A 57671-nucleotide genomic window follows, 5' to 3' on the forward strand; every position below is an offset into this window, starting at 1 on the left:
TTCATAACCAATTGGTGCTTTTGTTTCTCTTACAGTGTAAGTTCCCCATGGAATATTATTTAATGTAGCAACTCCAGCTTTATCTGTTGTAACTACTTGTTTATATCCATTTGGTCCCTCTACTGTAAACTCTGCTCCACTTAGCTTCGCTCCGTCATTTCCTATTTTAGTTATATTTAAGTTTCCTAAAATATTTTTATCTACAATATTTACTAAGCTAGTTTGGTCTTTATTTACTTTTACAGAAGTATCTTTAGAAATTTCATATCCCTTTGGAGCTGAAACTTCAACTATTTTGTAATCTCCAACTTCAATATTATTAAATTCCAAAATACCTTCTTTATCAGTTTCTCCTGTTTTTATAACCTTTCCATCTTTAACTAAATTAAATTTTGCTCCCTGTAATGGCTCTTTTAAATCATTTGTCTTAATAATTTTAATATTTCCTGTTGGGTTATCTTTTGCAGTCAAGTTTATTATAGTGCTATTGGCATTTACACTAAAATCTATTGGTTTTGTATTTAAAGCATATCCATTTGGTGCTTTAATTTCTACTAATTTATAATTTCCATAAGGCAACTCAAATTTTATAGGCTTGTCAGATGTAATTAAAATATTTGTATTTCCTTTTTCAGTTACAATATTACTAACTCTTTCATTGTTGTCTGCGTTAATAACTTCAAACTCTGCTCCACTTAATAAGTGATTTGGATTATCAATCCCAACTTTGCTTAATTGGATTAATGGATTTTTTGTAGTATGGACAGTATTAGTATCTCCTCCATTAACTTGTGCAGTATTAGTTATTGTTTCTCCAGGTTTTACATTTTTCATACTTGCATTAATTGTGATTTCAGCATTATCTCCTGGCTCTATTGTACTTTTATCATTTACTGCATCTAATGTTTTTGTAGCCGAATCATATTTTACTGTAAATTGATTAGTTCCCGTAACTTTTATATCGGTAAGCTTTGGATTAATCTTATCTTGAATATGCATTGTTCCTTTTAAGAAAGTTCCAAATGAATCAAATTTTATGTGATAAATTATGTTTTGATTACCAAAATTACCTATATTTTTTTTATCCACTGTTTTATAAACATTTATTGCTCCTGCACCAGAACCTAAAATAGCTACTGCTTGACCTTGTACATTCCCATAATAATCTGTCATTGTAGCTGTATTATTATATTTACTTTCTGTTGATGTAACAAAAGTATTATAATCAACCATATACATATTTCCAGGATCAAAATAAATCTGTAAATGTTTATAATTCATATTAACTCTTCCTGAGTTTAAATATAAATTAGTTACATCTGTATAATTATTATTAGGTGAAACCTCATATATCTTTAAGCTACTAGTATCTAAAGCCATTCCATTAGGAATTGTATCTTTTAAATTCATAGTACCTAAATTTTTTCTACCTCTATTTACTACAATAGTGTATGGAACAGGTTTATTTCTATCTACTATTATTCCCTCACCTAAATTATTTACTGGAAAATTAGTTCCAAAAACTTTATACATATCTGGATAGCTATCTCCACCGTCTACTGCTACTCCTTCTATATTAGCCTTAACTACTTTATTTCCAATTGTTACAGTAGCTTCATAATTTTGATTATTTTTTATATTACTATTACCGTACATGTATAAAGTAAAATATCCTTGAACACCTTCATTTATGTTAGGCCCAAAAGTTAAAGTTACAGTATCTCCGTTTACAGTACAATTAGAAAAATGCTCAGTTTTATAAATAGGTTTAATATCCCTACATACATCTGGTAATTTAATTATTATCTTATCTCCAGGTTTTATATTGCTCCTGTCTAAAATATTATAATTAACTACTAAACTTGTATAAAATCCATCTCTAATCTTTTCAGTTGTAAAATGTGCTTCAACTGTTACTGTGTTAGAATTAGTTAAAGCTACACTATCAGCAAAACTGATTTGATATCCTTGAGTTAGAGTTAAAAACATAAACATTATTAAAGCTACGCTTAATTTCTTTAGGACGCTTTTAGAATTAGTACAATCCATTTTTTTCCCCCTTATATCTTGAATATTATCTATGTCATTTAGATAAACTATCAAAATATTCTAATCCCGTATCAATGAAGAAATAAATAGACAAACTTAAAGATTAAAATATTGAAAATATTAATAGAATATCTAATTGTTTCCTGTAAATGATAAAACTTATTTAAAAGAATCTATATTTTAATTTTTAGTTGTATTTATAAATGATATTATTTTTAGAATTTTATAAATATAGAAATGTTATAATTTAGACTTTTAAAATAAGCTTATCTTATTTTTTAATTTGGATTGTATTTTAATTTTTTGTTTACATCTTATACTCTGACTGTATATATTGGATTTCCCTGTACCAATATACAAAAAAAATGTGTATTATTTATGAATTATTCTTAAATTTTAAATGGGTTTTTGTTTATAATTTTCATTTTATTGAATTTTATAGCAAATAATGAAAATTAATAAATGAAATGATTTATAAAAAAAGTGGACAATTTATACTTGTCCACTTCACTTATGTAAATTTAAAATTATTGCTATTTTCTATTAATCTATAATAATTCCTTTTAAAATATTGTATTTATTAAAGCTATAAAAAACCTTAAAATTACTCCAAAAACTAAAAAATTTAAATCAAAATAACTTTTAATAAATGCACATATAATTATAGAAATAAAACTAAAAACACACCTTAAAAATTCTTTTTTTTCAAATTTTGAAGTATATCTTTGGATAGGCACAAATACTTCTAACATACTTTTATTTAATGCATAAAATATTATTTCAAAAATTAATGAAAATAAAACTACAATTACTAATATTGATAAAAACTCAATAAATATTTATATCCTCCATAAAACGCTCTTATACCATTATATGGATACTATATCTTGTATTATTTATGTAGTAAATTATTCTCTATCTAATTTCCACCAAAAGCATTCACTATCTTCTTTATAAAATTTCATTCCAATTTATTAAATTACTCTTTATAAAATTCTACTTGTTTTTTATTATCTCCTCTTTTAACTGACGAGGCATTTTTTCTAATGCATACATAAATGTTATTCTACTCATTCTATTAATATTACTCTTAATATAATTAACTACCTCTTCTGGATACGACAAATAAGAATATTTTAAAAGCCATCCCACTCCCTTTTGCACATAAATGTGATTATCCTCTAAAAGCTCATCAGAAATTTCTTTTACATAACTAAAAGGAAAATTAACAACAAAACTTTTAGTTGACTTCATTAAACAAATTGCTGATGCTCTCTTTACATATGGATTATCAGATTTACTCCATTTCCGCACCTCTTCAAAAAGTGTTGGATATCTTTCAATTATAGGATTAAGTACTCTATAACAAAGTTGGTCACATGCTCCAAAATTATTAGTATATTCATATAACCACTTTTCATAAGTCTTAAAGTATTTAGTTAAATAAGCAGTTTTTCTTTTCTTTATCCATATAGTCATCATTTCATATAGTGTCCAATCATGAGATTGAATAAGTTCATCACATAATTCAATAAACTCATCATCACTTTTAGGTAAGTCTTTATATAACTTTGATGCCATTGTATGAACTGCTTTACTTGTCGGGAATGTATTTAACTCCTCATGCATTTGCTTTATTTTAGTTTTCATTTTTCCCTCCTAATTTATAAAAAGTTTTTAGCTCACATAATCTATTATACTCCTTATTAACAATTTGCAAAAAAATTAATATTAATTCTATCTATTTTTCACACTAAAATAAATGTAAATGCCAACTGAAGCAACAATAATAACTATAAAATAATTCGTAATACTTTTTGCTCCAATTAAACTTTGTATAGACATATATGAAATTAAAATCATTAATTCAAGACTTAAAATTTTCATAAATGTTGAAGATATATTATATTGTCTTTCTCTATTTAAATCATTTATTGGAACAATGTAATTATAAGATTTAGGATATTTAGATATAAACATAAATATAACATATATAGCAATCAAAACAAACACTAATATAAGAGAATTGCTTTTAGAACCATACTCATCTACATGTCCTGAAAAACCATAATGAATTGGAATTTCAGAAGGTGCTTTAATCCACAAGACAATAATTGAAATAGTTGCTATTATAACATAAATTAAATTTATTATATTTAACCATTTATTTAGCTTCTTAAAATTTATTTTTTCAATTGATTTTCTCATTTTTCTTCCTCCGTAATTTAATTCACTAATTAACCATCTTTAGTATCATAATTATTTTGTATTAATTATACTCTTTTTTAATTTTTTTATAATAATACATTTTATAAGCAAAATATTAAAAAGGTAGCTAAATACTAACTACCTTTTTAATGTTTAAATAATATATAAAATAAAAAATTTTTTATTATGTATATAAAACAAATTTCTAGTCGATAATCCTTAATAGAAAGAGGCTGTTGATGTACCACCTCAATAATAAGCTCTCAATTTTCAACAGCCTTAATTCTATCTACATATATTTTTAAATCTTTATCTTAATCTTTGTTTTATTTAAATTTATAATTTATTTTTAATCTTCATTTAATCTCATAATTCTCGCTTAATTACATAATCTAATTTATTTAAATTCCTTATCATTAAATAAAAAATACATATACTTAAAAATTATCTTTTAAAATACTATTTTTGTTTCATAATACCAACTAACTTATGTGGCACATATGGCTCTTCTAAATATTCTAATTCCTCTTTTGTAAGCTTTACTCCTATGGCTTTTACAGCCTCTTCAATATGAGAAAACTTTGTTGCCCCAACTATAGGAGCATCTACTTTTGAAAGAAGCCATCCTAAAGCTATTTGAATTCTTGTCATTCCTCTTTTTTTCGCAATTTCAGCAACACGCTCAACAATTATTCTATCTTGATTCGCTGTTAAATCATATTTACTTTTTGCAAATGAATCTTCTTCTAGTCTTTTAGTTTTTTCAGACCAATCTCTAACTAATCTTCCTGAAGCTAAGGAACTATATGGAGTCATTGCAATATTTCCATCTTTGCAGCAAGGTACCATTTCTCTCTCTTCTTCTCTAAACAACATATTATAATGATTTTGAACAGATATAAACTTACTCCATCCATTTTTTTCTGCAATACAATTTGCTTTTTCTAATTGCCATGCAAAACAATTAGAAATTCCTATATAACGTACTTTTCCAGCTTTAACTTGTTCATTTAATGCACACATCAACTCTTCAATTGGAGTAGAATAATCCCACATATGACATATATATAAATCTATATAATTAGTTTCAAGATTAGCTAAACTTTTATTAAGCATAGTATTTATATGATCTCTTATACTAATATTATTTTCAATTTCTTTTTGACTTCTAGGCAAAAATTTTGTAGCAATAATAACATCTTCTCTTTTAGCTAATTTTTTCAAAGCTCTTCCAACATATTGTTCACTTGTTCCATTTTGATAAGCTATTGCAGTATCAAAAAAATTAATTCCATTTTCAAGGGCTTTCTTTATAATCTCCATAGATTGTTCTTCATCTAAAGTCCATGTATGCATTCCATTACTTGAATCTCCAAAGCCCATACATCCTAAACAAATTCTAGACACATTTAAATCTGAATCACCTAACTTTATATATTCCATAATTTCCTCCTAAGATTATATTTATAAAACAAAATTTTCCATTCACTATATTTATTCACCTTAAAACCTAAAAAACCTTTAAAAATAATTATCTGTTTAACTATAAATAAAAAAGACTGCTTGCAACTAATGCAAACAGTCTTTTTATTTTATTTTTTAATATCTTCTATTATTCTTCCATCTTGTATTTTTATAACTCTATCAGCTTTTTCAGCTATTCTATTATCGTGAGTTATTATTACAAAAGTTGTTTTAAACTCTTTATTTATTTCTCTTAAAAGGTTATAAACTTCTTCTGTTGTATTAGAATCTAAGTTACCTGTTGGCTCATCTCCAAGAACTATCTTTGGATTATTTATTAACGCTCTTGCAATAGCACCTCTTTGTTGTTGTCCACCAGAAAGGTCTGTTGCTTTATTATTTTTAACTTTTGAAAGGTTAACTATTTCTAATAATTTTTCAGCTCTTTCTAAAACTTCTTTAGTAACTTTTTTTCCTGATAATCTATAAGGCATTAACACATTTTCAAGCACTGTAAATTCAGGTAATAGGTAGTGAAATTGAAATATAAATCCTATATCTTCATTTCTTACTCTTGCAAGTTCGTTTTTGCTCATTTTATCAGTTCTTTTACCATTTATATAAACTTCTCCTGAAGTTGGAGTATCAAGAGTTCCCATTATATTTAAAAGCGTACTTTTACCACTACCACTTTGCCCTATTATTGAAACAAATTCTCCTTCTTCAACCTTAAGGTTAGCATCAAATAAAACTTGTGTTTTAACCTTCTCACCATAAACTCTATTTATATTTTTTAAATTTAAAACTTCCATTTCTGTCTAACCTCCTTAGTTATTTCTGATAACTTCCATTGGATCAAGTTTTAATGATTTAGATGCTGCAAACACTGCTGCAAGAATTGCTACAACTATTGCAATTACAATACTTATTATTAAGTAAGATACATAAATGTGTCCTGTAACTATTGGTGCACCTGAAGGTGTTTTTATAGCATTTGAGAAAACTTCAAATAATCCTACACCTAAAATTCCTCCTACAATTGAACCTATAACTCCTAAGATTCCACCTTGGTATATGAATATTGATGCAGCTCCACTATTTTTAATTCCCATTGCTTTTAATATACCTATTTGTTTTGATTTTTGCATTACTGAAACTGCAAGAACTCCTGCAATACTCATAGCAACTGAAATTATTATAAATACTTGGATTGTCATACTTGATGAGCTTTGTCCACTTAATGCATTTAAAAGACTTGGATTAGTTTCTTTCCAGTTAGTTACTTGTAAGCTACTATTTAAAGTTCCTTGAATTGATTTTGCTATTGTATCTGCACTGAAAATATCTTTGTTATAAAGCTTCATTTCAATTGAATTTACTTTACCTTGTTCATTAAATAAATCTTGAGCATAATTTAATTTTGTTACTACCCATGAATTATTAAGTTGAGCAACATTAAAGTTAGCTATTCCACTTACTACAACAGTTTTCTTTTGCATATTTGCTTCAGAGAAAGTAATTTTTTGACCAACTTTATAGTCATATTTCTTAGCAATTCCTTCTCCAATTACAACTTGGTCTTTAGCTTCTGGCATAGTACCTTTTACTAAATCTTTTTGAACATCATATATGTTAGCTCCATTTCCAAAATCCATTCCTCTAACTAAAATTGAAGTACTTGCTTCACCTTTAGTTATTAATCCTGGAGTATCTAAAACTCCTGTAATTTCTGAAATTTCTTTATGATTTGCTTTTATGTTATTTATTATAGAATCATAATTTCCAAAAGTTTTGCTACTATTTTCTTTATTATTAATAGTAATCTGTGATGTATTCCCAACAATTTGATTTATTTGGTCATTATTAAGATTTTTTATAAGTAATCCTAAAAATATTTGTACTGTTACCCCAAGTGCTATCCCTAAGGCAATTAAAATAGTTTGCGCTTTGTTAGATTTTAAAAATCTAGAAGCAATTTTTAAATTTATCCCCATTTTTCTTTACTCTCCTTTTGTTTGTTTTCTATGTTTTGAATTATAAAGTATTACCTAAGGTAGCACTCAATACTTTTTTCGAGAATTTATAATTTATTAATAATTATTATTTATAAAAAAGAATTATTTCAAGAAATTTATTTTTTAAAATAACTTATTCTATTTAACTTAATAAATAATCATTAAATAAAAAAATAAAACCTATAAAATATAGGTTTTATTTTTTTAAAACTACTATAAAATTTTTATTGAAAAAAAATATTTATAAATAACTAATATAGAAATAATTAAACTACTCAATAACATATTGAATTTATACTATTTAATAAAATGTTATTATGTTTTTATAAAACTTAACTAATACTAGTCTAATCCATTTACAATCTCTATAGCTTCTTTTCCTGTTAAATGAATTATATCAAATTCTATTACTGTAACATGGTTTATCCCACTATTTATTTCTTCTTGAATACCTTTATCTCCTTGTTCTTTACAATATTTCTTTGCAAGAACTTTTAATATATGTTCCATTTCTTTACTATCTTCTATTATTCTAGCTTTTCCAAATGCAATTACACTTCTAAAATAACTAGTATATCTTTCTGGAACAATCTTATCTTGGTCTATAACTGTAAAAGATACTTTATCATAATTTTTTATTGAATCAACTTTGTGTCCCATTTTTGCACTATGAAAATATATTTTTCCATCATTATATACATAGTTTATTGGAACTCCATAAGGGAATCCTTCATCACCTAAAACTGATAATACTCCACTTGTATTTCTCTTTAAAACTTCTAAGCTTTTTTCTTCACTAAGTAATTGTTTTTTTCTTCTCATTTCTCTAAACATATCAATCTTCTCCTTATAAATAAACTTTAAAATAAAAAGCCAGAGAAATATTTTTTAAAATATCTCCCAGGCTTTTCTCCTTCCGTGTACACATTAATTAAATGTGCCTATTCTCTCGGACCAGTCTAATAAATAACTTATTACGGAACCCTAGAATAGTTTAATTCATTCTATATTATTAATTTATTTTACCATAGCTCTGTGTATCTTAAATTAATATTTTATGGAAAATTTATAAAATTTTATTTTGTAATACATGACATAATTCTAGTTAAAATTTATAAATTCATTATAAAAAAAGCTAGAAGTACATATAAATAATATATAAGCTCTAAGCTATATTTAATTAATATCAAATTTTAAAAACCTTTTTTATTAATATGATTTTTTAATACTTACATATCTATTTCAAATTACATAGGTTTCAAATATTTTATGAGGTGGAATTATGATGAAAAATATATCTAGTTACTTAAATTTTATTATTGCTCTAATCTGGATGGTAATATCATTTATAAATGGTTTAAATCATAATATTCTTATAATGATGATTTGCATTATGTTAGCAGGTACATTTATTTCATTAGGTTACTACTGTGGAAAAAAGAAAAAATTAAAATAAGCTTGCCTTCTAGACAAGCTTTTTTTATTTTATGATTATCTAAATAAATTTATATTATAAACAATTCGCATAATTGGATTAATTATCCACAAAATGCAGTTAATATTGTGCATAAACTTACAAATATTTCTTAGTATTGTGAAATATTATAGTTAAGAATAGGTAATAAAAACATTTAATTAAATGATATCTATACAAAAGTTAAATAGACGATAATTAATATATTGATTTTTTTATTAATATAAAAAGAAATACAATATAGTGATAATTTTATATATTTTATATTAAATGAGAAAAAATGTTAAAAAGATGATATACTGTATTTGATATATTAATAGTAAAAAATTTTGAATACTAACGAAGGAAGTGATTATTATGAAAAAGGTATTAATAACAGGTGGAAATAAAGGAATTGGACTAGAAACTACAAGATTGTTTTTAGAAAACAATTATAAGGTTATAGTGGTAGCTAGAGACTATACAAATTTTGAGTTCAATGATAATGATAATGTTGAAAAAATAAAGTATGACTTATCTAATGTAGAAGGAATAAAAGATTTAGTATATAAAATTGGACATATTGATATTCTAGTTAATAATGCTGGAATTATGAATTCTATTCCATATGATTCTTATCCAAAAGCTGATATGGAAAAATTAATTAATATAAATCTTTATGCTCCAATAGAATTTATAAAGCATACTTCAAAATCAATGATTAATGCTAAAAGTGGAAGAATAGTAAATACTGCTTCAGTTGCTGGTCAAATTGGACATCCTGATATATGGTATGGTGTATCAAAAGCTGGTATAATAAATGCTACAAAAAGTTTTGCTAAATTATTAGGTGAACATGGAATTGTAGTAAATTGTGTAGCTCCTGGACCAGTAGAAACAGACATGCTTAATGTAATACCAGAGCAAAGAAAAAATAGCATAAAAAGCAATGTGTTTACAGATAGATTTGCAAAACCAGAAGAAGTGGCTAAAGCAATTTTTTGGTTAGCTACAGATTGTCCAGAATATATTAATGGAACATGTATTGATATTAATAATGGAGCATTTTTAAGATAAATAACTAAACATTTAAATAAAATTAAATAATAAAAAAATAAAAGTACCTCATTATTCATAAAAGAATATGAGGTATTTTTTATTCTTAATAAAAAATCCGATTCAAAACTAAGTTGAATCGGATTGTATATATTAATTATTATTTTGTTCTCTCTCAAGCTTTTTCCAATTGTAATATCCGTAAAATGAACTTACTAAATATTGTGCCCACATTACTGAACCTGATAAATAAACTATTGAAAAATGTGGTGCCATTATAAGTGTTTTAACAAATAAAACAAAACCAATATTTGAGAATATCCAGAATATCCATTGTTCTACATATCTTTTTGAAGTTAAATAAAAAGCAAATGTTGTTATTATTCCTGATATTGAATCCATTATAAGTGATGGATCTTTTTTGATAGCTACTCCAAATACATAATGAACTCCATATGGTAAGTATTTTATAAATAACATATATAAAAACCAACAAACTATAAGAGCTAATATTATTTTTGGCCATTGTCCTTTTTTGAATCTCTTAACTTGTACTACATCACCTTTAGTTTTTTCAAGACTTCTTTTCCAAGAAACAAGACCTATTATTTGAAGTGGTAATGTTAATATTATAGTTTTTACAGCTTGACCATAAAGGCATCCCATTATAGATATTGCAAGCATTGCTACAGTATTTATTATCCACCAAAAGTAAACAATCAAGTTTCCTCTTACTTGATAAACAGATGTTACAACTCCAGATAATGTTGCAACTAATCCAACTATTCCTCCAATTGTTAATACATCAGATAATTTCCCACCTGATATAAAAGCTGGTACAAAAAATGTAATTATACTAGCTATCATAAAAAATACAAAAAACACCTTTTGAAAAGGCGTATATGATTTAAAAAATTTCATCCTAGTCACTTTTCCTTTGTATTGATTTTTGAAAAAATAAATTCCTAAGATATACTAGAGTTTTTAATATATTTTTTCAATATAAAATTTTAATATAGTTATTTTTTATTTTTATCCCTATTTATTTATCATAATAATAATTTAACATCTATTTTTTAGAGTTTTTTTAAATATTAAATATTATATTCGAATTTTAAGTATAAAAAAAATAGTGAATATACGTTCACTATTTTTATTTTATTAATCATTTCTTCATATTATATATAATACTTTTATGTATGAGTTTATTTTAGCTTAAAACTGTCATAAGTTTTATCTAAAATCTCATTATAATTTTCTTTTTTATCTTCTGTATAGCTATATCTAAATTTTACTATTTTATCATCTTTAACAAAGCCTTTTTCATAATAAGTCATTTCTTTTGCTTTGTCTTTCCAACACATTATATAGTAGTCATTTTCTTTTAATGAAAATATAACTGTATTAGGCGAATAATTTTTAGTAGCTTTTTCATTTTCATAATAAGTCTTTAAGTTAGCTCCATTTTTATTAGCTTCACCCCATGCCTTTAAAGTTAATGGAACACTTTTTCTTTCTTTATCATCAGACTCAACACTATTTTCTTCTCTTTCTTTCTCACCTTGAGTTTTCTTATTTTCTAGCTCAGTCATTATTCCACTTACTTCTATTCCATTATCATCTTCTTTAACAACCTTTGTTAATTGGTTAGGATATTTTATGCTAAATCCATATTTCTTATTTTCATAATCTTTAAAATCATTATATCTTTCTGGTTTCTCTTCTGTTTTAGAAATTGTTTCTGACACACTACTGTTACTATCTTCTTTTCCACATGCTACAAGTCCTGTTGTGCATACTATCCCCACAAGTAATAAACTAATTAATTTTTTTCTCATAACTTCACCCTTTTTATTTATTTAAGAAGACAAATATATCTTCTTACATCATCCATCTTTACTTAATTTTTATAAACCTAATTTACTAATTTTCTTATCCCATAGTCCTATTTATATTGCAGGAATCTTTTCAATTAATAAACTTATTTCCTCGTAAATCTCTTCTAACTCATCTTTAGTTCCTATTATACAATTAGGTAATCTTTTAATATATTCCATATTATGATTTTTAAATTCATTACAAATTGGAATACCACTTCCAAGCACTAATAACATTCCTTCTAATAATATACAACTTGATATATTATCTATTTTTATAAACATTTTTGTATTTGAAAGGATTGATTCACTTTTATCTATTATTAAAATTTCACCTCTTGTTTTTATTTTAATATCATTCTTTAAACAATAATCCATATATTTTTCTCCTTTTCAAATTACTATTTGTATCTAATATCTTATTATTCACAAAATAGTAAATTTGATACCTTTATGGATATGTTTCCTCTTTATTTTAATATTTAACTAAACTTTATACAACATATTTATATCTATTAACTTTTTTTATTTTAAAGTAAAATACATTTAAGGAGTGATTATTATGAAATTAAATAAAATTGCAATAGTTGCATGCTCAAACCCAATTACAGATAGCACAAACTTTGAGGCTTTAAAAGATATTTTAAAAGACATTGGAATAGATTTTATTTCTTCTAAGTTTATTTTAAATAATACTGATATTTTAAATAGAGATAATTCTAAAATGGCTGATGAAATTTTAGAATTCTTTAAAGACTCTTCTATTGATGGAATCTTTGATATATCTGGAGGAGATTTAGCAAACTCTATCCTACCTTATTTAAATTTTGAAGAAATAAAAAAATATCCTAAACCTTTCTTTGGTTATAGTGATTTAACAGTTTTATTAAATGCTTTATATACTAAATCAGATATTACAACTTACAATTATCAATTATTAAATTTAGTAAAAGATAAATCTAAAACTCAAATTAAAAACTTTAAAGCTACATTTAATGAAGAAAACTCTTCTTTATTTGATTTTAAATATGAATTTATAAAGGGAAATAGTTTAGAAGGTATATTAGTAGGTGGAAATATTCGTTGCTTATTAAAGCTTTCTGGAACTCCTTATATGCCAGACTTTAAAAATAAAGTTTTATTTTTAGAAAGTTTTAGTGGAAATCCATATAAAATTTTAACTTTCCTAAATCAATTTAGGGATATGGATATTTTAAAAAATTTAAAAGGTATTTTAATAGGTTCTTTTACCGAAATGGATAATAACAATTATCTTCCTTCAGTAAATCAAATGATTCTTAAAATAACTGAAAATCATAATATTCCAATAGCTGTAACTAAAGAAATAGGTCATCAACCTCTTTCAAAGTGTATAAAAATTGGAAATTATATAAAACTTTAGATTTTTATTTATTAATATTTTATATAATTTAACCTTATTTGTTTTATTTTATTTAACACTTTTTTCTATTTTTTGTAACCTATTTTTTATCACCACAGTTATACTATATATAACAGAAATTTATTTTGAAATTATATTTAAAAATATTAAATTATTTGATTGGAAGGTAAAAACGTATGAAGAAAAAAGTTCTTATTCCAATAATAGTTATTGCTGTGGCTGCAATTGCTGTTTTTGGAACTCGCGCTTATGAAGCACACGCAAAAACTACTCAAGAACACAAAGTAGAAACACAACAAGCTGCCAAAGCTAAAGCTGAAGCACAAAAGCAAGACAAAGCAATGACTGAGTTTATGGAAAACAAAGGTCACTGGGCTAAAGACAAATACTTAGGATATATAAATCCTTATGAAAGCTGGTTTAAACCACAAGAAATTGCTCCAGGTGAAAACTTATTAAAATCAGCTCAAAGCTATGCAGTTCCTGCAAATGAAGTTGCTCAAATGATTGCTGGTGACTACAAAGGAAATCAAAAAGAAGTATTCTTAACATTTGATGACGGACCAAGTACAAATAATACACCAAAGATACTTGATATCTTAAAAAATGAAGGTGTACACGCAACATTCTTTGTAATTGGTGACCACTTAAAGAGCAACCCTAAAATACAACAAATAGTAAGAAGAGAAATAATGGATGGAAACGCTGTTGGAGACCATACATTCACTCACATTTACTCTGAATTATATCCAGATAATAAGATTGATGTTCCTTACTTCATGAACCAAATTCAAGAAACTCAACACTTACTTACTGAAGTATTAGGACCAAACTTCCATACTGGAATAGTTAGATTACCTGGTGGATATATGTCAAGAGCATTCTACCATGATCCAAACTTAATTAAATTTAATGAAGCATTAGATAAAGACAAAGATACTGCATTAGATTGGACAGCTGAAACTGGAGATGCTGGTACTACTAAAGCATTAGATATTAATCAATTAATTCATACAATGGATGGAGATATTCACAATCAATCTAACCCTAACCAAGTTATCTTATTAATGCATGATGCTGGTGCTAAGGTTGATACTGTTAAAGCTCTACCAACAATTATCCAATACTTCAAATCACATGGTTATGCATTTAAAGTAATAGAAAATCCAACTCCAGAATCATTCGTTGGAATACCTGCAAAAACTGATACTTATTCAAACCAAGGTGAATCATTAACAACTAAAACAGTAGTTAAAGATGGTAAAAAAGTAACTGAAAAAGTTTCTGATTATAAAGGTAAGGGATACCAATATAATTAAAAAAATCATCTCATATAAAAATAATATAAAAAGAAAAAAGCAAGCCTTTTAAGGTTTGCTTTTTTTCATATACAAAAATATTCAAATAATAATTTTAATATAAATATATAATAAATAAGTTTGCTTTTTTCATATACAAAACTCTTCTCACTTAACTAGATAAAATTTTTAATTCTAGTTTTTTATAATATAAATTTATTTAATGAAAAAATAAGCTTATATTTTTAAATTCTACTTAGTTATAGCCTAATTATTTTACTATCTTATAATAAATTTTAGATGTTAAATTATAAACTATAGAATATACTATTAAAAATATTACAACTGTTCCTATTGTCATTAAAATAAAAACACTATCTTGTCTTAGGTTTAAAGTATATAATATTTTTTTAATCATAGGATATGCAAAGAATAAATGAATACTAGCAAGTACAACTGGTGATAAAAATACTATTGAAACTTGTTTCTTTATAATTTTTCTAATTTCCTCATCTTCCATTCCTACTTTTTTCATTATATTAAATCTTTCTTTATCTTCATATCCCTCACTTAATTGCTTATAATAAATAATTAAAATTGTAGCAAAAAGGAATACTGACCCTAAAAGTAATCCTATAAATAAAAAGCTTCCATATAAACTATCAAAATCTTTTTTAGCCATTATAACATTATCTACTAATACATTTATTTTATCTTTTTTTAACTGACTTTTTATAAAGTTACTTTCACTTAATATATTGTCTTTATTAGCAACATCAAAGTTATAGATATAACTAAATTTATCACTTAAATCATTATCATTTACTATTAATATATAAGTTGGGACTATATCTATTTCTAAATCCCTATCATAAAACTTTCCTGCATTTTCTAGAGGTTTTACATCATATTTTTCTCCGTTAATTTCTATATATTTATAAGGAAATTTTTCTCCATCACTAAAAATTAAAGCTTCGTTTTTATTTAATGTTATATTCTTATTTTCAAATTTATTATAGTCACTTAAAGGAATTTTTACTATAATTGAACCATTATCAATTGATAGATTACTGGTTTCTTTATTTTGGTTATTAAATCTATTTCCTTCTCGTATATACATATTATTTTGATATTTATAATTGAATATAGAGCTCTTATCTACATCAGCTTTATCTATGATTTCATCTATTTTTTTAACTGTTTCTAAATTAGTTTCTCTTGCATATACCTCTATATCACTACTATATCTTTTATTAAAATAACTCTCACTTCCTACATAAAGAGAAAGTGTAGATGATAAAATTATTATTACAGCTGTACTTAAAATACATATATTGGCAAGTCCAACAGCATTTTTCTTCATTCTATAAATCATAGTTGATATTGAAATAAAATTATTTGTTTTATAATATATTTTTTTATTTCTTTTAAGCATTTTTAATATAAATATACTTCCCCAAAGAAATAAATTATAAGTTCCTATCATTACTAAAATAACTGCTATAAAAAACATGTTTATAGCATACACAGGATTATCTACATTAAATGCTAAGAAGTATCCTCCAACTAAGCATATTACTCCTAAAAAAAGAGAGAGCTTTTTAATCTTAGGTTCTTTTTCCCCAACATTTTTACTTTGTAATAAAGAAATTGTTTTTGCTCTTATTATTTCAAAGCTATCCCATAAAAATAAAATTATATTTAAAACTAAAAATAAACTTACTGTATAAAATATTGCTTTACCTGATATATCAAACCCTAGTTTTACTCCTTCTCCTATAAGTTTTAAAAATACTAAATAAAGAATTTTATCCATTGCAATCCCTAGTATTAATCCACCAATTATAGTAATAAAACTAGTTATAACTCTTTCTAAAAATATAATTTTTATTATATGCTTTTTATCTAAGCCTAAAACATTGTATAACCCAAGCTCTGTTTTTCTTTTCTTCATGATGAAACTATTAATATAAAATAAAAATATTACTGAAAAAATTGCTGTAACTAAATTTCCAAAAGCTAACATGTTTTTTATATTTACACTTCCAACTAAACTATCTATGCCACTATTATTTCTAACAGATTGCATAATATAAGCCACTAAAACAATAAAACTTGTAATAATTAAATATGGACTATATACTCTACTGTTCTTCTTTATATTATTTTTTGCAAGGTTAAAATAAAACATTTTATTCACCACCTCTATGAAGAACTGTCAAAGTATCTAAAATCTTTTCATACATTTCATCATCTCTCATATTTCCTTTATATATTTGATGAAATACTTCTCCATCTTTTATAAACAAAACTCTCTTTGCTGTACTTGCAGCTCTTGCACTATGAGTAACCATTAATATAGTTTGTCCTGAATTATTTATATCAGAAAATATATTAAGTAATTGCTCTGATGATTTAGAATCTAATGCTCCTGTTGGCTCATCTGCTAATATAAGCTTTGGTCTTGTTATTAAAGCTCTACATACAGCAGTTCTCTGTTTTTGTCCCCCTGAAATTTCATAAGGATATTTTTCTAATAAATTTTCTATATTTAACCTTTTAGCTAAAGGCTTTATTCTTTTTTCCATTTCTTTATAATCAATTTTACTTAAAACTAATGGAAGAAAAATATTATCTTTTACTGAAAAAGTATCTAAAAGATTAAAATCTTGAAATACAAATCCTAAATTATTACGTCTAAACTCTGAAAGCTTACTTTCTTTAACCTTTAATATATTCTCTTCATTTAAATATATTTCTCCACTCGTTTGCTTATCTAATGTTGCCAAAATATTTAAAAGAGTTGTTTTACCAGACCCAGATTCCCCCATTATAGCAACATATTCTCCCTCTTCTACTGAAAATGTTATATTATTTAAAGCTTTAACTTTGTTCCCTCCAAACCTTGAAGAATATATTTTTTTCAAATTATTTACCCTTAATAAACTCATAATCTCCTCCTTAATCTTCTTTATGAGTTAATTATAAAAAATCTATAATCCTTAAACCATAACTCTAGCTTACATACTATCTTTTAACCTTACACTTTTGTAATATATCTTAAAATTTCAAATTTTACCCTATAAACTTTTATAATCTTCTCTTTTGCCTTTACATTTTATAATATATTTTAATAGTTCAATTCTTTTGATAAATCTGATTCATCAGCAAAAACTTTCGATTTTATAACATATCTTAATAGTCCAACATAATATCCATATTTAATTTTATTTTTACCGTAGTTCCTACATTTTCTTTAGATTCAACTTCTAATTTATATCCTAACTTTTCAAATATATTTTTAGATAAATATAAACCTATTCCAGTAGACTTCTTGTCCATTCTGCCATTGTAACCTGTAAAGCCTTTTTGGAATATTCTCGGTAAATCCTCTTCCTTTATCCCTATACCAGTATCTCTAATGTATATAGTATTATCCTTAACATAAATACTTATCTTCCCCTTCTTTGTGTATTTAATGCTATTAGATAGTATTTGTTCTATTCCAAAAGAAAGCCATTTTTCATCAGTTATTATCTTTAAATCACATTCTTTATATTCTAAAATTAATTTTTTTCTTATAAATAATTTAGAATATTTTTTAATTGAATTTTTAAGTATTTTATCTAAACTTTCTTCCTTAATTATTAAATCTGATTCTCCATCCACAAATCTCAAATATCCTAAAACCATTCCAACATATTCTTCAACCCTAAATATTTCTTCTAATAAATCCCCTTTCTCTTCTGAATTAGAATTTTGAAGTATGAGATTTATCCCTGCTATTGGATTTTTAATTTGATGTACCCAAAGAGTGTAATAATCTATCATTTCACTTTTATTTAAATCTAATTTCGTCTTTAATTTTGTATTTTCTCTATATAACTTTTCAATTATGGCTAAGTAATCTCTATCAATTAAAGTTTGTTTTGCTTCTATATTTTTTAATTCAAGATTTTCTTCTATAAATTTTAATTCATTATGTTTATTTTTATATCTTTTAAAATCAATATAAGAAATTATAACTAAAAATAATATTACTAATCCAATAGCATATAATATAGGTTCTAAATTAATATCATATAAAAATAAAACAATTGAAAATATAACTGTTACAATTAAGATAATAATTCCTTCTAAGAATTTATCTTGTATATAATTTTTAATCATTTATTCCACCATATATCCCATACCCTTTTTTGTTTTTATTAAATTATTTATCTCTAAACCTTGTAGCTTTTTTCTAAGCCTAGCTATATTTACAGTTAATGTATTATCATCAATAAAACTATCACTATCCCACAATTTAATCATAATATCTTCTCTTGAAATTACCTTTCCTGCATTTTCAAATAATATCTGTATAATCTTAAATTCATTTTTAGTTAGCTCTAATTTATTTTCTTTATATGTAATACTACACTCTTCAATATTTAAAATTACATTTTTATTTTCTAAAATATTAGTATTTCCTCTAAATTCATAGCTTCTTCTAATAAGTGCTTGAATTTTAGCTACTAAAACATTTATATCAAAAGGCTTTACTATAAAGTCATCTCCCTCCATGTTCATAGCCATTATTATATTCATGCTATCATTCATAGAAGAAATAAATATTATTGGCACTTTAGATATTTTTCTTATTTCTCTGCACCAATGATATCCATTAAAAAAAGGTAATCCTATGTCTAATAAAACTATATCTGCCTTAAATTCTATAAATTCATTTAAAACATTTTTAAAATCTTCAGTAATTTTAGATTCATATCCCCAATTATCTAAGGCTTTTTTTATCTCTCTACTAATTATCAAATCATCATCAACTATCAAAATTTTGTACATTTAACCACCCCTTAAATATTATAACATCTAAAAAGTAAAATTTTGTATATAATATTTTTATAAAATAAAAAGAGTGTACCAAAACTTCGGTACACTCTCTTTCTTCTTATTCTTCATTTATTATTTCAATAACATTTAATTTAGCTGCCTTTATAGCTGGAATTATTCCTGCAATTGTTGATACAACCACAGTTACAATAAAGCCAAGCCATAAGTTTGCCCAAGTAAGAATTATATGAAAATCCTTTCCTGAACTGCTTAGATATATATTAACAAGCCATATTCCTATAACTGCTAATATACAACCTACTATTCCTCCAAGTATTCCTATAAATATTGCTTGTGCTAAGAATATTGTTACTATATTTCCTTTTTTAGCTCCAATACTTCTCATAATTCCAATCCATTTTTTCTTTTCTTGAATTGTCATAGTCATAGTGTTTATAAGTCCAACACTTGCAACTATTATTACAATTATTGCACCAATATCTAAAACTCCACCTACAAAGCTAGTAAATATACTTGCAAGCCCTACAACTTCACCTAAGTTAAAAGTTGTATATCCTAAATTGTTATTTATATCCTTCATAATAGGATTTATATATTTTTTAGCAGTTGTATTTAAAGTTACCATAGAATAGTTTGGAGTAACATCTTTAACATTTTTTCCTGAATAATAAGCTTGCATTTCATTTGTCATACTTTCAAGTCCCATTATACTTCCAGGATAATAAGAATTTTTATTTTCATATACACCTTCAATAGTTTTTTCTATTTTCTTTGAAGGCATAGTAATTTCATCTATACTTGGCATTGAAAGTATTAAAGTTATTTTCTTTCCTATTACAGAATTAAAATCTTTTACTCCCATTTGCTCTAAATATTCTTTTTTAACTAAAACATCATTTTGATTTCCTGTTAAATCTTTTCCTGCTATTACTTTTACTTGGTCTGTGTATTTATAATTTGAATCATATCCTAAAACTACAACAGATTCACCATTTTTATTAACACCATTTATTTTTACTTCTGATGCACGACTAGCCTCATAAGCAACTACATTTTTAACCCCTTCTATTTTGCTTAAACTCTTTAAAGTGTCATTTGTTATCTTTTTCTCATTACTTTTTTCTTTTGGGTTAAGCTGAACATTTTGAGTATAAGGTAATAGTTGCATTCCATTATTTGATTGCTCTTGGAATTGAAGTGCAAAGTTATTATTTTTATCATATTTTTGTGGTAAAACCATAACTTGGCTCATATCTCCAAAGCTTTCTATAAAACTAGTTGCTGTTTTATTTATAGTATCTCCCATTCCTTGCATTGCTACAAGTAACATACATCCAACTGCTATGGCTATTCCTGTAAGAATACTTCTTGTCTTTCTTTTTCTAACATCTTGAATTCCTATATTTATTCCATCTACTTTTTTCATAATTAACCCCTCCTATTCCCTTAATGCTTCTATTGGGTCTAATTTAGAAGCTTTACTAGAAGGATAAATTCCTGCAATTACAGATACAATTACAGAGAATAATATAGTTGCTAATACAATCCACCAAGGAGCAAATTTCATTAATTGTACTGAAGTACCATTTTTAATAAGCCCATCTATAATAGCTCCACTTATTATTCTAAATAAAATACAGCTTATTATAGCTCCAAGAACTCCACCAACAAATCCTATAACACCTGATTGTACTATAAATATCATTCTTATTTCAGAACTACTTGCACCAACTGCTTTCATTATTCCAATACTTTTCTTTCTTTCATGAACAGCCATTATCATAGTATTAACTATACCAATACCAGCAACAATAATTACTATTACACCTAATATTGAAAGAACAAAAGTTATGTTATTAAAACTATTATTTATTTCTGCTGTTTTATCACTAGTTGATTGAGCAAAATATCCAATATTTTTAATATTATCTACTATACTATTTAAATCATTTATATTTTTTCCTTCAATAGTTACACCATTATAACCATAATCTTTAAAGAATTTATTAGTATATTGCATAAATCCAGCTATCTTTTCTACATCTTCTGTATTCATAACTAGCTTATTACCATCTGGCATATACTTACTCATAACTCCAACTACTTTTAACTTAACTTTTAAAGGTTTTACAATAGTTCCATTAATATTATTTATATTTATTGTTATATCTTTTCCAACTATGTCATTAGGATTATTTATTCCTAAATCCTCTAAAAGACTTTGACCTACTAAAACTTCATTGTTTTCTCCCTTTTTAAGAGTTTTTCCTGCAATTATAGGTTTAAAGTTTATATCTTTTGAAGTTGATTCTGCATTTTGAACATCACTATTAAAATATATATCATAATTTAAGTTATATCCCTTAATACCAAATGTCCCATAATAAGTTTTTCCATCTCTTATAATTTCAGCAACCTGAGCTCCTATATAAGCTTTAACTCCTTCAACTCCATTTATTTTTGACATTTTTTCAACTGCTTCATTATCAATTCTTTTAAAATTCTTTTTCATCCAATCTGGCATATCTTGAATTGCTTGTTTAGGGTCTTTTGGCATTTCTGCATTAGCCTTAACAGCATTTATTGTTATTGTTTTAGTGTTACTTCCACTATTAACTGTACTAACTAAAAATTGATTTAAAAGAAGTCCTAATGAAACCATTAATATGATTAATATAGCACCTAAAGTTATTCCAAATGAAGTTAATATAGTTCTCTTTTTTCTTCTATTTAGGTCTTTAAATGCCATAGATATATTATCACTAAGCTTCATTAGCTAATCCCTCATTTCTTTCATCACTAATAAGATTTCCATCTTTTATTTTAATAACTCTCTTAGCCTTTTCTGCTTCTTCCATATTGTGAGTTACCATGATTATTGTATAGCCTTTATCATTTAGCTTGTAAAATAATTCCATAATATTATTTCCTGTTTTAGAATCTAAATTTCCTGTAGGTTCATCAGCAAATATTATTTTAGGATTATTAACTAAAGCCCTTGCTATTGAAACTCTTTGTCTTTGTCCTCCTGACATTTCACTTGGTCTATGATTAGCTAAATGTCCAAGTTCTACTTGCTCTAATGCTTTTAAAGCTTTTTCTCTTCTTTCCTTTTTACCCATTCCAGCAAAAATTAAAGGCATCATTACATTTTCTAAAGCTGTTTGAGTATTTTCTAAGTTAAATGCTTGGAATACAAATCCAATATGAGAATTTCTAAACTTAGACATTTCCTTATCTTTATATTTTGAAATATCTTTTCCATCAAAAAGAACTTCTCCACCAGTTGGAGTATCTAATCCACCAACAATATGCATTAATGTAGTTTTTCCAGAACCTGAAGGTCCAACAATTGCTAAAAACTCTCCATCTTCAATTTTTAAAGATACATTATCTAAAGCTATTACTGTTTCTTTTCCCATTTTATATTTTCTAGTAATATTTTTAATTTCTATCATTTTTCTATCCTCCTTTATTTATTTAATTATATTATAAAAACAAATTTATTTTTTCTTCTTTTAAATTATTTTTTACATTATTTATAACTTTTCTTATATAAAACTAATTTATTTTTATATTAAGATGTTTTAATTTTATGAATATACACATAATTATTAGTTTATCCTGTTTTCACCTTTTTATCCTAGTTATTATCTTTTTTTTAATATTATTTTAAAAGAGGTTAAAATCTTAGTTTCTGTGTTATCATAAACCTGTACTTTAAATAATTATAGGAAGTGAAAGAAATGAAAAAAATCTTTAAGCTTTTTCTTACATTCTTTAAAGTAGCTATGATTACTCACGGTGGTGGTTATGCCATGATAGGAGTTATACAAGACGAAATTGTTAATAAACAAAAACTTTTAGATGATGATGAATATATGGAGCTTATAGGGCTTTGTCAAACCTTCCCAGGTCCACTAGCAATGAGTTCCTCATTGTTTGTTGGATACAGATTAGGTGGAGTTATTGGTGCTTTTGCATGTCTTTTAGGAGCACTTTTACCACCATTTATTATGATTTTTATCCTTGCAAATTTCTTTATGAATTTCGAACACAATATCTATGTTAGATACATTCTTGATGGAATTGATGCCGTAGTTCCAATGATTGTTCTTATGGCAGTATTTAATTTTAGCAAGAAGTTACCTAAAACTCTTCATAATGGAATAGTTGCTCTTATTGCACTTATTGCTCTTGAAGTGTTTCATGTAAACCCAGCATTCATAGTAATTGTATCTGCATTATACGGAATTATAGTTTTTGGAATATTTAAAAGAGAGGTGCCTAAAAAATGATATTTTTAAGATTATATTTTGGATTTCTTAAGATAGGTGCTCTTGCATTTGGAGGCGGCTATGCAATGCTTCCATATATAAAAAAAGTAGTAGTAACTAATAACCACTGGGTTACTAGCTCACAATTTACGTCATATATAGGTCTTGTACAAATTTCCCCTGGAGCAGTTTCTTGTAACCTTACTGCCTTTATTGGTTTTAAGCTTGCGGGAATCTTAGGAGGAATCGTAGCAATAGCAGGTTTAGCTACAGCTCCAATAATCTTAGTTACAATAGCTTATTTTGCTTTTTCAAAAGTAAAAAATTCTAAGCTTTGGAACGCAGCTCTTGTTGGAATGAAGCCAGCATTAATAGCATTAATAATAAGTGCTTTTATTAATCTTAGTATATCTGCTTATAAAGATTGGAAAGAAATAGTCATTACAATAGTTGCCGGAATAATGTTATTCTCTAAAAAGATTAATCTTATCTTTATAATAATTATTTGTTCTATTTTAGGGCTTCTATTGAATTTAGGAATACTATGGAAATAAGATTTAAAGGTGAAAAATTATAACTTAAGTTATAATTTTCATCTTTCAAAAAAAAATTTCTTTTAACATAAAAAAAAGCCTAGATAAAAACGTTTTTATCTAGACTTTTCATATTTATTAACCTTTATTTTTATTAAATTTTTAATTTATATTCTAGCAACGCCAGTTTTTCTAGCTGCTTCTGCTACTGCATCTGCTACTTTAATTGCAATAGTTTTATCTAATGATGATGGAATAATATTTTCATCATTTAAATCTTTCTCATCAATTGAATTTGCTATTGCCATAGCTGCTGCTATTTTCATTTCTTCATTTATTTCTGAAGCTCTTACAGATAAAGCTCCCTTAAATAATCCTGGAAATACTGAAACATTATTTACTTGGTTTGGTAAATCTGATCTACCTGTTCCTATAACTCTTGCTCCGCCTTTTTTAGCTTCATCTGGCATTATTTCTGGAACTGGATTTGCCATTGCAAAAAGAATGCTATCTTTATTCATTTTTTCAACCATTTCTGTTGTTACAATTCCTGGAGCTGAAACTCCTATAAATATATCAGCACCTTTTAATGCATCTTTTAAAGTTCCTGTAATTTTTTTAGGATTAGCTATTCTAGCTAAATCTCTCTTAGCATAATCTATTTCTTCCATATCTTCAGTTATGATTCCAACTTTATCACATGGAACTAAGTTTTTAACTCCAGCTGACATTAATAGTTTAGCTATAGCTGTTCCTGCTGCTCCAACACCATTTACAACTACTTTAACATCTTCAATATTTTTATTTACTAATTTAAGAGCATTTAAAACTCCAGCTAAAACTACTATTGCAGTACCATGTTGGTCATCATGGAATACTGGAATATCTAATTCTTTTTTAAGTCTTTCTTCAATTTCAAAGCATCTTGGAGCTGAAATATCTTCTAAGTTTATTCCTCCAAAACCTGGTGCTATAAGTTTAACTGTATTTACTATAGTATCTACATCGTTTGAATCAATACATATTGGGAATGCATCAACTCCACCAAATTCTTTAAATAATATAGCCTTTCCTTCCATAACAGGAAGTCCTGCCTCTGGTCCTATATTTCCAAGACCTAATACAGCTGAACCATCAGTTACAACTGCAACCATATTTCCCTTTGAAGTATATTTATAAACATTTTCTTTATTTTCTTTTATCATTTTACAAGGCTCTGCAACTCCTGGTGAGTAAGCAATACTTAAATCATCTCTTGATTCAACTTTAACCTTTGAAATTACCTCAATTTTTCCTTTTTTGTTTTCATGCATTTTTAAGCTTTCTTCAAAAAAATTCATAACTATTCCCCCTACCTACTTTTTTCTGTATATTAATTCAAAGCATACACATTCAAACATTGCTTGCTTCAATGTATATGCTTTGAATATTTATTTAAAAAAAGTCTTTCCTTTACATGAGAATATTATACTTTTTCTCTAATAAAATTTGAAATATAGTTTTTTTATTTACTTATAAGTTTTACTTATGAGCTATAATGAATATTTTTAAACTAATTTTATAAAAATCCTAAAAATAATTTAATATAAAAACTTGAATTATTATTCATAATAATATCTAAATATTAATATTTGTTAAGAAGTTTTAGCTATGTATAATCCTAACATAAAAAAATATATAGAAATTGTTATATAAAAACAAATTATAGCTATAAATGTTGAAAATAAAATTTTTGATATTTGTTTTTTAAAAAAAATACTACTCAAATCATAAGTTGTAATCAACGAAAATAAAAATATATAAATAAGTGATGCAAAAATAAAAAATACAAGTTGCTCCTCTTTATTAAAAATTGCTATTATTCCATGCAATAAAAATAATCCAACTAGAGTAAACTGAATATAACTCAATTTAATATTTTTAAACAAATTCTCTTCCCCTTTCTCTCCTCTTTTTACTTTTGTATAATAATTATATATTGAATACAATATTTTGAAAATAAATAATTTTATTGAAATATATTCTATTGATTTATATTAGTAATATTTTTTATTTATTTTTCTTATCATTAATAAGAAGTAGTCTAATTATAGACAGCTTTAAATATTAATTTAAAGTTTATCTTTTAATAAAGCTTGTTATATCTATATTTATCGGGAATGGAGGGGTGAAAATGTCTTGTGAAAAACACGAAGGTAATATTGTAAAATCAACTGTTAAGAAAGGAATTTCTTTTGGTTCTTGTTTAGCAATAGTTATTTCTTATACTGCATGGGAGTCTATTCCATGGGCTATTTTACATGGATTAATGAGCTGGGTTTATGTGCTTTATTATTGGGTTAAATTTTAATATTATAAGAATTAAAAAATATAATAATAAAAAAGTGAACAAATTAACTTGTTCACTTTTTCTTATATAAATATTTAAATCAAAGTCTAAAATAAAAATAATTTATTATTAATAAATATTAATGCTAAATCATTTTAATATCTTTTAATAAATTAATTTAGTACAACAAAAAAATCTTATCTCATTAGATAAGATTTTTATTAATTATTTTTATCACTATATTAGATAAATCTTCACCTTTTGCTGAAAATCATTTTAATATATATTAGTTATTTTTCCATAATATAATTAATTAAATTTATTCCCATTCTTTCAACTTCTTGTTCTTTTATTACTTTATATCCTCGTTTCTCAAAAAAAGGTTTTGCAGTAATAGATGAATAAGTTGTAATATTCTTTACATTAAAAGCTTTTTCAAGTTTATCACAAAGAGCAGTAGCAATTCCTACTCCTTGATAATTTTTATGGACATAAAGCCTATCTAAATAACCAGTGCTATCAATATCCCCAAAACCAACAATAATATCATCTTTAATTGCAACTAAAGTATAATGCTCTAAAAATGATTTATTCCACTTTTCAATATCTACATTTCCTGAAGCCCAAGCATCTAATTGATTTTTTGTATAATCTTTTTTATTAATAAAATGTACTGTATCATAAAATAATTTTGCTAATTGAACACAATCACTTTCTATGTATCCCCTTATATACATTTATAAAACTCTCTCCAATTCTTCATTTTTATCTATTATAATCTTAATTATGTCTTTTTCAATTTTAGTTGAATAGTGCCCTTTTTTAGTAGCAATTGATATATAAAAATCTATTTTATTTTCTAACTCAATTGTAGATATATCCTGCATTTTCTCTACAGCCATCTTAATCATTATTCCCACTCCTAAATTAGCAGCTATTAATGATTTTGCTGTTTGAATTTCATGTGCATAATACACCTTTTGAGGTTCAATCTTATCTCTTTTTAATAATCTCTTTAAAACACTGTTATGTAAATATCCATCTTCCAAAACTATAAATTGCTCATATTTAAGTTTTGAAAAGTTTAATACCTCATTATCAATTAAATGATTATCTTTTCCTACGCATATAACAAAATTATCTTTTTTTAATAAATGACTTTTTATAGCTTCATCATTTATAGGTTCTAGTGAACCCATTAAAGCAATATCAATTTGTCCCGTTAAAAGGAGTTCTTTCATTTTTAGTGAGCCAGCTTGTACAAACTCAATATTTTCAATAAAACCATTTTGTATTAATTCACTAATAAATTTAGGAAAAAAATATGCACCTATAATAGGAGGTATTCCAAGCTTTATTTTTTTACTATCTAGCTTTTTAATTTCTAGTTTTACTTCATTTATTTCATGTAATATATTTTCAGCTCTTTTTCTTAATATATGTCCGCTTTCTGTTATTTGTATTTCTTTATTTGAATGACTTCTAATTACTAATTTTGAACCCAATTCTTTTTCTAATCTATTTATAGCTAATGTAACTGAAGGCTGAGATATAAATAATTTCTCTGCTGCCTTAGTAAAGCTTCTTGTTTCACACAAACAATCAAAATATTCTAAATCTCTTATATTCAATATATCCCCTCCTTTTTATTATCATGATATTAAATTCTTCTCTTTCATCAATACACTTATAGCATAATAAATCCCACAAATTTCATATCCTTTATCTTTTAAATCTATAAGTCTTTTATCTAAATCTCTATACTCCTTTATACATTTCATAATAGGTCTATTAGTCTTATCTTCTTGTATATTAGATATGGTTGCAAAAGCTACATCTTCCCTTTTATTAAAAACAACTCTAAAAGCTTTTATTTTATTTTCAATTTCCATTAATTTATCTAATGGAAGTGTAAAACTAAGACTCTTTGTAAAAAGTCTCCACATTGTATCTAAATTTAGTTCACTTTCCCTTATCAAAATTTCTCCTGCTGGAATTTTGATAGCCATTTTTTTATTTCTAAAAACATGAACTGATTCAATTGTAAGCCTTATTATTCTATCCTTCATTTGTATCACCTTATATTTAATTGATATAAAAATTATAATACTTAATGTATTTTTTAGTAAACCTCTATAAGCATTATTTCTTTTGTATTAAATGCTTATTAATTCTATTTTTATTTAAAAAAAATTTTTTACTTAATCAATTTTTCAAGGTTTTATCTGTTTATCTACTAAAATCCATAATTTTCTACGTATATTCACAGCCAGTTAAACAAATTATGTTATTATATAGAAAAATTTTATTAGGAGGGATTCTTATGAAAGATAATAAAAATACGGAAAATTTTTCTTCCGAAGAATTAAATGAGAAAGTTGAAGTTTCTCATTTTGAAGATTCAAATGAATCTTCAGATGAAGACAGAGAAGAAACTACTCAAATATTCTCTTCTGAAAAAAATGTAATAACTGAAAAAGACCTATTCACATTTATAGGTCCTAAAAACTTAGATTACTATGCTAAAGTTTTTAGAAAGCATTCCACTACTGAGAATTTTGCTTCTTGGAACTGGGCATCATTCCTATTCACTCCATTCTGGACACTTTACAGAAAATTATATGTATGGTTTGTTGTATATATAATTGTAATGGGAATTGTTGAATCTATAACTTTTATGTCTCCTATCCTTGGATGTATATTAATGATCGTTCTACATGCTTTATATGGAGTATTCGGTAATTGCATGTATTTATACAATTGCAGAGGTAATATAAATAAAGTTAATTCATCTTTAAGTGACTATTCAGATAAAAAATCAGTATTGGCTGCTAATGGTGGAACTTCTGTTGTAGCACCTTTTGTTTACTTCTTAATATCATTACTATTCTCATTTGTAATAGTAGGTATTATAGGTGCAATAGCTTCAGCAGGAATTAATGCTTTATTATCACCATTTATGAATTCTGGAATGCCATTTCCATTTTAAATAACAAAGGAATGTCTTTATTAAGGCATTCCTTTTCTATATATTCTTTTTCACGTTTTTAAATCTATCTTTATTTATAAATAATAAAATACCTTATTTTGTTGATTATTATTCTTTTAAGTTATTATACTATCCTAACTTTATTTTTAATATAATTTCAAACATCTTAATTTTATGATTCCTATTAATTTTAAATATAAAAAAAGCACTTAATAAAAATCAAGTGCTTTGGCAGGGGCAGTAGGACTCGAACCCACAACCAATGGTTTTGGAGACCACTACTCTACCAATTGAGCCATACCCCTTCGGAACATGTACTATTATATTATAAATATCTAAACTCGTCAACATCTTTTTTTATTTATACAAGCTCAATATGCTATTTATATTGTTTTTTAATAACTCCATATAGCTTATACTTTCATTATAGCTTTGAAGAGAAATTGTTCTTAACCCCTCTGCATCTTCTTTGCTTCCAAAATTTTTTATTACTACTACATTGTTTCTATCTAAATTATTCTCTTTTATATATTTATCAAATGAAACATTTTTTTCTACAACAGTATATTGAATTCCTAAATCTGATAATAGATATTCAAAATCCTTGTTTCTAGTCAAGAAAGTTATCTTTTTATTTGACTTTTGAACTACTTTTGAAAAGTTGTTAGTTAATTTATTTATTTGACCTACCATCTTATTATAATTCTTTTCATAGAATTCTCTATTTGCTGGGTCTTTTTCTTGTAAAGCTGATTTTGCATTATACAGCATTATTTCAAATTCATTTGGCCCAGTCCAATAGTAAGGATTTATTACTTTTTGTCCTTGTTCAGTAAAGTATCTTGACCTTATTCCTCTTGATAAATCAACTACACCAACATTTAATTTATTTAAATCACCTAAAAAGTCATTTACCCAAGGCTCATATCCATTTCCTGTATAAAAGAAAAGATTCATATTAGAAACATTGTTAACTGCGTCTTGAGTTGGCTTATAATCTTTATTTTCTTTTTCATTGCTAAACATATATTCAATATTATGCCTTCCATCTGTTAAAGAATTTAGCATATAATATTCTGACTTTGTTGAAGCCATTATATTTAAGTATACACCTCTATTAGTTTTATTGACATCACCTGTCTCTGCTAAAAGTGGTTTAGAAAAACCTCCTAGCCCTATAAAAAAAGCTCCTGTCACTATAATCATAATAAAAGTTAACTTTTTCACATCTTCACCCCCACGGAGTTATTAAATTATCTATTTTAAACCGATCTTGTTTTAAATTTTGTAAAATTTTAGTCTATTGTTATTTTACACTCTCTAAAACTTTTTTTCAATATAAAGAATTTTCTAAGTCAGTATAGCTTTTCTTTTTTTTATTTTTTGGATAGAATAAAAGGTAAAGACTAAATAATTAGAAAGGAGACAACATATGATTTTTGAAGTAAACTCTATTGAGGAAACTAAAGCTATTGGTTACAATCTTGGAAAAGCTTTAAATTCTGGAGATATTATTTGTCTAACTGGTGACTTAGGAACTGGTAAAACACATATTACTAAAGGTATAGCTGAAGGATTAGAAATAAATGAACCTATTACAAGCCCTACCTTTACTATTGTTAATGAATACCACAGTGGAAGATTAACTCTTTTTCACTTTGATGTATATAGAGTAAATGACCCTGATGAAATTTATGCAATTGGATTTGATGATTACATTTTTTCAGATGGAGTATCAATAATTGAATGGGCTAATTATATAGAAGAAATTCTTCCAAAGGATTATATACATATTTTCATAGAAAAAGATCTTTCTAAAGGTGAAAACTACCGTAAGATTACTATTAATACTTATGGAGAAAAATATGATTATGTAAAAAATATAAATTTAGCTTAATTAATGAAGGAGATTTTTAAATGTTAGTTTTAAGTGTAGATTCATCATCAAAATGTGCTACTTGTGCTATTGTAAATGATGAAGGTGTAGTATCTGAATATACTTTAAATAATAAGCGTGAACATTCTGTTCTTATAATGCCAATGATAGAACAATTATTAAAGGATTCAAACTTAATTATTGATGATATTGATGGTTTTGTTGTTTCTAAAGGACCAGGTTCTTTTACTGGACTTAGAATTGGAATGGCAACTATAAAAGGACTTAGCTTTGGTTTAAACAAACCTTATGTAAGTGTTTCTACTCTTGATGGATTAGCTTTATCTCTTTCTTCTTTTAATGGAATTATATGTCCTATAATGGATGCTTTAAGAGACACAGTTTACACTAGTTTCTATAAATTTAAAGATGGAAAGCTAGAAAGACTTATGGATTATACATCTTTATCTCTTGAAGAACTTAAAGATTCCTTAAATGAAAAAGGAGAAAATGTTATTTTTACAGGAGATGGAGTTTTTAAGCATAAAGAATTTTTACTTGAAAACATAAATAATTGCTCCTTTGCATCTAACCATGTAAATGTAGTAAAAGCTTCTTCTATAGGAGAAATAGGCCTTGAACTTTTAAAAGAAGGTGTTAAAGATGATGATAACTCTTCACCTCTTTATATAAAACAACCACAAGCAGTTCGTGAATTAAATCAAAGGCTACAAATGAAAAGTGAAGCACAATAGTATCTTTATGGAAGAAAAGCACATTGATGAAGTCCAATATATCAGTGAGGTTAGCATAAAAGATTATTGGAGTGTTGATGAGCTTAGAAAAGAATTAGATAATAAAGTAGCAAAATACTTTATTCAAGAAATAGATGGTAAAGTAGTTGGATTTGCAGGAGTTTGGGTAGTTTATGATGAATGTCAAATAACTAATATTGCTGTACATCCTGACTATAGACGCAGAGGAATTGCAACTAAACTTTTAGAAGATATGATTGAACACCTTAAAACATTAGATTGTTCAATTATTACACTAGAAGTTAGAAAATCAAATACTAAAGCATATGACCTTTACTCTTCTATTGGTTTTACTGATGAAGGAGTAAGAAAGAGATTTTACAAAGATGGCGAAGATGCAATTATAATGTGGTATCGCTATGAAGATTTTGAATAAATTTATAAAGCTCCTATTAGAATAACAGTTTACTCTAATAGGAGCCTTTAATTTTTATCTTATAAAAATTTTTATATAAATTTTCTAACCTTTATTTTTGTTTATAATATTTAATTTAAATTATCTATAATTTTCTTTTCATCTATATTCATAATAAATCTATATTAAAAATATATATTTATATTAAATATAATTTTTTAATCAATATAAAACTTTTAATTTCTATTGTACACTAAATTGATTTTCTTAATAGTTTAAAATGATTTTTAAATCTAAATGCTAATATACCTAAAACTACATAGATAATTGTTGGAATTATTGCTGTTCCCATATTATAGAATAAAGAAATACCAAAAATAATACTATAGGCTGATAAACCTATTCCCCAATATAAATCTCTTTTATTATTTACAATTAATCCTTGTATAATAAATATAAGTGGGAAAAATAAATAAATTCCTACAAGAATATTTTTACTGTATTCATTTTGTATATCTATAAGGATAAATAATAATATTATGATTCCTGGCAAAGCCCTTTTTAAATAATTCTTAACACCATATTTTTCTAAATAATTCATAATTCTCCCCTTTATTTTTTCTCTTAATTTTATTTTACCATATTTTGTATTAGACATACACTTAAATCCTATTCTATTTCATAAAACAACCTTAAAATTACCTATTATATAATTTTTAAATTTTATAATATTTCTTAATTCTCTATTATAAACAAAAAGATGACTTCTAATAAATATTAGAAATCATCTTTAAATAATTATTTTTGTTTTAACCTTATTTTATTAAATTGTACTAATTAGTAACTTCTTTTAAATTTTCTTTTTTTGTAAGACCTGACTCAACCTTAAACAATGAATGAGATAGCTTTTTATATAATACATAAGTTATTGCGCTAATTATTAATCCCTTAATTAAGTTAAAAGGTATTAATCCCCAAACTATATATTCTGTAAGCTTAGCTCCTACCATCTTCATACCGTATAAAGGTAATAAAATATATACATTAGCTAATATACCAACTATTATCATTAAAATTATTCCAATTGACATACCTAAAACAGCAGTTTTTTTTGATTTGCTTTTAAAATAAATAAAACTAGCTGGTAAAATTAATGATAATCCAACTAAAAAGTCTGCAAGTTCTCCAACTCCTCCTGATTGGCTACCTGTTAAGAAACTTAAAAGACATTTAAGAAATTCAAGTAAAATTCCTGTTACTGGGCCAAAAACAAAAGCTCCTATTAATATTGGAACATCACTTAAATCAACTTTAAGCCAAGGTGCTATTGGAATTATTGGTATTTGGATAAAGCCTAAAAGAAAGGCCATAGCCACTAAAATTGAGATTTTTACCATTTTACCGGTATTTCTTTTTTTGTTTGTGTGTGTCATTTTCATACCCCCAAAATTAATCTTCTTTTGGGTAAGGTCTTAGATTTTTTCATATAAAAAAGCCCTGACATATATTTATATCAGGGCATAAAATTCTATACAAAAAAAAGAATCTAAATCTTACCTTCTTTCATCCAGACTGTACTGTCGGCCTCGGAATTTCACCGAATCATGCTAAAACTTAGCTCGTGGGCTATAACCACCGGTGGGGAATTACACCCCGCCCCGAAGATATTATTATTTAATTTACTCTTTAATTATAATAAATTAATTATTCTAGTGTCAATATTATAATTAAAATTATATAGGATATCTTTTCAACACATTATATATAAAAAAATAAAAGCATCTATTTAAATAGATGCTCCTTAATAAATAAATCTATATAATTAACTAAAAAATTTATGCTTTTCCATTACTTCCACATAAAAGAATTTTATGCTTAACTATTTCTTTCATTGCTTCTTTACCAGGTGTCATATATTTTCTTGGATCATTTGCATTTGGATTATCATTGAAATATCTTTTTACTGCATCTGAAAAAGGTATTTTTAAATCAGTTGCTATATTAACTTTACAAATTCCAAGCTCAATTGCTTTTTTAACTAATTCATCTGGTACATCTGATGCTCCATGCAAAACAAGAGGAACATCAACTTTAGCTCTTATTTCTTTTAATCTATCAAAATCAAGTTTTGCTTTACCTTTATATAATCCATGAGCTGTTCCAATTGCTACTGCTAATGAATCTATTCCTGTCTTTTCAACAAAATCTCTTGCTTGGTCAGGGTTTGTATACATTGCATCTTTTTCATCTACAACTAAATCATCTTCTTGTCCACCAAGTCTTCCCAGCTCTGCTTCAACTGTTGCATCAAATTTATGAGCATATTCAACTACTTCACTTACAATTCTAATATTATCTTCATAAGCTTCATGAGAAGCATCAATCATAGTTGAATTAAATCCTTCTCTTACATATCCTTTTATTTTTTCAACATCTTCAAAATGGTCTAAGTGAATTGCTATTGGAATATCATATTTTTCTGAAGCAACTTTTGCCATTGAAACTAAATAATCTCCTCCTGCATATTCAGTAGTTGATGGTGTTCCTGCTAATATAACAGGTGATTTTAATTCATTAGCTGTTTCTACTACTACTTGTAGAGTTTCTAAGTTGTGTATATTAAATGCAGGTACTGCATATCCTTCCTTTTGAGCTTTTTTTAACATTTCTCTTGTTGATAAAATTTTTTTCATAATTTTTTCTCCTACCCTTTTAACTTATATTCCATCTTCACAATCTTCTATTTCTTTTTTAACCTTCATTTCAAATTCTTGAATTGAAGTAATTCCAGATTCTTTAGCAAAAGCTACAACCTCTTCTAAATTCTTTCCATCTCTTAATAAAGCTGTTTCTATTATCATTCCTAAGTTTGTCCCAGATAAAACTTTTATATTTTTATCTGAACTAACTCCTATAGTTGCTGAAACTTTAAATGGAGAACCACCTGCTAAATCTGCAAGAACAAGTATTTCCTCTGTATCTAATTCTTCTATTCCTTTTTTAATTTTTTCTTCTAAAGTTTCAACAGTATCATTTTCTGTAAAATCTATTCCTATTAATTTTTCAGGAGTACCTGCAATTAACTTTGCTGCACTTAAAACTCCTGTTGCAAAATTTCCATGTCCAGTTACTATAATTCCTACCATATTAACCTCTCCTATTTATTATATTCATGTATTATTACACCTTTAACAACCCTATTAACAGTTCCATCTGGTCTAGGATTATCAGGTGATATACCTAAATGAAGTGAACTAAATAATCCAAATATTTGTCCATATAGCATATAGTTAAATACAGTGTATACTTCATCTATATCAGCTCCACCTATTTCTAAATATTTGTCACTTATTTGCTCAATTTCTTTATTTTCTTTATAACTTATAACAGCTAATTTATGTCCCCCTTCATCTCCATGAATTTCTCTTATTAAATCCATATCATAAAGATTTGTATAATCATTAATTGAATTCATAAATATTACTAAAGTGTTGTCATCAATAATTGATTTTGGACCATGTCTAAACCCTAATACAGATTCAGTTACTGTAACAACTTTTCCACTAGTTAACTCTAAATTCTTTAAAGCCATTTCTTTACAAAGTCCTTTTAAATAACCAGAACCTAAATAAACAACTCTATTACAACCAAGTTCAACTAACTCCTTAACTTCATTCCATTTATTATCTAATATATCTTGTCCTTGATTAGCTATAACTTCCACAATTTCTTTATTATCCTCAATATTTTCAATATCAAATGTTAATATTGTTGAAAGAAGCATACAACTAAAGGAACTTGTCATTGCAAAACTTTTATCATTAGACTCTTTTGGCATTAATAAACATAAACTATTTGAATCTTCACCAGCTTTTTTTGCTAATTCACCATTTTCATTACATGTAATTACCAGTTGGGCTATATTTTTAACATTATCTTTAAAAAGATTGTATGCACCTACACTTTCTGGACTATTTCCTGATCTAGCATAAGAAACTAAAATTGTTTTTGTATCTTCTTCTATAAATTCTGCTGGATTTGAAACTAAATCAGTGGTTGGTATAGCTTCTACTCTAACTTTTAGTTTTTTTGCTAAATATAAATAAATTGTTTGACCTACATAATCTGACGTTCCTGCACCAGTTAAAATAACTCTAGTTTCTTTATCTAAATTTTCACTTAAAAATTCTTTTATTTTTTCTTTATTTGTTTTAACTATTTCATAAGTTTCTATCCAAAGTTTAGGTTGTTGGTTTATTTCTTTACTTGTAAACTCAGCTCCTAAATTTATTAGTTCATCTTTTTTAATTCCAAAAATCATTTAAATTATCCCCTCTCATTATTTTGTAGCCTTACTACATATTTAAATTTATCTCCACGAGCAACCCCAACTGTATACTCTATTAATCTATTACCATCATAAGCAAATCTTTCTATATTCAAGCTTGGACTTCCTTGAGGTATTTTTAAATATAAGCTTTCTATCTTTTCTGTTAAAACAGGTTCAAAATATTCCTCAGCAAACTTAACTACAACACTATATTTCTTTTTTAAAACTTCATACATTGGCATTTCTTTTAGAAGTTTTTTAGTTAAATTTTCAAACATTTCAAATGGAAGATATGTTATTTCATGAATCATAGGAACATCATCAGCTTTTCTTAATCTTGTTATTTTATAAAAAAGATTATCTTCATTACAATTAAATTTTTCTTTTAAAATCTTTGTAGCCTCAATTATTTCAAAGCCTAATATTTCTGATTTAGGTGTTTTTCCCAGCTTTCTCATTTCATTTGTAAAAGAATAAAAACTATCTAAATGCTGCTTTACTCTTTTAGATGAAATAAATGTTCCTTTACCTTTTACTTTATATATATAGCCTCTTTTCTCTAATTCCCCCATTGCTTGTCTAACAGTTGTACGACTAACCTCATATAAATCACATAATTCTCTTTCAGATTCTAATCTATCATCTTCAGATAAGTTTTTTTCTATTTTCTCAATTAAAATATCTACAAGCTGTAGATATTTTGCTTTTTCTGCATCTTTATCTACTTGCTCCACTTGTTATTACCACCTCACTTAAAGATAATTGCTAGAACTTATAACTTTAGCTAGTAAGTCCTAGCAATATCTATATTTTTATAATATTTTAACTAATAAAAAGGGTTCGCTACTTAATTTATATTCAATATATTTTTAATAACTACTAGCAAAATCTTATAATATTCCAGCTAATCTTCCTAATACTCCAATAACTATAGTTAAGAATATTAATTTAACTGGTGAATATCCTTTTTTAAGAAGACTGTATATTAAGAATGTATATCCTAATGGTAATAAATTAGGCATTACAGCATCTAATATACTTTCTTGAATTTTTAAAGTTGCTTGTCCTATAGTTGGTTCAGCAGTTATTTTTAAGCTAACCATTGAAGCTATAAGTCCACCAACAACAGTTAATCCAACTATTGAAGCAGCATGTGATATTTTCTTAGTTTGCTCTTTAAGATTAGCAATTGCTTTAACACCAGTGTTATAACCATAATTCATTAAGAAAAATCTTAAGAAGAAATGTAAAGCATTAAATAATACTAAGAAAACTATTGGTCCTGCTATATTTCCTTGACCTGCAAGTTCAGCTCCAATACCAACACAAATTGGAAGTGCAGTTAACCAGAATAATGCATCTCCTATTCCTCCTAAAGGACCCATTGTAGCTACTTTTATAGCTCTAATTGTGTTTCTATCTTCTTTTCCTTCTTCCATAGCAAGGATTAATCCCATTATGAAAGTTACTAGGAATGGATGTGTATTAAAAAATTCTAAGTGGTCTTTCATTGAATTTGATAAATCTTGTTTATTTGTATGAATCTTTTTAAGACCTGGAAGTAAACTATATAACCATCCACAAGCTTGCATTCTTTCATAGTTAAAGGAAGCTTGTAAAAATAATGATTTCCATGCCATCTTTGTTAAATCGCTTTTAGTTAATACCTTTTTTACACTTGGGTCTGCATATCCAGTATTATTAGTTTGAGTAATTGGTTTAGTTTGTACTTTAGATGCCATCTTCAAAATCCTCCTTTACTACAACTACTTCTTTCTCTCCATTTTTAGAATTATAATCATAAAGAGCTATACAAAGTCCTATTAATGCTAATGCTAATATCGGGATTTGGAAATAAGTTACTAATAAAAATCCTCCTATTAAGAAAGCAACGTATTCTTTTTTAAGCATGATTTTTAATAACATTGCAAATCCGATTGCTGGCATCATTCCACCTGCAACTGATAATCCTCCAATAAACCATTCTGGTATTGCTTGAACTATTGCTTGTGCTTTATCTGCTCCAAAGTATACTGGTAAAAATGCACATAAGAAATATGAAACAAATAATATTGCCATTCCAAGATAGTTTATATTGTCTATTCCTTTTGTATTTGCTTCTTCAGCATATTTATCAGCTGTATGCATTACAGGTGAGAATGCTGTAAATAAAAGAGTTATTCCTGCTTGAGCTGCAACTGCAAATGGTATTGCTACCCCAACTGCTGCTTGAGCATCTAATTTTGTTATAATTGCTATACTTGTACCAATAATTCCTCCAATAACAACATTTGGTGGTTGTGCTCCTGCTAGTGGTACCATTCCAGCAAAAACTAATTCTAATGCACCTCCAACTATAAGTCCTGTTGTCATATCTCCTAAAATAAGTCCTACGATAGGTCCTGTTACTATTGGTCTGTGTATGTGAGTAAGTCCATCAAACATATCAATACCCGCTATACCAGCCCATATTCCAATTAATAGTGCTTCAATTAACATGTGTTTAACCTCCCATAAATTTTATTTATTTAAACATTAATCTGTTTATACAAACTTCTTAATGTCTATTTCAACTCTTTCATCAGGAACTCTCCTAACTTCTACTTTTATACCTAAATCTAATAATTCTCTAATTGTTTTTTTATCATCTTCATCAACAGAAACTGTAGATGCAATTTGTTCTTTTCCTTCACTAAAATGCATATTTCCAATATTTAATTCTTTTATTGGAACTCCACCTTTTACTAGTCTTAAAGCATCTTGTGGTGTTCTACATACTAAAAAAATCTTTTGTCTATCAGCTGCTTTGTGTATTACTTTTATTGTTTTATCAATACTGAAAAATCTAGTTTGTATTGCATCAGGAACAACCATGTCCATTAAATTTTGTTGAACTGGATCTGCTGCTACTTCATCATTCGCTACTAAAATTAAATTAGCTCCTAAATGATTTACCCAAGTAACTCCTACTTGTCCATGTATTAATCTGTTGTCTACTCTTGTTAATAAAATATTTGGCATTTTAATCTCCCCTTTTATCTTTTATTTATAAAATTTAAATTGATAACCTTTTCATAAAGTAGCTTATTTTTTATTTTTATTGTGTTACACTTTTCCTTTTTCCAAAGCTCATCCCTAAAACATAAGCTATTAGTGTTACTATGGATAATAATGCGATAAATATTAAGCTTGTCTCTATTCTCATTATTGAAAGTATTACTAAATAACATATCATATTTATAATTCCCATAATAACTAAAGATATTTTTCTATACTTTTCTTGAATTTTAGTTACTATATTAAATTTTTCTTCCTCACTTAACTCAATTTCCTTATATTTTTGAAATAATTTTTTAGCTGCAATTTCTGCCACTATTTTCTTACTTAATATTTCCCCAGAGAATATTATTACAACTCCAAGCATTGATATTATAAGCAAATTAAAGTTATTGATATCAACTCCCATAATTGACTTTATAATTATAAATACTAAAAACAATATACAACTAACAATTGAAACTATTGGTAATATAAAGCTTAATAACATCATAGAAAATTTAATTTTACTTTTCATGTCTTTATCTTTATTAATTACACTTGAAAAAATCATAGTTCCAAGAAATGTTATAATTATAAAGCTTATAAAGAAAAATAAATATCCCACATTATCCCTTCTTTCTTTTAGTAATAAATAATTGAATTAATCACTTGTTACTACCACTTTATTCTTTATATTTTGATTTTAACACCATTTTTAACTATATTTCTATTAAAAGTTAAAATATAGCAATATATTATATTTTTCTGTGTTTTATATAGTATTGTTGCTAAATTTTATATAATATTTATATAAAAAAGACCTATGGCAAAATTAATTACCATAGGTTTTTATGTGAAAATTTTTAATAATTCAATTTATTAAAATCAATTTTTCAATAATTTTATAAAATAAATTAATAATCTTGTAGTTACCATATATAAAATATTTTATAATAAAACTACTTTCACAATTACTAATTAATTTATTTTAAATCTATTTTTCTATTTAAAAATTAGTCATTATATGAATATTAATATTTTTATAAATTAAAATTCTCTTTTAAATTTACTCAAATATATAAAAATCAAATTAATATCTAATTTAATCCCTTCATAGTAAGACTAATTCTATTTCTTTTTTCATCTATTTCTAAAACACTTACCTTAACAACATCCCCAACTTTAACAATATCTAAAGGATGTTTTACAAATTTATCTGCCATTTGACTCTTATGAACTAATCCATCTTGGTGAACTCCAATATCCACAAATGCTCCAAAGTCTGAAACATTTCTTACTGTTCCCATAAGTTCCATTCCTGGTTTTAAGTCTTTAAGCTCTATAACCCCAGTTTTTAATATTGGTTTTGGCATTTCATCTCTTGGATCTCTTCCTGGTTTTTGAAGTTCTTTAACTATATCACTTAAAGTCATTTCTCCAACTTCTAAATCTTTGGCTAAATTATTTAATCCTATCTTTTTAACTCTCTCTTCAATATCATTTAAAGCTTTATTTTTTAAATCTTCCATATTGTATCCAAGTTTCACTATTAATTCTTCTGCTGCTTTATATGATTCAGGATGAACTCCAGTGTTATCTAATGGATTTTTGCTTTCCATAACTCTTAAGAATCCTGCACATTGTTCATATGCTTTTTGTCCTAATCTTTTTACTTTTAAAAGTTCTTTTCTAGATTTAAACTCTCCATTTTCTTCTCTATAAGCTACTATATTTTCAGCGATTCCACTATTTATTCCTGAAATATAAGTTAAAAGGCTTGGTGTTGCAGTATTTAAATCTACTCCAACCTTATTAACTGAATCTTCTACAACTCCTTGAAGTGATTCAGAAAGTTTCTTTTGAGCAACATCATGTTGATACTGTCCCACTCCTATAGCTTTAGGATCAATTTTAACTAACTCTGCAAGTGGATCTTGAAGTCTTCTTCCAATTGATATAGCTCCTCTTACTGTAACATCTAAATCTGGATATTCTTTAGTTGCAAGTTTAGATGCAGAATAAACTGATGCTCCAGCTTCTGAAACTATAACATAAGCTACTTCTTTTCCAGTTTCATTTTTTATTTCTTTTATCATTTCACTTATTACTTCTTCTGATTCTCTTGAAGCTGTACCATTACCAAGTGATATTACATCAACATCATATTTCTTTATAAGTGCTTTAAGAGTTTTCTTTGTTCCTTCAATATCCTTTTTAGGAACAGTTGGATAAACAGCAGTATTTTCTAGGAATTTTCCGTTCTTATCTAAAATTGCAATTTTACATCCTGTTCTGAATCCTGGATCATATCCCATTACAACTTTACCTTTTATAGGTGCTTGAAGTAATAATGCTTTTAAGTTTTCTTTAAATATTTTTATTGCTCCTTCTTCACCTTTTTCAGTTAATTCACTTCTTATTTCTCTTTCAATTGAAGGATAGATAAGTCTCTTTAATGAATCTTTAATCCCTTCACTTAAATATTCATCTGTATCTTTATTTCCCTTTAATATATTTTTTTCTAAATAAGCTATTAGCTTATCTTCATTTATAGTTACTTTTACAGAAAGAATTTTTTCTTTTTCTCCTCTATTTATAGCTAATATTCTATGTGGAGGTATTTTAAATACTTGTTCACTATATTCATAGTACATTTCATAAGGTGTTCTTTCTTCACTACTACCTTTTGTTTCAATTACACCTTCTCTAAAAACTAAATCTCTTATCCATTTTCTATATTTAGCTTCATCAGATATTTTTTCTGCAATTATATCAAGTGCTCCTTTTATTGCATCTTCTACAGTTTCAACACCTTTTTCTTCACTTATATATTTCTTTGCTTCTTCTTTTACATCACCTTTAAACTTTCCTTCTAAAATAAGTTCTCCAAGTGGTGCTAAACCTTTTTCTTGTGCAATTGTTGCTCTAGTTCTCTTTTTAGCTTTATATGGTCTATATAAATCTTCAACCTCAGTTAAGGTTTGAGCCTTTTCTATATTTCCTTTTAACTCTTCAGTTAATTTTCCTTGTTCATCTATAAGTCTTATAACGGCTTCTTTTCTATCATCTAAATTTCTTAAGTAATTTAATCTCTCTTCTAAATTTCTTAAAACCTCATCTGATAATCCGCCAGTTCTTTCTTTTCTATATCTTGAAATAAAAGGAACAGTATTTCCTTCATCTAACATTTCAATAACATTATCTATAACATTTAATTTTAAATTTAATTCTTTAGCTAGTCTTTCATTTATGCTCATAAAAAAACCTCCAACCTTTATTCTACTTAATTATTATACCCTTTATTCCTCTCTTATCAATATTTTTTGAATTTTTTTCATTTTTTTCTATATTTTATATTAATTATGTTGTATAATTTAATTGGAAATATTTTACAGGAGGTTTTTATGAACAATATAATTCAAAAAATATTATCTTTAACGCTTTTAATATTAATCACCCTGTTAACTTTTGACTATTTCAAAGTAATAGAATTTGATAAAGTATTAAAAAATTGTTTTACATTCATAATAGTTATATCTTCTGTTATATCTTCTATGGGAGTTATATTAAGTAAAGCACCGGGTTTTATGAAATTTATAAACTATGTAATTATAATATCCTTATTAATTGGAGGAATGCTTATAATAACTCAAAATAAGTTAAATTTATTTGTCGCAATATTTTTAATTTTTACAATTTCTTATTCCCTTATAGATATGTTATATAAAAGTGCCTAGAAATAAAGTCTGTTTAGTAGTTATCATTAATAATTCATATTAAAAGAAGTTTATTAATAAATATTAATAAACAATATTTTAAGGAGTTTATATGATAAAAAAACTTTACAGACTTTTTTTCTTTTTATCAGCTTTAGTATTTATTCTGTTATCATTTATCTACATACCATTTCATGATTTTGATAGCTTAGAATTAAAAGAAAACATATCATATCTAGCATCTGATAAGATTGGTGGAAGAATTTGTGGTTCAGAAGAAAATGATTTAGTAGCAGAAGAAATAGCAAAAAAATTAAGCGAATTAGGATTATCTCCTCTAAGCCCAAATTATAAAGAGGGTTTTCAAATTACAGTACCTTATAAAACAAATGACAAAGGAGTTTTAAAAATAAGAGATTTTTCTTCTAAAGATGAAATAAAAACTTTTTCCTATGGAGTTGATTTTAAAGAAGACTTATTAAACTTTAAGGAAAATTCTATTTCTTTATCTAAAGAAGATGATTTAAAAGTCTTTGAAAATGCATTAACTTTTAAGAAAAATGGTAATCTATTTTTCTTCTATGTTCCTAAAGAAAATAATTTTGATTTTAGAAGCTCATTTATTAATGACTCAAAAATATCTTTTTCGGTAGCATTAAATAAAAATACTTTTACTGAAATAGTATCTTCTTTAAATTCAGGTAATGAAATCTTCGTAGAATTACCTTACTCTACAAAAGTAACTGAAGCTTTTAATGTAGCTGGAAAAATTGAAGGAAAAGATTCATCTTTAAAACCATTAATTTTGACTGCTCACTTTGACCATTTAGGGACAGATTGCTTAAATAATGTTTATTGTGGTGCCTTAGATAATGCTTCTGGTTCTTGCTTCCTTTTAGAAGTTGCTAAAGTATTTTCATCTCTAAAAGTTAAACCAGAAAGAGATATTATTTTTGTATTTTTAAATGCTGAAGAATTTGGGCTTATAGGCTCAGAAGAATTTGCTAAAAAACACTCTTCTTTAGTTTCAGGTTCTCAAGTAATTAATATTGATATGATTGGAGCTCCAAATACAGAATTATCAGCAGTTCGTAGTGAAAAGGACAAGTCTACTGCTTCAGAAAACTTAGAAGATATAAAAAATTTAAAAGAAAACTTAGAAATTAGTTATGAAGACTCTAGTGACCATGCTAGTTTTTCAAAATATGGTGCAGATTCTTTAACTTTAACTCATAATGATACAAGTAAAATCCACACTCCAGATGATAAACTTGAATTTATCTCAACTAAAGCTTTAGATAAAGGATTTAACCTTTTAAGTAAAAAGGTATCTAATTATTGTTACTCTCCTTTTTCTAGAATATTATTTAATAGCCGTGTTTATATTTTATCTTTCTTAATATGTTTAGTTTATATTTTTTATAAAAGTGTAAGCTCAATAAAACACAAAAAGAAAAACTAAAACAGAATTATATAATTAAAAAAAGGATGCAATTTTGCATCCTTTTTAATTCTTAAAATAAATTCATAAAAGTAATAGTCAGGGGGATAACTTATTACATCTTATAGTTTATATTATTCTTTTCTATTTAATTCTGCCACTATAAATTTATCTATATCCCCATCCATAACAGCTTGAACATTTGATGTTTCTTCACCAGTTCTATGGTCTTTTACCATGCTATATGGATGGAATACATAAGATCTTATCTGACTACCCCATCCCATATCTTTTAGCTCACCAGTTAAATCTTCTATTTTTTCTTTATGAGCTCTTTCTTTTAATTCAATAAGTTTTGATTTTAACATTGCCATAGCTGTATCTCTATTTGAGAATTGACTTCTCTCACTTTGACATTGAACTACTATTCCTGTTGGCAAGTGAGTTATTCTTACTGCTGATTCTGTTTTATTAACATGCTGTCCTCCAGCTCCACTAGCTCTATAAGTATCTATTTTTAAATCATCAGGTTTTATATCTATATCTTGCTCTTTAGTAAGCTCTGGTAAAACCTCTACTGAAGCAAAGGAAGTTTGTCTTTTTCCATTTGCATTGAATGGAGAAATTCTAACTAATCTATGAATTCCTTTTTCAGCTTTTAAATATCCATAAGCATACTCACCTTTTATTTCTAAAGTAACACTTTTAATTCCAGCTTCTTCTCCTTGAATTAAATCTAAAGTTTCAACAGAAAATCCTTTCTTCTCACACCATCTTGTATACATTCTAAGAAGCATTTCTGTCCAATCATTTGCATCAGTTCCACCAACACCAACATGAAGAGTAAATATAACATCATTTTTATCATATTCTCCTGATAAAAGATTTTGTATTCTATATTTCTCTACCTCTTCTTCAATATAATTTATTGAACTTATTATCTCTTCAATAGATTCTAAATCATCTTCATCCATCATCTCTTGAAGAACTTCTATATCATCAATAGCAATTTCTAATTTATTAAAATTTTCTAATTTATCTTTTAACCCTTTACTTTCTTTTGTTACTTCTTCTGCTTTTTTTATATCATCCCAAAATCCTGGAGTTTGCATAACTAAGTCTAGCTCTTGTATTTTTTTATCTAAGCCATCCTTGTCAAAGTAAATTCCCCATTTCTTGCACTTTTTCTTTTAAACTTGGGAATTTAGCTAATGCTTTTTCTAAGTCTACTCTCATGCTTTCACCTCTTTCATAATTTAAAAATAGCAGTGAGTAATAACCCCACTGCTATTATCTATTTATTAAACTTCTCTTCCACAGCAGTTTTTAAACTTCTTACCGCTTCCACATGGACATTTTTCATTTCTACCTACACTAACTTCTTTTCTGATAGGCTCTTTTTTCTTTGGTTCTTCATTATTTGAACCATGAGTTTCAGTAGTCTTTTGAACTACTCTTTCTCTTTCTGGAGCTCTCTCCATTTGAACATGGAATAAGTACTTAACTGTATCTATTTTTATAGATTCAATCATTTCCTCAAACATGTCACTACCTTCCATTTGGTATGCTTGAACTGGGTCAACTTGCTTAAATGCTCTTAATCCAATACCTTGTTTTAAGTGATCCATAGCATCTATATGATCCATCCATTTCATATCAACATTTTTTAATAGAACAACTCTTTCAATTTCTCTTATTCTTTCTTCACCAAATTCTAATTCTTTGCCTGCATATATTTCAATAGCTATAGTTTCTAATTTTTGTTTTACATCTTCAGGTTCAAGATTCATTAAATCATCTATAGTTATTCTATTTGCAGGAATACAAATTTCATCTAAATAGAATATTAATTTCTTTAATGCTTCTTCATAATCTTCTTCTACACCTGCTAAGTGACTATCTACAGCTGATGATATAACATCTTTTATCATATCAACAATTTGTTCTCTTAAGTTTTCACCTTCAAGAACTTGTGCTCTTTGCTTGTAAATAACTTCTCTTTGCATATTCATAACATCATCATATCCTAGAAGATTCTTTCTTATGTCAAAGTTATGTCCTTCAACTTTCTTTTGAGCACTTTCTATTGATTTAGTTATGATTTTACTTTCTATAGCATCATCTTCTTCAAGACCTAATTTATCAACCATAGCATGAGTTTTTTCAGACATGAATATTCTCATTAAATCATCTTCTAATGAAATATAGAATGTTGATTCTCCTGGATCTCCTTGTCTTCCTGAACGTCCTCTAAGCTGGTTATCTATTCTTCTTGATTCGTGTCTTTCAGTACCAATAATTTTAAGACCACCAACTTCAACAACACCTTCTCCAAGCTTAATATCAGTACCTCTTCCTGCCATATTAGTTGCTATTGTAACTGCATTAAGCTCTCCTGCATTACTAATTATTTCTGCTTCTTGTTCATGGAACTTAGCATTTAAAACTTTATGTGGAATCTTTTTCTTTCTTAAAAGTCCAGAAATAATTTCTGATTTTTCAATACTTGCAGTACCAACAAGAACCGGTTGACCTTTTTCATGTGAAGCTATTATTTCATCTATAATAGCATTATATTTTCCTTTTGCTGTTTTATAAACAACATCATGATTATCTACTCTTTGAATTGGTTTATTTGTTGGAACAACTATAACGTCTAATCCATAAATTTCTCTAAATTCATTTTCTTCTGTTAAAGCTGTACCTGTCATACCTGATAATTTATTGTACATTCTAAAGTAGTTTTGGAATGTTATTGTTGCTAATGTTTTTGATTCTCTTGCAATTTTAACATTTTCTTTTGCTTCAATTGCTTGGTGAAGACCATCTGAATATCTTCTACCTTCCATAAGTCTTCCTGTAAATTCATCAACAATTATAACTTCTCCATCTTTAACCATGTAGTCTTTATCTTTTTTCATAAAATAGTTAGCTTTTAGGGCTTGAGTTACATAGTGTTGTAATTGCATATTTTCTGCATCAGCATAGTTTTCAACATTAAATGTTTTTTCTGCTTTCTCTACCCCATTTTGTGTAAGCATAACTGCATTTGCTTTTTCATCTATAGTGTAATCTTCTTCAGCTACTAACTTTTTAACGAAAAAATCAGCTACTTTATAAAATTCAGTTGATTTTTCTCCAGCACCTGAAATAATAAGTGGTGTTCTAGCTTCATCAATAAGAATTGAGTCAACCTCATCCACAATAACAAAATTAAGTTTTCTTTGAACTCTTTCTTCTTTGTAGATTACCATATTATCTCTTAAGTAATCAAAACCGAACTCATTGTTTGTTCCGTATGTTATATCACAATTATAAGCAGCTCTTCTATCATCATTATTTATGTCATGAATTACAACTCCTGTTGTAAGTCCTAAGAATCCATAAAGTTCTCCCATTTGCTCTTTATCTCTATTTGCAAGATAGTCATTTACTGTGATTACATGAACACCTTCTCCTGTAAGTGCATTTAAGTAAGCAGGAAGTGTTGCAACAAGTGTTTTACCTTCCCCAGTTTTCATTTCTGCTATTCTTCCTTGATGAAGAACAATTCCTCCAGCAAGTTGTGCTCTATAATGCTTCATTCCAAGAACTCTCCATGAAGCCTCACGAACAACAGCAAATGCTTCAACTAATAAATCATCAAGAGTTTCTCCATTTTTAAGTCTTTCTTTAAATTCATCTGTTTTAGCTCTTAGTTCTTCATCACTTAAAGCCTCCATTGTTGATCCTAATTTGTCTATTTTATCAACTGTTGGTTGTATTCTTTTCACTTCTCTTTCGCTATATGATCCAAATAACGCTTTTAAAAATCCCATATTTTCTTCCTTTCAAATTTTTAAAAAATTACTAATTTAAAATTAGCTAAACGATTATACATTATTAAATTATACCATTTACTAGTATATTTTTTCAACTTTTAGCCTTTTTTATTTATTTATTTTTTAATTATATATATTTTTTTGTTTAATAATCAAAAAAAGCCCTGTAGAAATTTCTACAGAGCTTCTATTATTCTCTATTTATATTCTGGATCCAACAATCCATAATTTCCATCTTTTCTCTTATATAGAACACTAATATTATTTGTATCTGTATCTTGATACACAAAGAAATTATGTCCTAAAAGTTCCATTTGAAGTACTGCTTCCTCTGAACTCATTGGCTTTACAGCAAATGTTTTAGTTCTGACTATTTTTCCTTTAGTTTCTTCTACTTCTTCTAAATCAGTTGCTATTTCTGCAAATCTTAATGATTGGTTGTATTTTCTACTTAATTTAGTTTTTTGTTTTCTTATTTGTCTAACTAACTTTTCCTCAACCATATCTATTGACTTGTACATATCTTCTGTAGCCTCTTCAGCTCTTAACATTATTCCACTGAAAGGAATTGTGACCTCTACAATATGTCTGCTTTTTTGAACTGATATCGTAACTTTTGCATCTACTTCTTTTTCAAAGTATTTGTCTAACTTTGAAATTTTCTTCTCTATCACTTCTCTTAACGCAGGTGTTATCTCAATATTTTTTGACATTACTGTTACTTTCATAAAGTCCAGCCCCTTTCTATATTAGAACTAAATCTAACGACTTATTTTTAAAAGAAATATTATGTTTTCTTCTTGTCTATATTATATCATTTTTAATAATCGTTTTCAATAATTTTCTGAATTTACTGAATATTATTTTTTGCAACTTTAAATATAACTAAATATTTTATATATAAAAATCCAAAATTAAATTTTTTAGAAAATTTAATTTTACATATAAAAAAATAAGCATCACAAAACATAAAATTCTATGCTTTATGATACTTATTTTTTCATAAAGTTAGCTGACCTGGTTTTTGCCCCCACACTCGCCTACTGGAGATTTCGCTACCCGGAATTAACCTCTCACTACTAACCCTCTCAGATTTTCTGGTAGGACTTACTTCTATACCGCACCATGCTCACTAGAACTTTGCCTAGGTTACGTGGATCGTTTCGCCTGCGACTGGCATCGACTTTCAACCACAGACCTAACTTTACATTAATATTATATATCACTTTTCCCAATAGTCAATAATTTTATTTTATTAACACCACATTTTTTTAAAATTCTCTCACATTCTCTTATAGTTGCTCCAGTTGTTATAACATCATCTACTAAAACTATATTTTTTCCTTTTATTTTTTCTATATTTATAGCTTCAAAAGCATTTAAAATATTTTTTTCTCTTTGCTCTTTATTTAAAGTTTTTTGTGCTCTTATTTCTTTTACTTGTTTTAATGTTTCTAATACATCAACATTTAGCTTTTTACTAGCCTCTTTACATAAATATTCACATTGATTAAAGCCTCTAACTTTTAGCTTATTTTTACTTATAGGCACATATGTTAAAATATAATCTTTCTCTTCATTTTTTAATTTTTCAACTATAAAATCGCTTAGTAATTCTCCTGAATTAAAATTTTTTCTAAACTTAAAATCTAAAATAAGCTTTTTTAAAGTTGAATTATAATAAGCATAACTTATTTCATTTTCATTGCACCTTTTTATGTCTTTTCTGCATTTTTCGCAAATTCCTTCTATTTCCTCTTCTTCGCATACTAAACATAAATATTTTTTAGGATATATTACTTCAAATATTCCATCTTTTATGCCTTCTATAAACTTAAATAATGTTCCTCCCATAATTTCTTATTAAACTCTCTAGTTAGCTTGCTAGCTTTTTCTATCTCTTCAGTTATCTCTTTACAAACTAAAATAACTTCTGAAATATTATCATTATTAGTAGTTAATTTACCGCACATATAAAGTATTTTTTTATAATCTATTTTATCATTATCTGCAAATAGGGTTACTATACCATCTAACTGTGAGATTTTACAAACATCCTCCATATTATTAGTTATTATAAATATTGCCCTATCCTTTATATTTAAATCATTTTTATAGTTTTCAGCTTTTATAACTTTTACGCCTTCTATTTTAATTTCTTTCACATAATAATTATATAAATTTTCTATATCTTCATAGTAAGGTACAAAAAATGCTATTTTACTTTTTCTTTCTTTAAACCAAAGAATATAATCGTAAAGGCTATAAGGAATATCTTTATTTAAATCTATTCTTGTAGTTATTGTCCTAGGTTCTAAAAATCTATTAGTAATCTTAAAATTGCTAATATCTATTATTCTATTTACAAATGAACAGCTTTCAATTCCATATACTATAATTTTTTTAGAATGAATTCTGCATTTATTATATAAACTTTCTAATCCAAAAGAATTTATTTTAAAATAGGTTGAAATATCATCTATTATTACTAAATCATAATTTTTTATTATGTTGTATGTGTATTTGAAACTCATAAACACAAGATTTGAATTACTTAACCCATCTTTAGAATAAGATATTTTTTTCCCTTTTTCTAAACTTAGGCCTTTAACTATCTCAGAACTAACACCTTCATTTCCCCATAAATATAAAACTTTCCCGTCATTTTTTATAACTTTTCTTATAATATCTATAAAAATAGTATTACTTTGAAATGGTCTTCCATACATAAATAATAAATTTTCATTACTAGCTAGCCAAATTTCCATAGCTTTATTTAAATTTTTTAATTCTTTATTTACAGTTCTTTTCAAAGTACCCCTCCTATCTTTACATTACTATTCTAAAAATAAATTTATTTTATATATTAGTATTTTACTAAAACCGTAAAATTACTCTTCTACAAATTCATGTTGTGTTATCTCTTTTATCTTATGTTCTAAAGCTGAATATCTTTCCATACTTTTTGTATTTTTAACCATATAATTAAGAGCCTTTGGCATTCCAACTACTACAACTAATTTTTTAGCTCTAGTTATACCTGTATATAACAAATTTTTATTCATTAAAAGTGGTGAACCCATAAATGCTGGTATTATTACAACCTTAAATTCACTTCCTTGACTTTTATGGATAGTTATTGAATATGCAAGTTCTAATTCATCAACATATACATAATCATATTTTACTCTTCTTTCATCATCAAATATTACAACTATTGTTTTTTCTTCTTCATTTATAGTTTGAATAAAGCCCATATCTCCATTAAAAACACCAACGCCTTCTTCTTCACCTTCACCTGAAACTCTAGTCCATTTTAGAGAATAGTTATTTTTTGTTTGCATAACCTTATCACCTTCTCTAAAGGTAGTTTCTCTAACTTTCTTTTCTTTTTTATAATTTTCTTTAGGATTTAACACCTCTTGTATTTTTTCATTCATATTTTCAACTCCAAGTACCCCTTTTCTCATTGGAGTTAAAACCTGAATATCTCTTAATTTATCCCAATCTTTATTAAATTTAGGTAATCTCCTATTAACCAAATCTATTATTGTATTTAAAATATCCTCACTATTTTCACTTCTTATAAAATAAAAGTCATTTCCTTTTTTATTTAAATGAGGCATTTCTCCATTATTTATTCTGTGGGCATTTACTGTTATTAAACTTTCTGCTCCTTGCCTGAAAATCTCTCTTAATCTTATAACTTTAATAAATTCACTGTTTATTAGATCATTTAAAACATTTCCTGCTCCAACTGATGGAAGTTGGTCTACATCTCCCACTATTATAAGTCTTGTTCCAAGCTTTATTGCTTTAAGAAGGCTATTCATTAAATTTACATCTATCATTGATGCTTCATCTAATATTATTACATCACCTTCTAAAGGTTCTCCATCTCCTTTTAAAAATGTAGTTTTTTCTCCTTCTTCATCTGATACTCCCATTTCCAAAAGCCTATGAATAGTTTTAGCTTCTCTTCCAGTAGATTCAGACATTCTTTTAGCAGCTCTACCTGTTGGTGCTGCAAGAAGTACCTTTAAACCATTTTTCTCATAAATATCAATAATACATTTTATTATTGTTGTTTTACCTGTTCCAGGTCCTCCTGTTATTATTTCTATTCCTTCTGAAAATGCATTTAAAATAGCTTCTTTTTGCGAAGGAGCAAATGTTATTCCTTGACTTCTTTCAAACATTTTAACTTCATGTTCTACATCTGTATTTATAGTTTGGAAATTCTCTATTCCAAGCTCTATTATCTTTTTTGTTATACCAATTTCACTGTAATAAAACGGAAGAGAGAATACAGCTTCTACTCCATTTATCTTTTCAACTATAATTCCTTTTTCAAGATATAAATTATATATATTTTCTTCTATTAAGTCTTTTTTTACAACTAAAGTTTCTGAAGCTTCTTCAATTAATCTTTCCTTTGGCATATATGTATTTCCATTTGCACAAAATCTTCCTAAAACATAGTCAATTCCACTTTTTATTCTATAAGGAGATTCAGATATAACTCCCATATTCATTGCAATTTTATCAGCAGTTTTAAATCCTATTCCTGATATATCTTTGCATAATCTATAAGGGTTTTCTTTTATCAAATCTTTTGCTCTATCTCCATATTTTTTATAAAGCTTTATACATTGATTATTGCTAAGTCCATACTCAGTAAAAAATAATATTATATCTCTTAATCCTTTTTGTTCTTGATAAGAATCATATATTATTTTAAACTTTTTATCTCCAATTCCTTCTACTTCTTTTAATCTCTCTATATTATTATCTAATATATCTAAAGTTTCTTCTCCAAAATATTCAACTATTCTTTTTGCTGTTACAGGCCCTATTCCATAAATAACTCCTGCACTTAAGTATCTTTCAATACCATCTTTAGATGTTGGAAGTATTTCTTCAAATTCCTCTATTTTAAACTGTTTTCCAAATTGCTTGTGAATAATCCATTCTCCAGTTAACTTTACACTTTGACCTTCTTTAGCAAAAGGCACAGCTCCAGTAGCTGTAATAGTTTGATTATTAACATTTACCTTTAGAACTGTATAACCAGAATCTTCACTTTTGAATACTATACCTTCTACTAAACCAACTATAGTTTCCATTTTTTCTCTCCAAATCTTGCCTTAGTTATTTTTATTTTCAATTATATATTATATAATTATATCATAAGACATTTAAGTAAAATTATTTATGTCTGCTAAACTATTTAAAATTTTGGAGGTGTTTTAATGTTAATAGAAAATTGTAATATAATTTTCCTAGATAGAATTGAAAAAGGTTCAGTTTTAATCGAAAATGGAAAAATAAAAGAAATTAACCCTAAGAATGTAACTGATTCAGAAGTTATAGATGCAAAAGGTATGTATTTATCTCCTGGTTTTATTGATGTTCATATTCACGGTGCTGGTGGACATGATACAATGGATGGAACATTTGAAGCTATAAATGAAATATCAAAAACAATATGTAAATTTGGTACAACTTCTTTTACTCCAACTACAATGACTGTTGCAGTTGAAGATATAAAACAATCAATGAAAGTTATAAAAGAAGCTAAAGAAAATGGTACAGATGGTGCAAATGTTCTTGGAGCTCACCTTGAAGGACCATTTATAAGTCCTAAAGCTATAGGTGCTCAAAATCCAAATTTCTTACAAGTTCCTTCAATAGCTACTTATGAAAAAATGGTTGGAGATTGTGCTGATGCTGTAGTTTCTATTACTATTGCTCCAGAAGTTAATGGTGCTAAAGAACTTATAGAATATTTAAGTAAAAAAGGTGTTGTTTGCTCAATAGGTCACACTAAAGCTAATTACGAACAAGCTATGGAAGGAATAAAATGTGGTTGTTCACATGCAACACATCTTTTCAACGCAATGACAGGGTTTGCTCATAGAGAACCTGGAGTAGTTGGAGCTGTTTTCGATTCAGATATAACAACTGAAACTATCTCTGATGGAATTCACATATCATTTCCATCATTAAGAGTTGCTTATAAACAAAAAGGAACAGATAAAGTTCTTCTTGTAACTGATGCTATGATGGCTTGCGGAATGCCTGATGGAAAATATTCTTTAGGTGGACAAGATGTTTTTGTTAAAGAAGGAGCAGCAAGACTTGAAGCTGGTTCTTTAGCAGGTTCAATCTTAACACTAGATAAAGCAGTAAGAAATGTTTATAAAAATTCAGATTATCCATTATATGAAGTAGTTAAAATGGCTACTTATAACGGAGCTAGACACTGTAAAGTTGAAGATAAAAAAGGACAAATAAAAGAAGGATTAGACGCAGATTTAATTTTATTTGATGAAGACATAAATGTAAAAAAAGTAATAATAAACGGAAAAATTATACACGAAGTTTAAAAAAGAGGATGTACTACATCCTCTTTGTTATTTAAATAACATTACTAATCCTAATATTATAGCTAATAATATAATAGCAATTCCTATAACTTTATAATCATTATATTTATTATCTTTTTCTAATTGATAATCATACTTATCTTGATTACCTTCTTCTAATTCATATTCTATTGGCTCTTTATCTTTTTCTTCTGAAGTTTCTTTAACTTTAGAATCATTTTCATTAATCTCAGTTTCTTTTTCTATTAACTCTTCTTCAATGTATTCATTTTTTTCTTCTACTTCTTTTAATTCTCCACCATAAACTTCATCAACTTCTATATTTTTTATTTCTACATCTTTAACCTTTTCTAATTCAACTTTGTCCTTTATATCATCTCGTAATTTTTCCTCTTCAGTATTTATATTTTCTTCTTTAAAATCTAATTCGCAAAATGGACATGAGTCCAAATCATCTTCTATTAAGTTTTTACACCTCTTACATAACATAAGCTTTCCTCCTAGATAATTATATGGAAATCTAATATATTATATTTAAAAGCTATACCTATTGCTACATAAAAAAAACTATAAAAGCTTTTAAATGTGCTTTTATAGTCTTAAAATTAATAATTAAAAAAGAAAATTCCTACTCCAGTTAATCCAACATGACTTCCTAAAACACTTCCTATTTTATTTATCATAAATTCTTTTTCTCCAAACCTTTGTGTTATACCTTTCTTAATATCATCAACAATAGATAAATCTTCAGCATAACTAATCCCTATTAAATTATTATTTTTTATCCCTCTCTCTTCTAAAATATCTAAGATATAATTTATAGTTTTCTTTTTTCCTCTTATAGATTTTACAACATTTACTTCTCCATCTTTAAGATCTAAAACTGGTTTTATATCTAACATAGTTCCAACAAATCCTTTTGTTTTTCCTATTCTTCCACCTTTAACAAGCCAATTTAAATCACCTAAAGTAAGGATATGTTCTATATGAGTTATTTTTTCATTTAATCTCTCTAATATTTCAAAAAATCCTAAATTTTCTTTGTTCATTTTTATACATTCTAAAACTAAAAGCCCTATAGCCGTAGAACCTGATTTAGTGTCTATTATTTCCATATTAATACTTTTATATTTCTCTTTAAATTCATTTAATATACTTTTTCCTAAATCATGAGTTCCTGAAAGCTTACTTGAAAATGCAAGATAAATAAAATCTTCTCCATTTTCACACATCTCCTCAAAAACTTCATAAAAACTTACTGGTGATACTTGAGAAGTTTTAGGAACAACTCCCTTTCTCATATATTCATATACTTCTTCTAATTCTATAGTAACTCTATCATAATATTCTTTATCTTCAATTAGAACTTTAAGTGGTAAAACTTTAATATCATATTGTTCTATAATTTCTATTGGTAAATCGCATGTACTATCTACTATTATCCTCATAATAATTCCCCTTTTTCTAATCTCCTTTTTCCATTATATAACATTTAATTATATTTATATATCTAAATTTTTATAATTTCTGTAATAATTAAATAAATTTATCTTTACTTAATTATTATATTCATTGTAAATTTATTTAATTATTTAAGGATTATATTCCCAAGTTCTTATTTGAAGCAAATATACATTTTATTTATAAAAAAGACTCTTTCATTTTAGAAAAAGTCTTTTTTACAAAAATAAAAGGAGTTGAATAAATCAACTCCTTTTATAATTATTTCATTAATGCTTTTATTTCTTCTACTTTTGATAATTCTTCCCATGGAAGTTTAACATCAGTTCTACCAAAGTGTCCGTAAGCAGCAGTTTGTTTGTAGATTGGTCTTCTTAAGTCTAAGTCTCTTATTATAGCACCTGGTCTTAAGTCAAATACTTTTTCTACTATTGAAACGATTTGTTCATCTGATATTTTACCAGTTTTGAATGTTTCAACTCCGATTGAAACTGGTTTAGCAACACCTATAGCATAAGCTAATTGTATTTCTAATTTATCTGCAACACCAGCAGCAACTAAGTTTTTAGCAACCCATCTTGCAGCGTAAGCAGCTGATCTATCAACTTTAGTTGAGTCTTTTCCTGA

General features: G+C 26.3%; 56 protein-coding genes, 1 tRNA gene and 2 riboswitches (1 of these 59 cut by a window edge). Of the genes, 14 read left to right on the forward strand and 43 right to left on the reverse strand.

What is annotated here, in order from left to right:
- The 7 genes from HMPREF1092_RS10225 to HMPREF1092_RS10255 all read right to left on the reverse strand — a co-directional run.
- Nucleotides 1-2049 (reverse strand): MSCRAMM family protein (locus HMPREF1092_RS10225; RefSeq protein ID WP_002598601.1); only part of this gene is annotated, 2049 nt, incomplete at its 3' end.
- A gap of 996 nt (nt 2050-3045) precedes the next feature.
- The gene (locus HMPREF1092_RS16540) at nt 3046-3699 is read right to left on the reverse strand and encodes a DNA alkylation repair protein (protein ID WP_002598602.1); all 654 of its coding nucleotides are present in this window, start codon (nt 3697-3699) and stop codon (nt 3046-3048) included.
- 87 nt (nt 3700-3786) lie between these two features.
- On the reverse strand, nt 3787-4257 hold the full coding sequence (locus tag HMPREF1092_RS10235; RefSeq protein ID WP_002598603.1) for a DUF1648 domain-containing protein: 471 nt from the start codon (nt 4255-4257) through the stop codon (nt 3787-3789).
- A 459-nt stretch (nt 4258-4716) separates the two neighbouring features.
- Entirely contained in the window at nt 4717-5700 is a 984-nt protein-coding gene (locus HMPREF1092_RS10240; protein ID WP_002598604.1) for an aldo/keto reductase, read from the reverse strand.
- A gap of 149 nt (nt 5701-5849) precedes the next feature.
- Nucleotides 5850-6533, reverse strand: coding sequence for an ABC transporter ATP-binding protein (locus HMPREF1092_RS10245; RefSeq protein ID WP_002598605.1), 684 nt, complete (start codon nt 6531-6533; stop codon nt 5850-5852).
- A gap of 15 nt (nt 6534-6548) precedes the next feature.
- Entirely contained in the window at nt 6549-7715 is a 1167-nt protein-coding gene (locus HMPREF1092_RS10250) for an ABC transporter permease (RefSeq protein ID WP_002598606.1), read from the reverse strand.
- 363 nt (nt 7716-8078) lie between these two features.
- Nucleotides 8079-8570, reverse strand: coding sequence for a pyridoxamine 5'-phosphate oxidase family protein (locus HMPREF1092_RS10255; RefSeq protein ID WP_002598607.1), 492 nt, complete (start codon nt 8568-8570; stop codon nt 8079-8081).
- A 61-nt stretch (nt 8571-8631) separates the two neighbouring features.
- A riboswitch (guanidine-I (ykkC/yxkD leader) is annotated at nt 8632-8735 on the reverse strand.
- Nucleotides 8736-9018: 283 nt separating this feature from the next.
- On the opposite strand from HMPREF1092_RS10255, the gene HMPREF1092_RS17220 reads away from it, so the two are divergent.
- Both HMPREF1092_RS17220 and HMPREF1092_RS10260 read left to right on the forward strand, forming a co-directional pair.
- Complete coding sequence (locus HMPREF1092_RS17220; RefSeq protein WP_186003713.1) at nt 9019-9192, forward strand: hypothetical protein; 174 nt, start codon at nt 9019-9021, stop codon at nt 9190-9192.
- 375 nt (nt 9193-9567) lie between these two features.
- Entirely contained in the window at nt 9568-10266 is a 699-nt protein-coding gene (locus tag HMPREF1092_RS10260) for an SDR family NAD(P)-dependent oxidoreductase (protein ID WP_002598609.1), read from the forward strand.
- 132 nt (nt 10267-10398) lie between these two features.
- Here HMPREF1092_RS10260 and pnuC read toward each other — a convergent pair whose 3' ends face one another.
- From pnuC to HMPREF1092_RS10275, 3 genes are all read right to left on the reverse strand, one after another.
- Entirely contained in the window at nt 10399-11112 is a 714-nt protein-coding gene (pnuC, locus tag HMPREF1092_RS10265) for a nicotinamide riboside transporter PnuC (protein ID WP_040413689.1), read from the reverse strand.
- A gap of 338 nt (nt 11113-11450) precedes the next feature.
- A complete protein-coding gene (locus HMPREF1092_RS10270) occupies nt 11451-12083 on the reverse strand; it encodes a hypothetical protein (protein WP_002598611.1) in 633 nt (210 codons plus the stop codon).
- Between the two features lie 111 nt (nt 12084-12194).
- The gene (locus HMPREF1092_RS10275) at nt 12195-12500 is read right to left on the reverse strand and encodes a hypothetical protein (protein ID WP_002598612.1); all 306 of its coding nucleotides are present in this window, start codon (nt 12498-12500) and stop codon (nt 12195-12197) included.
- Nucleotides 12501-12684: 184 nt separating this feature from the next.
- Here HMPREF1092_RS10275 and HMPREF1092_RS10280 point away from each other — a divergent pair, with 184 nt between their 5' ends.
- Both HMPREF1092_RS10280 and HMPREF1092_RS16545 read left to right on the forward strand, forming a co-directional pair.
- Nucleotides 12685-13524 (forward strand): S66 family peptidase, encoded by an 840-nt coding sequence (locus HMPREF1092_RS10280; protein ID WP_002598613.1) that lies wholly within the window; start codon nt 12685-12687, stop codon nt 13522-13524.
- A 176-nt stretch (nt 13525-13700) separates the two neighbouring features.
- The gene (locus HMPREF1092_RS16545) at nt 13701-14843 is read left to right on the forward strand and encodes a polysaccharide deacetylase family protein (RefSeq protein WP_002598614.1); all 1143 of its coding nucleotides are present in this window, start codon (nt 13701-13703) and stop codon (nt 14841-14843) included.
- A gap of 250 nt (nt 14844-15093) precedes the next feature.
- Here the strand turns inward: HMPREF1092_RS16545 and HMPREF1092_RS10290 are convergent, their stop codons facing one another.
- From HMPREF1092_RS10290 to HMPREF1092_RS10320, 7 genes are all read right to left on the reverse strand, one after another.
- Nucleotides 15094-17013: an ABC transporter permease gene (locus HMPREF1092_RS10290; protein ID WP_002598615.1), complete on the reverse strand. Its 1920-nt coding sequence runs from the start codon at nt 17011-17013 to the stop codon at nt 15094-15096.
- Between the two features lies 1 nt (nt 17014).
- Nucleotides 17015-17773, reverse strand: a complete 759-nt coding sequence (locus HMPREF1092_RS10295; protein ID WP_002598616.1) for an ABC transporter ATP-binding protein — start codon at nt 17771-17773, stop codon at nt 17015-17017.
- Nucleotides 17774-18017: 244 nt separating this feature from the next.
- Nucleotides 18018-18992, reverse strand: a complete 975-nt coding sequence (locus HMPREF1092_RS10300; RefSeq protein ID WP_002598617.1) for a sensor histidine kinase — start codon at nt 18990-18992, stop codon at nt 18018-18020.
- On the reverse strand, nt 18993-19664 hold the full coding sequence (locus HMPREF1092_RS10305) for a response regulator transcription factor (protein ID WP_002598618.1): 672 nt from the start codon (nt 19662-19664) through the stop codon (nt 18993-18995).
- Between the two features lie 106 nt (nt 19665-19770).
- Nucleotides 19771-21099, reverse strand: a complete 1329-nt coding sequence (locus HMPREF1092_RS10310) for an ABC transporter permease (RefSeq protein WP_002598619.1) — start codon at nt 21097-21099, stop codon at nt 19771-19773.
- A gap of 12 nt (nt 21100-21111) precedes the next feature.
- Nucleotides 21112-22446: an ABC transporter permease gene (locus HMPREF1092_RS10315; RefSeq protein WP_002598620.1), complete on the reverse strand. Its 1335-nt coding sequence runs from the start codon at nt 22444-22446 to the stop codon at nt 21112-21114.
- A complete protein-coding gene (locus tag HMPREF1092_RS10320; protein WP_002598621.1) occupies nt 22436-23131 on the reverse strand; it encodes an ABC transporter ATP-binding protein in 696 nt (231 codons plus the stop codon). Before HMPREF1092_RS10320 ends, HMPREF1092_RS10315 begins: the two co-directional genes overlap by 11 nt.
- A 288-nt stretch (nt 23132-23419) precedes the next feature.
- On the opposite strand from HMPREF1092_RS10320, the gene HMPREF1092_RS10325 reads away from it, so the two are divergent.
- Entirely contained in the window at nt 23420-23971 is a 552-nt protein-coding gene (locus tag HMPREF1092_RS10325) for a chromate transporter (protein ID WP_002598622.1), read from the forward strand.
- Nucleotides 23968-24504, forward strand: a complete 537-nt coding sequence (locus HMPREF1092_RS10330) for a chromate transporter (RefSeq protein ID WP_002598623.1) — start codon at nt 23968-23970, stop codon at nt 24502-24504. Before HMPREF1092_RS10325 ends, HMPREF1092_RS10330 begins: the two co-directional genes overlap by 4 nt.
- Before the next feature lie 146 nt (nt 24505-24650).
- Here the strand turns inward: HMPREF1092_RS10330 and HMPREF1092_RS10335 are convergent, their stop codons facing one another.
- Nucleotides 24651-25823 carry an NAD(P)-dependent malic enzyme gene (locus HMPREF1092_RS10335; protein WP_002598624.1) on the reverse strand — a complete coding sequence of 391 codons (1173 nt, stop codon included), beginning with the start codon at nt 25821-25823 and terminating at the stop codon, nt 24651-24653.
- Between the two features lie 833 nt (nt 25824-26656).
- Between HMPREF1092_RS10335 and HMPREF1092_RS16980 the strand changes: the two genes are divergently transcribed.
- Nucleotides 26657-26833, forward strand: a complete 177-nt coding sequence (locus tag HMPREF1092_RS16980) for a hypothetical protein (RefSeq protein WP_002598625.1) — start codon at nt 26657-26659, stop codon at nt 26831-26833.
- A gap of 269 nt (nt 26834-27102) precedes the next feature.
- On the opposite strand, the gene HMPREF1092_RS10345 is transcribed toward HMPREF1092_RS16980, so the two are convergent.
- From HMPREF1092_RS10345 to HMPREF1092_RS10355, 3 genes are read right to left on the reverse strand one after another with little or no spacing between them, the layout of a single operon-like run.
- Entirely contained in the window at nt 27103-27549 is a 447-nt protein-coding gene (locus HMPREF1092_RS10345; RefSeq protein WP_002598626.1) for a GNAT family N-acetyltransferase, read from the reverse strand.
- Nucleotides 27550-28443: a LysR family transcriptional regulator gene (locus HMPREF1092_RS10350; RefSeq protein ID WP_002598627.1), complete on the reverse strand. Its 894-nt coding sequence runs from the start codon at nt 28441-28443 to the stop codon at nt 27550-27552.
- 21 nt (nt 28444-28464) lie between these two features.
- Nucleotides 28465-28881, reverse strand: a complete 417-nt coding sequence (locus HMPREF1092_RS10355) for a hypothetical protein (protein ID WP_002598628.1) — start codon at nt 28879-28881, stop codon at nt 28465-28467.
- Nucleotides 28882-29135: 254 nt separating this feature from the next.
- On the opposite strand from HMPREF1092_RS10355, the gene HMPREF1092_RS10360 reads away from it, so the two are divergent.
- Nucleotides 29136-29801 (forward strand): DUF2628 domain-containing protein, encoded by a 666-nt coding sequence (locus tag HMPREF1092_RS10360; protein ID WP_002598629.1) that lies wholly within the window; start codon nt 29136-29138, stop codon nt 29799-29801.
- A 229-nt stretch (nt 29802-30030) separates the two neighbouring features.
- Here HMPREF1092_RS10360 and HMPREF1092_RS10365 read toward each other — a convergent pair.
- Together HMPREF1092_RS10365 and HMPREF1092_RS10370 are read right to left on the reverse strand one after the other, a co-directional pair.
- A tRNA-Trp gene (locus tag HMPREF1092_RS10365) sits at nt 30031-30106 on the reverse strand.
- 52 nt (nt 30107-30158) lie between these two features.
- The gene (locus HMPREF1092_RS10370; protein WP_002598630.1) at nt 30159-31028 is read right to left on the reverse strand and encodes a metal ABC transporter substrate-binding protein; all 870 of its coding nucleotides are present in this window, start codon (nt 31026-31028) and stop codon (nt 30159-30161) included.
- A 205-nt stretch (nt 31029-31233) separates the two neighbouring features.
- Between HMPREF1092_RS10370 and tsaE the strand changes: the two genes are divergently transcribed.
- Genes tsaE through rimI form a run of 3 tightly spaced genes read left to right on the forward strand, consistent with a single transcriptional unit; the run spans nt 31234 to nt 32868 of the window.
- On the forward strand, nt 31234-31698 hold the full coding sequence (tsaE, locus tag HMPREF1092_RS10375; RefSeq protein WP_002598631.1) for a tRNA (adenosine(37)-N6)-threonylcarbamoyltransferase complex ATPase subunit type 1 TsaE: 465 nt from the start codon (nt 31234-31236) through the stop codon (nt 31696-31698).
- 20 nt (nt 31699-31718) lie between these two features.
- The gene (tsaB, locus tag HMPREF1092_RS10380; protein ID WP_002598632.1) at nt 31719-32432 is read left to right on the forward strand and encodes a tRNA (adenosine(37)-N6)-threonylcarbamoyltransferase complex dimerization subunit type 1 TsaB; all 714 of its coding nucleotides are present in this window, start codon (nt 31719-31721) and stop codon (nt 32430-32432) included.
- A gap of 7 nt (nt 32433-32439) precedes the next feature.
- The gene (gene rimI / locus HMPREF1092_RS10385; RefSeq protein WP_002598633.1) at nt 32440-32868 is read left to right on the forward strand and encodes a ribosomal protein S18-alanine N-acetyltransferase; all 429 of its coding nucleotides are present in this window, start codon (nt 32440-32442) and stop codon (nt 32866-32868) included.
- 232 nt (nt 32869-33100) lie between these two features.
- On the opposite strand, the gene HMPREF1092_RS10390 is transcribed toward rimI, so the two are convergent.
- The 11 genes from HMPREF1092_RS10390 to HMPREF1092_RS10440 all read right to left on the reverse strand — a co-directional run bounded on the left by HMPREF1092_RS10390 (nt 33101) and on the right by HMPREF1092_RS10440 (nt 43473).
- Nucleotides 33101-33448, reverse strand: coding sequence for a hypothetical protein (locus HMPREF1092_RS10390; RefSeq protein WP_144054937.1), 348 nt, complete (start codon nt 33446-33448; stop codon nt 33101-33103).
- A 232-nt stretch (nt 33449-33680) separates the two neighbouring features.
- On the reverse strand, nt 33681-34280 hold the full coding sequence (locus tag HMPREF1092_RS10395) for an ECF transporter S component (protein WP_002598635.1): 600 nt from the start codon (nt 34278-34280) through the stop codon (nt 33681-33683).
- 118 nt (nt 34281-34398) lie between these two features.
- Nucleotides 34399-34517, reverse strand: a riboswitch (FMN riboswitch).
- A 165-nt stretch (nt 34518-34682) separates the two neighbouring features.
- Complete coding sequence (locus tag HMPREF1092_RS10400; RefSeq protein ID WP_002598636.1) at nt 34683-35540, reverse strand: tagatose bisphosphate family class II aldolase; 858 nt, start codon at nt 35538-35540, stop codon at nt 34683-34685.
- A 24-nt stretch (nt 35541-35564) separates the two neighbouring features.
- Nucleotides 35565-35993, reverse strand: a complete 429-nt coding sequence (gene agaF / locus HMPREF1092_RS10405) for a PTS galactosamine/N-acetylgalactosamine transporter subunit IIA (RefSeq protein WP_002598637.1) — start codon at nt 35991-35993, stop codon at nt 35565-35567.
- Nucleotides 35994-36004: 11 nt separating this feature from the next.
- Entirely contained in the window at nt 36005-37168 is a 1164-nt protein-coding gene (locus tag HMPREF1092_RS10410; RefSeq protein WP_002598638.1) for an SIS domain-containing protein, read from the reverse strand.
- A gap of 5 nt (nt 37169-37173) precedes the next feature.
- A complete protein-coding gene (locus HMPREF1092_RS10415) occupies nt 37174-37911 on the reverse strand; it encodes a GntR family transcriptional regulator (RefSeq protein WP_002598639.1) in 738 nt (245 codons plus the stop codon).
- A gap of 156 nt (nt 37912-38067) precedes the next feature.
- The gene (locus HMPREF1092_RS10420; protein ID WP_002598640.1) at nt 38068-38919 is read right to left on the reverse strand and encodes a PTS system mannose/fructose/sorbose family transporter subunit IID; all 852 of its coding nucleotides are present in this window, start codon (nt 38917-38919) and stop codon (nt 38068-38070) included.
- Nucleotides 38909-39676 (reverse strand): PTS N-acetylgalactosamine transporter subunit IIC, encoded by a 768-nt coding sequence (agaW, locus tag HMPREF1092_RS10425; RefSeq protein WP_002598641.1) that lies wholly within the window; start codon nt 39674-39676, stop codon nt 38909-38911. The genes HMPREF1092_RS10420 and agaW overlap by 11 nt, the downstream gene beginning before the upstream one ends.
- 45 nt (nt 39677-39721) lie before the next feature.
- Nucleotides 39722-40198, reverse strand: a complete 477-nt coding sequence (gene agaV, locus HMPREF1092_RS10430; protein WP_002598642.1) for a PTS N-acetylgalactosamine transporter subunit IIB — start codon at nt 40196-40198, stop codon at nt 39722-39724.
- Between the two features lie 76 nt (nt 40199-40274).
- Nucleotides 40275-40841 (reverse strand): hypothetical protein, encoded by a 567-nt coding sequence (locus HMPREF1092_RS10435; RefSeq protein WP_002598643.1) that lies wholly within the window; start codon nt 40839-40841, stop codon nt 40275-40277.
- Between the two features lie 472 nt (nt 40842-41313).
- Nucleotides 41314-43473: a Tex family protein gene (locus HMPREF1092_RS10440; protein WP_002598644.1), complete on the reverse strand. Its 2160-nt coding sequence runs from the start codon at nt 43471-43473 to the stop codon at nt 41314-41316.
- A gap of 147 nt (nt 43474-43620) precedes the next feature.
- Between HMPREF1092_RS10440 and HMPREF1092_RS10445 the strand changes: the two genes are divergently transcribed.
- Both HMPREF1092_RS10445 and HMPREF1092_RS10450 read left to right on the forward strand, forming a co-directional pair.
- Nucleotides 43621-43953, forward strand: a complete 333-nt coding sequence (locus tag HMPREF1092_RS10445) for a hypothetical protein (RefSeq protein ID WP_002598645.1) — start codon at nt 43621-43623, stop codon at nt 43951-43953.
- A gap of 91 nt (nt 43954-44044) precedes the next feature.
- Nucleotides 44045-45394 carry a M28 family metallopeptidase gene (locus HMPREF1092_RS10450; protein ID WP_002598646.1) on the forward strand — a complete coding sequence of 450 codons (1350 nt, stop codon included), beginning with the start codon at nt 44045-44047 and terminating at the stop codon, nt 45392-45394.
- Nucleotides 45395-45507: 113 nt separating this feature from the next.
- Here HMPREF1092_RS10450 and prfB read toward each other — a convergent pair.
- From prfB to recD2, 6 genes are all read right to left on the reverse strand, one after another.
- A protein-coding gene (gene prfB, locus HMPREF1092_RS10455; RefSeq protein WP_186003714.1) for a peptide chain release factor 2 occupies nt 45508-46609 on the reverse strand; the annotation gives its coding sequence in 2 pieces (ribosomal slippage) (nt 45508-46530 and nt 46532-46609; 1101 coding nt in all).
- Nucleotides 46610-46674: 65 nt separating this feature from the next.
- Nucleotides 46675-49191 carry a preprotein translocase subunit SecA gene (gene secA, locus HMPREF1092_RS10460; protein WP_002598648.1) on the reverse strand — a complete coding sequence of 839 codons (2517 nt, stop codon included), beginning with the start codon at nt 49189-49191 and terminating at the stop codon, nt 46675-46677.
- 200 nt (nt 49192-49391) lie between these two features.
- A complete protein-coding gene (gene hpf, locus HMPREF1092_RS10465; RefSeq protein WP_002598649.1) occupies nt 49392-49922 on the reverse strand; it encodes a ribosome hibernation-promoting factor, HPF/YfiA family in 531 nt (176 codons plus the stop codon).
- A 487-nt stretch (nt 49923-50409) separates the two neighbouring features.
- The gene (locus HMPREF1092_RS10470; protein WP_002598650.1) at nt 50410-51048 is read right to left on the reverse strand and encodes a ComF family protein; all 639 of its coding nucleotides are present in this window, start codon (nt 51046-51048) and stop codon (nt 50410-50412) included.
- Nucleotides 51021-52007, reverse strand: a complete 987-nt coding sequence (locus HMPREF1092_RS10475; RefSeq protein WP_002598651.1) for a hypothetical protein — start codon at nt 52005-52007, stop codon at nt 51021-51023. The genes HMPREF1092_RS10470 and HMPREF1092_RS10475 overlap by 28 nt, the downstream gene beginning before the upstream one ends.
- 78 nt (nt 52008-52085) lie before the next feature.
- The gene (gene recD2 / locus HMPREF1092_RS10480; RefSeq protein ID WP_002598652.1) at nt 52086-54320 is read right to left on the reverse strand and encodes an SF1B family DNA helicase RecD2; all 2235 of its coding nucleotides are present in this window, start codon (nt 54318-54320) and stop codon (nt 52086-52088) included.
- 126 nt (nt 54321-54446) lie between these two features.
- On the opposite strand from recD2, the gene nagA reads away from it, so the two are divergent.
- Complete coding sequence (gene nagA / locus HMPREF1092_RS10485) at nt 54447-55583, forward strand: N-acetylglucosamine-6-phosphate deacetylase (protein ID WP_002598653.1); 1137 nt, start codon at nt 54447-54449, stop codon at nt 55581-55583.
- A gap of 27 nt (nt 55584-55610) precedes the next feature.
- On the opposite strand, the gene HMPREF1092_RS10490 is transcribed toward nagA, so the two are convergent.
- The 3 genes from HMPREF1092_RS10490 to metK form a co-directional block, all read right to left on the reverse strand.
- Complete coding sequence (locus HMPREF1092_RS10490; protein WP_002598654.1) at nt 55611-56072, reverse strand: hypothetical protein; 462 nt, start codon at nt 56070-56072, stop codon at nt 55611-55613.
- A gap of 116 nt (nt 56073-56188) precedes the next feature.
- Nucleotides 56189-57031 (reverse strand): DegV family protein, encoded by an 843-nt coding sequence (locus HMPREF1092_RS10495; protein WP_002598655.1) that lies wholly within the window; start codon nt 57029-57031, stop codon nt 56189-56191.
- A gap of 274 nt (nt 57032-57305) precedes the next feature.
- Nucleotides 57306-57671: the 3' end of a methionine adenosyltransferase gene (gene metK / locus HMPREF1092_RS10500; protein WP_002598656.1), read on the reverse strand. It continues 813 nt past the right edge of the window; the window shows 366 of its 1179 coding nt (coding positions 814-1179); its start codon lies beyond the right edge, outside the window; the stop codon is at nt 57306-57308.

The organism is Clostridium thermobutyricum, assembly GCF_000371465.1.
Taxonomy (GTDB): domain Bacteria; phylum Bacillota; class Clostridia; order Clostridiales; family Clostridiaceae; genus Clostridium; species Clostridium thermobutyricum.

What these genes read in the sequence shown, in the direction of transcription:
- HMPREF1092_RS16540 (WP_002598602.1), bottom strand. Translation starts at nt 3,699, where the DNA reads ATGAAAACTAAAATAAAGCAAATGCATGAGGAGTTAAATACATTCCCG.
- HMPREF1092_RS10235 (WP_002598603.1), bottom strand. Translation starts at nt 4,257, where the DNA reads ATGAGAAAATCAATTGAAAAAATAAATTTTAAGAAGCTAAATAAATGG.
- HMPREF1092_RS10240 (WP_002598604.1), bottom strand. Translation starts at nt 5,700, where the DNA reads ATGGAATATATAAAGTTAGGTGATTCAGATTTAAATGTGTCTAGAATT.
- HMPREF1092_RS10245 (WP_002598605.1), bottom strand. Translation starts at nt 6,533, where the DNA reads ATGGAAGTTTTAAATTTAAAAAATATAAATAGAGTTTATGGTGAGAAG.
- HMPREF1092_RS10250 (WP_002598606.1), bottom strand. Translation starts at nt 7,715, where the DNA reads ATGGGGATAAATTTAAAAATTGCTTCTAGATTTTTAAAATCTAACAAA.
- HMPREF1092_RS10255 (WP_002598607.1), bottom strand. Translation starts at nt 8,570, where the DNA reads ATGTTTAGAGAAATGAGAAGAAAAAAACAATTACTTAGTGAAGAAAAA.
- HMPREF1092_RS17220 (WP_186003713.1), top strand. Translation starts at nt 9,019, where the DNA reads ATGATGAAAAATATATCTAGTTACTTAAATTTTATTATTGCTCTAATC.
- HMPREF1092_RS10260 (WP_002598609.1), top strand. Translation starts at nt 9,568, where the DNA reads ATGAAAAAGGTATTAATAACAGGTGGAAATAAAGGAATTGGACTAGAA.
- pnuC (WP_040413689.1), bottom strand. Translation starts at nt 11,112, where the DNA reads ATGATAGCTAGTATAATTACATTTTTTGTACCAGCTTTTATATCAGGT.
- HMPREF1092_RS10270 (WP_002598611.1), bottom strand. Translation starts at nt 12,083, where the DNA reads ATGAGAAAAAAATTAATTAGTTTATTACTTGTGGGGATAGTATGCACA.
- HMPREF1092_RS10275 (WP_002598612.1), bottom strand. Translation starts at nt 12,500, where the DNA reads ATGGATTATTGTTTAAAGAATGATATTAAAATAAAAACAAGAGGTGAA.
- HMPREF1092_RS10280 (WP_002598613.1), top strand. Translation starts at nt 12,685, where the DNA reads ATGAAATTAAATAAAATTGCAATAGTTGCATGCTCAAACCCAATTACA.
- HMPREF1092_RS16545 (WP_002598614.1), top strand. Translation starts at nt 13,701, where the DNA reads ATGAAGAAAAAAGTTCTTATTCCAATAATAGTTATTGCTGTGGCTGCA.
- HMPREF1092_RS10290 (WP_002598615.1), bottom strand. Translation starts at nt 17,013, where the DNA reads ATGTTTTATTTTAACCTTGCAAAAAATAATATAAAGAAGAACAGTAGA.
- HMPREF1092_RS10295 (WP_002598616.1), bottom strand. Translation starts at nt 17,773, where the DNA reads ATGAGTTTATTAAGGGTAAATAATTTGAAAAAAATATATTCTTCAAGG.
- HMPREF1092_RS10300 (WP_002598617.1), bottom strand. Translation starts at nt 18,992, where the DNA reads ATGATTAAAAATTATATACAAGATAAATTCTTAGAAGGAATTATTATC.
- HMPREF1092_RS10305 (WP_002598618.1), bottom strand. Translation starts at nt 19,664, where the DNA reads ATGTACAAAATTTTGATAGTTGATGATGATTTGATAATTAGTAGAGAG.
- HMPREF1092_RS10310 (WP_002598619.1), bottom strand. Translation starts at nt 21,099, where the DNA reads ATGAAAAAAGTAGATGGAATAAATATAGGAATTCAAGATGTTAGAAAA.
- HMPREF1092_RS10315 (WP_002598620.1), bottom strand. Translation starts at nt 22,446, where the DNA reads ATGAAGCTTAGTGATAATATATCTATGGCATTTAAAGACCTAAATAGA.
- HMPREF1092_RS10320 (WP_002598621.1), bottom strand. Translation starts at nt 23,131, where the DNA reads ATGATAGAAATTAAAAATATTACTAGAAAATATAAAATGGGAAAAGAA.
- HMPREF1092_RS10325 (WP_002598622.1), top strand. Translation starts at nt 23,420, where the DNA reads ATGAAAAAAATCTTTAAGCTTTTTCTTACATTCTTTAAAGTAGCTATG.
- HMPREF1092_RS10330 (WP_002598623.1), top strand. Translation starts at nt 23,968, where the DNA reads ATGATATTTTTAAGATTATATTTTGGATTTCTTAAGATAGGTGCTCTT.
- HMPREF1092_RS10335 (WP_002598624.1), bottom strand. Translation starts at nt 25,823, where the DNA reads ATGAATTTTTTTGAAGAAAGCTTAAAAATGCATGAAAACAAAAAAGGA.
- HMPREF1092_RS16980 (WP_002598625.1), top strand. Translation starts at nt 26,657, where the DNA reads ATGTCTTGTGAAAAACACGAAGGTAATATTGTAAAATCAACTGTTAAG.
- HMPREF1092_RS10345 (WP_002598626.1), bottom strand. Translation starts at nt 27,549, where the DNA reads ATGTATATAAGGGGATACATAGAAAGTGATTGTGTTCAATTAGCAAAA.
- HMPREF1092_RS10355 (WP_002598628.1), bottom strand. Translation starts at nt 28,881, where the DNA reads ATGAAGGATAGAATAATAAGGCTTACAATTGAATCAGTTCATGTTTTT.
- HMPREF1092_RS10360 (WP_002598629.1), top strand. Translation starts at nt 29,136, where the DNA reads ATGAAAGATAATAAAAATACGGAAAATTTTTCTTCCGAAGAATTAAAT.
- tsaE (WP_002598631.1), top strand. Translation starts at nt 31,234, where the DNA reads ATGATTTTTGAAGTAAACTCTATTGAGGAAACTAAAGCTATTGGTTAC.
- tsaB (WP_002598632.1), top strand. Translation starts at nt 31,719, where the DNA reads ATGTTAGTTTTAAGTGTAGATTCATCATCAAAATGTGCTACTTGTGCT.
- rimI (WP_002598633.1), top strand. Translation starts at nt 32,440, where the DNA reads ATGGAAGAAAAGCACATTGATGAAGTCCAATATATCAGTGAGGTTAGC.
- HMPREF1092_RS10390 (WP_144054937.1), bottom strand. Translation starts at nt 33,448, where the DNA reads ATGAATTATTTAGAAAAATATGGTGTTAAGAATTATTTAAAAAGGGCT.
- HMPREF1092_RS10395 (WP_002598635.1), bottom strand. Translation starts at nt 34,280, where the DNA reads ATGACACACACAAACAAAAAAAGAAATACCGGTAAAATGGTAAAAATC.
- HMPREF1092_RS10400 (WP_002598636.1), bottom strand. Translation starts at nt 35,540, where the DNA reads ATGAAAAAAATTTTATCAACAAGAGAAATGTTAAAAAAAGCTCAAAAG.
- agaF (WP_002598637.1), bottom strand. Translation starts at nt 35,993, where the DNA reads ATGGTAGGAATTATAGTAACTGGACATGGAAATTTTGCAACAGGAGTT.
- HMPREF1092_RS10410 (WP_002598638.1), bottom strand. Translation starts at nt 37,168, where the DNA reads ATGATTTTTGGAATTAAAAAAGATGAACTAATAAATTTAGGAGCTGAG.
- HMPREF1092_RS10420 (WP_002598640.1), bottom strand. Translation starts at nt 38,919, where the DNA reads ATGGCATCTAAAGTACAAACTAAACCAATTACTCAAACTAATAATACT.
- agaW (WP_002598641.1), bottom strand. Translation starts at nt 39,676, where the DNA reads ATGTTAATTGAAGCACTATTAATTGGAATATGGGCTGGTATAGCGGGT.
- agaV (WP_002598642.1), bottom strand. Translation starts at nt 40,198, where the DNA reads ATGCCAAATATTTTATTAACAAGAGTAGACAACAGATTAATACATGGA.
- HMPREF1092_RS10440 (WP_002598644.1), bottom strand. Translation starts at nt 43,473, where the DNA reads ATGAGCATAAATGAAAGACTAGCTAAAGAATTAAATTTAAAATTAAAT.
- HMPREF1092_RS10445 (WP_002598645.1), top strand. Translation starts at nt 43,621, where the DNA reads ATGAACAATATAATTCAAAAAATATTATCTTTAACGCTTTTAATATTA.
- HMPREF1092_RS10450 (WP_002598646.1), top strand. Translation starts at nt 44,045, where the DNA reads ATGATAAAAAAACTTTACAGACTTTTTTTCTTTTTATCAGCTTTAGTA.
- secA (WP_002598648.1), bottom strand. Translation starts at nt 49,191, where the DNA reads ATGGGATTTTTAAAAGCGTTATTTGGATCATATAGCGAAAGAGAAGTG.
- hpf (WP_002598649.1), bottom strand. Translation starts at nt 49,922, where the DNA reads ATGAAAGTAACAGTAATGTCAAAAAATATTGAGATAACACCTGCGTTA.
- HMPREF1092_RS10470 (WP_002598650.1), bottom strand. Translation starts at nt 51,048, where the DNA reads ATGGGAGGAACATTATTTAAGTTTATAGAAGGCATAAAAGATGGAATA.
- recD2 (WP_002598652.1), bottom strand. Translation starts at nt 54,320, where the DNA reads ATGGAAACTATAGTTGGTTTAGTAGAAGGTATAGTATTCAAAAGTGAA.
- nagA (WP_002598653.1), top strand. Translation starts at nt 54,447, where the DNA reads ATGTTAATAGAAAATTGTAATATAATTTTCCTAGATAGAATTGAAAAA.
- HMPREF1092_RS10490 (WP_002598654.1), bottom strand. Translation starts at nt 56,072, where the DNA reads ATGTTATGTAAGAGGTGTAAAAACTTAATAGAAGATGATTTGGACTCA.
- HMPREF1092_RS10495 (WP_002598655.1), bottom strand. Translation starts at nt 57,031, where the DNA reads ATGAGGATAATAGTAGATAGTACATGCGATTTACCAATAGAAATTATA.